General features: G+C 64.8%; 54 protein-coding genes and 4 pseudogenes (1 of these 58 cut by a window edge). 23 read left to right on the forward strand and 35 right to left on the reverse strand.

The annotated features are described in order from the left end of the window. The 5 genes from ACVMIM_RS02845 to rplS all read right to left on the reverse strand — a co-directional run. Positions 1–691: the 5' portion of an amino acid ABC transporter permease gene (locus tag ACVMIM_RS02845; RefSeq protein ID WP_040996383.1), read on the reverse strand. 122 nt of this gene lie to the left of the window's left edge; the window shows 691 of its 813 coding nt (coding positions 1–691); it begins with the start codon at positions 689–691; its stop codon lies beyond the left edge, outside the window. A 339-nt stretch (positions 692–1,030) separates the two neighbouring features. Next, a complete protein-coding gene (locus tag ACVMIM_RS02850) occupies positions 1,031–1,828 on the reverse strand; it encodes a transporter substrate-binding domain-containing protein (RefSeq protein ID WP_476110286.1) in 798 nt (265 codons plus the stop codon). A 170-nt stretch (positions 1,829–1,998) separates the two neighbouring features. Further along, positions 1,999–2,496, reverse strand: a complete 498-nt coding sequence (locus tag ACVMIM_RS02855; protein ID WP_052458632.1) for a MarR family winged helix-turn-helix transcriptional regulator — start codon at positions 2,494–2,496, stop codon at positions 1,999–2,001. Further along, positions 2,493–2,912 (reverse strand): organic hydroperoxide resistance protein, encoded by a 420-nt coding sequence (locus ACVMIM_RS02860; RefSeq protein WP_476110288.1) that lies wholly within the window; start codon positions 2,910–2,912, stop codon positions 2,493–2,495. Before ACVMIM_RS02860 ends, ACVMIM_RS02855 begins: the two co-directional genes overlap by 4 nt. A 157-nt stretch (positions 2,913–3,069) precedes the next feature. Continuing rightward, the gene (gene rplS, locus ACVMIM_RS02865; protein WP_040996377.1) at positions 3,070–3,588 is read right to left on the reverse strand and encodes a 50S ribosomal protein L19; all 519 of its coding nucleotides are present in this window, start codon (positions 3,586–3,588) and stop codon (positions 3,070–3,072) included. Positions 3,589–3,953: 365 nt separating this feature from the next. Between rplS and ACVMIM_RS02870 the strand changes: the two genes are divergently transcribed. Next, the gene (locus ACVMIM_RS02870) at positions 3,954–4,706 is read left to right on the forward strand and encodes a sulfite exporter TauE/SafE family protein (protein ID WP_278049913.1); all 753 of its coding nucleotides are present in this window, start codon (positions 3,954–3,956) and stop codon (positions 4,704–4,706) included. Here the strand turns inward: ACVMIM_RS02870 and trmD are convergent. Then, positions 4,688–5,392: a tRNA (guanosine(37)-N1)-methyltransferase TrmD gene (gene trmD / locus ACVMIM_RS02875; RefSeq protein ID WP_476110290.1), complete on the reverse strand. Its 705-nt coding sequence runs from the start codon at positions 5,390–5,392 to the stop codon at positions 4,688–4,690. The genes ACVMIM_RS02870 and trmD overlap by 19 nt on opposite strands. Then, positions 5,389–5,985: a ribosome maturation factor RimM gene (gene rimM, locus ACVMIM_RS02880; RefSeq protein WP_476110292.1), complete on the reverse strand. Its 597-nt coding sequence runs from the start codon at positions 5,983–5,985 to the stop codon at positions 5,389–5,391. Before rimM ends, trmD begins: the two co-directional genes overlap by 4 nt. 98 nt (positions 5,986–6,083) lie before the next feature. On the opposite strand from rimM, the gene ACVMIM_RS02885 reads away from it, so the two are divergent. Together ACVMIM_RS02885 and ACVMIM_RS02890 are read left to right on the forward strand one after the other, a co-directional pair. Further along, positions 6,084–7,022 carry a tyrosine recombinase XerC gene (locus ACVMIM_RS02885; RefSeq protein ID WP_476110294.1) on the forward strand — a complete coding sequence of 313 codons (939 nt, stop codon included), beginning with the start codon at positions 6,084–6,086 and terminating at the stop codon, positions 7,020–7,022. 115 nt (positions 7,023–7,137) lie between these two features. Next, positions 7,138–8,203: pseudogene (locus tag ACVMIM_RS02890) on the forward strand (TraB/GumN family protein). A 701-nt stretch (positions 8,204–8,904) separates the two neighbouring features. Here ACVMIM_RS02890 and lpdA read toward each other — a convergent pair. The 15 genes and pseudogenes from lpdA to ACVMIM_RS02965 form a co-directional block, all read right to left on the reverse strand. Further along, a complete protein-coding gene (lpdA, locus tag ACVMIM_RS02895; protein ID WP_476110296.1) occupies positions 8,905–10,311 on the reverse strand; it encodes a dihydrolipoyl dehydrogenase in 1,407 nt (468 codons plus the stop codon). 23 nt (positions 10,312–10,334) lie between these two features. Beyond that, positions 10,335–11,090 (reverse strand): SDR family oxidoreductase, encoded by a 756-nt coding sequence (locus ACVMIM_RS02900; protein ID WP_476110298.1) that lies wholly within the window; start codon positions 11,088–11,090, stop codon positions 10,335–10,337. Further along, positions 11,087–11,599, reverse strand: coding sequence for a hypothetical protein (locus ACVMIM_RS02905; RefSeq protein ID WP_476110300.1), 513 nt, complete (start codon positions 11,597–11,599; stop codon positions 11,087–11,089). The genes ACVMIM_RS02900 and ACVMIM_RS02905 overlap by 4 nt, the downstream gene beginning before the upstream one ends. Further along, a complete protein-coding gene (locus ACVMIM_RS02910) occupies positions 11,599–12,240 on the reverse strand; it encodes a DUF4241 domain-containing protein (protein ID WP_476110302.1) in 642 nt (213 codons plus the stop codon). Before ACVMIM_RS02910 ends, ACVMIM_RS02905 begins: the two co-directional genes overlap by 1 nt. A gap of 139 nt (positions 12,241–12,379) precedes the next feature. Then, positions 12,380–13,666, reverse strand: a complete 1,287-nt coding sequence (gene odhB, locus ACVMIM_RS02915; RefSeq protein ID WP_476110303.1) for a 2-oxoglutarate dehydrogenase complex dihydrolipoyllysine-residue succinyltransferase — start codon at positions 13,664–13,666, stop codon at positions 12,380–12,382. Between the two features lie 45 nt (positions 13,667–13,711). Then, positions 13,712–16,699, reverse strand: a complete 2,988-nt coding sequence (locus tag ACVMIM_RS02920) for a 2-oxoglutarate dehydrogenase E1 component (protein ID WP_476110305.1) — start codon at positions 16,697–16,699, stop codon at positions 13,712–13,714. A gap of 146 nt (positions 16,700–16,845) precedes the next feature. Continuing rightward, complete coding sequence (gene sucD / locus ACVMIM_RS02925; protein ID WP_278049903.1) at positions 16,846–17,748, reverse strand: succinate--CoA ligase subunit alpha; 903 nt, start codon at positions 17,746–17,748, stop codon at positions 16,846–16,848. Between the two features lie 12 nt (positions 17,749–17,760). Further along, entirely contained in the window at positions 17,761–18,258 is a 498-nt protein-coding gene (locus tag ACVMIM_RS02930; protein WP_476110307.1) for a DUF1579 family protein, read from the reverse strand. Between the two features lie 3 nt (positions 18,259–18,261). Continuing rightward, the gene (locus tag ACVMIM_RS02935; protein ID WP_041010995.1) at positions 18,262–18,633 is read right to left on the reverse strand and encodes a cupin domain-containing protein; all 372 of its coding nucleotides are present in this window, start codon (positions 18,631–18,633) and stop codon (positions 18,262–18,264) included. 4 nt (positions 18,634–18,637) lie between these two features. Then, positions 18,638–19,833 (reverse strand): annotated as a pseudogene (sucC, locus tag ACVMIM_RS02940) (ADP-forming succinate--CoA ligase subunit beta). 24 nt (positions 19,834–19,857) lie between these two features. Continuing rightward, positions 19,858–20,826 carry a malate dehydrogenase gene (mdh, locus tag ACVMIM_RS02945; RefSeq protein WP_476110309.1) on the reverse strand — a complete coding sequence of 323 codons (969 nt, stop codon included), beginning with the start codon at positions 20,824–20,826 and terminating at the stop codon, positions 19,858–19,860. A 447-nt stretch (positions 20,827–21,273) separates the two neighbouring features. Further along, a complete protein-coding gene (locus tag ACVMIM_RS02950; protein WP_476110311.1) occupies positions 21,274–21,561 on the reverse strand; it encodes a GIY-YIG nuclease family protein in 288 nt (95 codons plus the stop codon). A gap of 205 nt (positions 21,562–21,766) precedes the next feature. Next, positions 21,767–22,966: a cell division protein ZapE gene (gene zapE, locus ACVMIM_RS02955; protein ID WP_476110312.1), complete on the reverse strand. Its 1,200-nt coding sequence runs from the start codon at positions 22,964–22,966 to the stop codon at positions 21,767–21,769. A gap of 90 nt (positions 22,967–23,056) precedes the next feature. Then, complete coding sequence (locus ACVMIM_RS02960; RefSeq protein ID WP_476110313.1) at positions 23,057–23,614, reverse strand: protease inhibitor Inh/omp19 family protein; 558 nt, start codon at positions 23,612–23,614, stop codon at positions 23,057–23,059. 196 nt (positions 23,615–23,810) lie between these two features. After that, positions 23,811–24,248 carry a VOC family protein gene (locus ACVMIM_RS02965; protein ID WP_476110315.1) on the reverse strand — a complete coding sequence of 146 codons (438 nt, stop codon included), beginning with the start codon at positions 24,246–24,248 and terminating at the stop codon, positions 23,811–23,813. 127 nt (positions 24,249–24,375) lie between these two features. Here ACVMIM_RS02965 and ACVMIM_RS02970 point away from each other — a divergent pair, with 127 nt between their 5' ends. From ACVMIM_RS02970 to ACVMIM_RS03005, 8 genes are all read left to right on the forward strand, one after another. Then, a complete protein-coding gene (locus tag ACVMIM_RS02970; RefSeq protein WP_476110317.1) occupies positions 24,376–25,413 on the forward strand; it encodes an MBL fold metallo-hydrolase in 1,038 nt (345 codons plus the stop codon). Between the two features lie 30 nt (positions 25,414–25,443). Beyond that, a complete protein-coding gene (locus tag ACVMIM_RS02975) occupies positions 25,444–25,605 on the forward strand; it encodes a DUF1328 family protein (RefSeq protein ID WP_031195454.1) in 162 nt (53 codons plus the stop codon). Positions 25,606–25,678: 73 nt separating this feature from the next. Beyond that, on the forward strand, positions 25,679–26,563 hold the full coding sequence (dapF, locus tag ACVMIM_RS02980; protein WP_476110320.1) for a diaminopimelate epimerase: 885 nt from the start codon (positions 25,679–25,681) through the stop codon (positions 26,561–26,563). Further along, a complete protein-coding gene (mtaB, locus tag ACVMIM_RS02985) occupies positions 26,563–27,888 on the forward strand; it encodes a tRNA (N(6)-L-threonylcarbamoyladenosine(37)-C(2))-methylthiotransferase MtaB (protein ID WP_476110321.1) in 1,326 nt (441 codons plus the stop codon). Before dapF ends, mtaB begins: the two co-directional genes overlap by 1 nt. Before the next feature lie 13 nt (positions 27,889–27,901). Next, entirely contained in the window at positions 27,902–29,671 is a 1,770-nt protein-coding gene (ftsY, locus tag ACVMIM_RS02990; protein WP_476110322.1) for a signal recognition particle-docking protein FtsY, read from the forward strand. Positions 29,672–29,731: 60 nt separating this feature from the next. After that, complete coding sequence (locus ACVMIM_RS02995; protein ID WP_040996340.1) at positions 29,732–30,388, forward strand: septation protein A; 657 nt, start codon at positions 29,732–29,734, stop codon at positions 30,386–30,388. 67 nt (positions 30,389–30,455) lie between these two features. After that, entirely contained in the window at positions 30,456–31,076 is a 621-nt protein-coding gene (locus tag ACVMIM_RS03000; protein ID WP_278049892.1) for a pyridoxamine 5'-phosphate oxidase family protein, read from the forward strand. 37 nt (positions 31,077–31,113) lie between these two features. Continuing rightward, positions 31,114–31,647 (forward strand): NADPH-dependent FMN reductase, encoded by a 534-nt coding sequence (locus ACVMIM_RS03005; protein ID WP_476110323.1) that lies wholly within the window; start codon positions 31,114–31,116, stop codon positions 31,645–31,647. Between the two features lie 42 nt (positions 31,648–31,689). Here ACVMIM_RS03005 and ACVMIM_RS03010 read toward each other — a convergent pair whose 3' ends face one another. Continuing rightward, complete coding sequence (locus tag ACVMIM_RS03010) at positions 31,690–31,896, reverse strand: tautomerase family protein (RefSeq protein ID WP_278049890.1); 207 nt, start codon at positions 31,894–31,896, stop codon at positions 31,690–31,692. Positions 31,897–32,136: 240 nt separating this feature from the next. Next, positions 32,137–33,057 (reverse strand): SMP-30/gluconolactonase/LRE family protein, encoded by a 921-nt coding sequence (locus ACVMIM_RS03015; protein ID WP_040996334.1) that lies wholly within the window; start codon positions 33,055–33,057, stop codon positions 32,137–32,139. Positions 33,058–33,330: 273 nt separating this feature from the next. Between ACVMIM_RS03015 and ACVMIM_RS03020 the strand changes: the two genes are divergently transcribed. Beyond that, entirely contained in the window at positions 33,331–33,495 is a 165-nt protein-coding gene (locus ACVMIM_RS03020; RefSeq protein ID WP_116390116.1) for a hypothetical protein, read from the forward strand. Between the two features lie 157 nt (positions 33,496–33,652). On the opposite strand, the gene ACVMIM_RS03025 is transcribed toward ACVMIM_RS03020, so the two are convergent. From ACVMIM_RS03025 to ccmA, 4 genes and pseudogenes are all read right to left on the reverse strand, one after another. Continuing rightward, positions 33,653–34,228, reverse strand: a complete 576-nt coding sequence (locus ACVMIM_RS03025) for a DsbE family thiol:disulfide interchange protein (protein WP_278049889.1) — start codon at positions 34,226–34,228, stop codon at positions 33,653–33,655. Then, on the reverse strand, positions 34,225–34,392 hold the full coding sequence (ccmD, locus tag ACVMIM_RS03030) for a heme exporter protein CcmD (RefSeq protein ID WP_040996332.1): 168 nt from the start codon (positions 34,390–34,392) through the stop codon (positions 34,225–34,227). Before ccmD ends, ACVMIM_RS03025 begins: the two co-directional genes overlap by 4 nt. 117 nt (positions 34,393–34,509) lie before the next feature. Beyond that, positions 34,510–35,176: pseudogene (gene ccmB, locus ACVMIM_RS03035) on the reverse strand (heme exporter protein CcmB). A gap of 208 nt (positions 35,177–35,384) precedes the next feature. Then, positions 35,385–35,987 carry a heme ABC exporter ATP-binding protein CcmA gene (gene ccmA / locus ACVMIM_RS03040; RefSeq protein ID WP_476110327.1) on the reverse strand — a complete coding sequence of 201 codons (603 nt, stop codon included), beginning with the start codon at positions 35,985–35,987 and terminating at the stop codon, positions 35,385–35,387. A 284-nt stretch (positions 35,988–36,271) separates the two neighbouring features. On the opposite strand from ccmA, the gene acnA reads away from it, so the two are divergent. After that, positions 36,272–38,962, forward strand: a complete 2,691-nt coding sequence (gene acnA, locus ACVMIM_RS03045; RefSeq protein WP_040996326.1) for an aconitate hydratase AcnA — start codon at positions 36,272–36,274, stop codon at positions 38,960–38,962. Between the two features lie 62 nt (positions 38,963–39,024). Here acnA and ACVMIM_RS03050 read toward each other — a convergent pair. After that, positions 39,025–39,701 (reverse strand): annotated as a pseudogene (locus tag ACVMIM_RS03050) (ceramidase domain-containing protein). 184 nt (positions 39,702–39,885) lie between these two features. Here ACVMIM_RS03050 and ACVMIM_RS03055 point away from each other — a divergent pair. After that, positions 39,886–40,689, forward strand: a complete 804-nt coding sequence (locus ACVMIM_RS03055) for a DUF1223 domain-containing protein (RefSeq protein ID WP_476110328.1) — start codon at positions 39,886–39,888, stop codon at positions 40,687–40,689. Positions 40,690–41,232: 543 nt separating this feature from the next. Beyond that, positions 41,233–41,619, forward strand: coding sequence for a DUF2794 domain-containing protein (locus tag ACVMIM_RS03060; RefSeq protein ID WP_476110330.1), 387 nt, complete (start codon positions 41,233–41,235; stop codon positions 41,617–41,619). A 104-nt stretch (positions 41,620–41,723) separates the two neighbouring features. Here ACVMIM_RS03060 and ACVMIM_RS03065 read toward each other — a convergent pair whose 3' ends face one another. The 4 genes from ACVMIM_RS03065 to ACVMIM_RS03080 form a co-directional block, all read right to left on the reverse strand. Further along, positions 41,724–42,296: an N-acetyltransferase family protein gene (locus ACVMIM_RS03065; protein ID WP_476110332.1), complete on the reverse strand. Its 573-nt coding sequence runs from the start codon at positions 42,294–42,296 to the stop codon at positions 41,724–41,726. Between the two features lie 115 nt (positions 42,297–42,411). Then, positions 42,412–43,152 carry a Bax inhibitor-1/YccA family protein gene (locus tag ACVMIM_RS03070; RefSeq protein ID WP_040996315.1) on the reverse strand — a complete coding sequence of 247 codons (741 nt, stop codon included), beginning with the start codon at positions 43,150–43,152 and terminating at the stop codon, positions 42,412–42,414. 239 nt (positions 43,153–43,391) lie between these two features. Next, positions 43,392–45,890: an ABC transporter permease gene (locus ACVMIM_RS03075; RefSeq protein WP_476117079.1), complete on the reverse strand. Its 2,499-nt coding sequence runs from the start codon at positions 45,888–45,890 to the stop codon at positions 43,392–43,394. A 181-nt stretch (positions 45,891–46,071) separates the two neighbouring features. Further along, positions 46,072–46,767 carry an ABC transporter ATP-binding protein gene (locus ACVMIM_RS03080; RefSeq protein WP_476110333.1) on the reverse strand — a complete coding sequence of 232 codons (696 nt, stop codon included), beginning with the start codon at positions 46,765–46,767 and terminating at the stop codon, positions 46,072–46,074. Between the two features lie 83 nt (positions 46,768–46,850). Here ACVMIM_RS03080 and ACVMIM_RS03085 point away from each other — a divergent pair, with 83 nt between their 5' ends. Together ACVMIM_RS03085 and thpR are read left to right on the forward strand one after the other, a co-directional pair. Next, complete coding sequence (locus ACVMIM_RS03085) at positions 46,851–47,495, forward strand: arylesterase (protein ID WP_476110335.1); 645 nt, start codon at positions 46,851–46,853, stop codon at positions 47,493–47,495. A 118-nt stretch (positions 47,496–47,613) separates the two neighbouring features. Beyond that, entirely contained in the window at positions 47,614–48,207 is a 594-nt protein-coding gene (gene thpR / locus ACVMIM_RS03090; protein WP_278049882.1) for an RNA 2',3'-cyclic phosphodiesterase, read from the forward strand. Here thpR and ACVMIM_RS03095 read toward each other — a convergent pair. After that, positions 48,114–48,623 carry a low molecular weight protein-tyrosine-phosphatase gene (locus tag ACVMIM_RS03095; RefSeq protein ID WP_476110337.1) on the reverse strand — a complete coding sequence of 170 codons (510 nt, stop codon included), beginning with the start codon at positions 48,621–48,623 and terminating at the stop codon, positions 48,114–48,116. The genes thpR and ACVMIM_RS03095 overlap by 94 nt on opposite strands. 50 nt (positions 48,624–48,673) lie before the next feature. Here ACVMIM_RS03095 and ACVMIM_RS03100 point away from each other — a divergent pair, with 50 nt between their 5' ends. The 6 genes from ACVMIM_RS03100 to ACVMIM_RS03125 all read left to right on the forward strand — a co-directional run bounded on the left by ACVMIM_RS03100 (position 48,674) and on the right by ACVMIM_RS03125 (position 53,220). Then, entirely contained in the window at positions 48,674–48,967 is a 294-nt protein-coding gene (locus ACVMIM_RS03100) for a 4a-hydroxytetrahydrobiopterin dehydratase (RefSeq protein ID WP_476110338.1), read from the forward strand. A 510-nt stretch (positions 48,968–49,477) separates the two neighbouring features. Next, positions 49,478–49,840 (forward strand): YkvA family protein, encoded by a 363-nt coding sequence (locus ACVMIM_RS03105; protein ID WP_278049880.1) that lies wholly within the window; start codon positions 49,478–49,480, stop codon positions 49,838–49,840. Positions 49,841–50,093: 253 nt separating this feature from the next. Beyond that, a complete protein-coding gene (locus tag ACVMIM_RS03110) occupies positions 50,094–50,597 on the forward strand; it encodes an invasion associated locus B family protein (RefSeq protein WP_040987887.1) in 504 nt (167 codons plus the stop codon). A gap of 485 nt (positions 50,598–51,082) precedes the next feature. Continuing rightward, positions 51,083–52,390, forward strand: a complete 1,308-nt coding sequence (locus ACVMIM_RS03115) for a sigma-70 family RNA polymerase sigma factor (RefSeq protein ID WP_476110340.1) — start codon at positions 51,083–51,085, stop codon at positions 52,388–52,390. Positions 52,391–52,475: 85 nt separating this feature from the next. After that, the gene (locus ACVMIM_RS03120) at positions 52,476–52,766 is read left to right on the forward strand and encodes a hypothetical protein (protein WP_476110342.1); all 291 of its coding nucleotides are present in this window, start codon (positions 52,476–52,478) and stop codon (positions 52,764–52,766) included. Between the two features lie 301 nt (positions 52,767–53,067). Further along, positions 53,068–53,220 (forward strand): hypothetical protein, encoded by a 153-nt coding sequence (locus ACVMIM_RS03125; RefSeq protein ID WP_476110344.1) that lies wholly within the window; start codon positions 53,068–53,070, stop codon positions 53,218–53,220. Between the two features lie 28 nt (positions 53,221–53,248). On the opposite strand, the gene ACVMIM_RS03130 is transcribed toward ACVMIM_RS03125, so the two are convergent. Next, entirely contained in the window at positions 53,249–54,601 is a 1,353-nt protein-coding gene (locus tag ACVMIM_RS03130; RefSeq protein ID WP_476110345.1) for a chloride channel protein, read from the reverse strand. Positions 54,602–54,723 lie beyond the last annotated feature (122 nt).

The following is a 54,723-nucleotide window of genomic DNA, read 5'->3' on the forward strand; positions in this document are numbered from 1 at the left end:
CCGCGGCGTAGATCTTGCCGATCTGGGTGATATCGGCGACGCCGAGCACCGAGACCAGGGATGAATCCTTGACCATGGCGACGAAGTCGTTGCCGAGCGGCGGCAGGATCATGCGGATCGCCTGGGGGAAGACAATCAGCCGGAAGCGCTGCGCCCGGCTGAGCCCGAGCGCCTTGGCGGCTTCGATCTGGCCTCTCTCGACCGACTGGATGCCGGCGCGGAACACTTCCGAGATGAAGGCCGAATAACCGATGGTCAAAGCCATGATGGCCCGCCACAGCAGCGACACGTCGCGCACCAGCAGCTCGCCGATCAGGCCGGCGCTCTGCAGCGGCGCGGTCAGCGCGTTCCAGGCCGCGACGAACGCCGGCGCGCCGGCAAAGGCGATCCAGAACAACAGCACCAGGATCGGCACACCGCGGATGATCTCGACATAGAAACGCGCGATCTGCCGCAGCCATTGCGATCCCGACAGCGCCATCAGCGCGATGCCGAGCCCAAGCGCCGAGGCCAAGGCGAAGGCGACAACGGTGACGAAGATGGTGATGCCGATGCCCTTGGCGACGGTGGCGAAGACTTGCGCGTAGAGGTCGCTGGAAGCGATGGAGAGCGCGGCGGCCAAAGCAAGCACGGCAGCCGCGGCCAGCCACCAGGGGAATTCTGGTTTGGGGGTGGATATAGGCGTTGCCATCAGGCGATGCCGGCAAGGTCGTTGCGAAGGTCGCGTTCCGGCACACCCCCCTCTGCCCTGCCGGACATCTCCCCCGCAAGGGGGGAGATCAGATGTCGCGTAGGCTTTCGCCAATTTTCGACGTCGCAGGATTGAGCTAGAGACCGGAGCTGCCAATCTCCCCCCTTGCGGGGGGTGAGGAGAGGTCCGCGGAGCCGACGAAAAGCCAATTGCTTGGCTTTTCGAAGGACGAACGCCCGGAGCGACAGCGAAGGGCCGGGGCCGGCAGGACAGAGGGCGGTGCCTGGGCGCGTCGTCCGCGCGATTTCCTGCAAACTCACCGCGCGCAACAAGACGAGCTCACTGTCCCATCTTGTAATCGAGGAACCACTTCTTGTTGAGCTTGTCCAACGTGCCGTCCGCCTTCAGCGAAGCGATCGCGGCATTCACCGGCTTCACCAGGTCCGAGCCCTTCGGGAAGATGAAGCCGAAATCCTCGGTGCCGAGCGGTCCGCCGATCAGCTTCAGCTTGCCCTCGGAGGCATCGACATAGCCCTTGCCGGCGGTGCCGTCGGTCAGCACCACGTCGACGTCGCCCGACTTCAGCGCCTGCACGGTCGCGCCGAAGGTCTCGAACAGTTTGATGCGCGGGTTCTGCTCGTTGCCGTCGAGGACGCTGTAGACGGCGGTGTAGAAGGGCGTCGTGCCGGGCTGGGCGCCGATCAGCCCGTCCTTGAAGGCGGCGAAGCTCTTGGCATCGGTGAAGCGGCTTTCGTTGCCGCGCACCAGCATGAACTGCTCCGAGCGCATATACGGATCGGAGAAGTCGACCTTCTCCTTGCGGTCGTCCTTGATGGTGATGCCGGTCATGCCGATGTTGTACTGGTTGTCGGAAACCGCCTGGATCATCGCGTCCCAGGAGGTGTTCTGGTACTCGACCTTGAAGTTCAGCCGCTTGGCGATCTCGTCCATCGCGTCATATTCCCAGCCGATCTGCTTGCCGGTTTTCTTGTCGATGAACTGCAGCGGCGGATAGGCGTTTTCCGTCACCACCACGACCTTCCTGCCGCCAAGATCGGGCAGATTGTCCGCGAGCGCGGCGACAGGCGCGAGAAGGCAGGCGAGCAGTGCCGCCAGCAGCAGTTTCGACTTGGTCATGACAAACTCCCGAACGTGATTGGCCGCACGATCCCCGCGCGCCAGGACAAATCAGGCGCTGACTTTAGCTTCCCGCATGCGCCATGCAAGCCGGTCCGTATTGCCCCCGGTCGGCCAATACGTGAACCGATGCTCTTCGAAGAAGGTTTTGAGGACGGCCTTTGCGGCGTTCAGCCCCGATCGGGCGTGGCTTCGCGCAATCCGGCGACCAGGCGTGTCAGCGTGCCATGCAGGGCCTTGAGCTCGGCCCGCTCCAGCGGCATGCCGCAGGCTAGCCCTTCCTGCACGTCCTTCATCTTCGCCCGCAGCGCCTCGCCCTTCGCGGTAGGCTCGACAAGCACCCGGCGTTCGTCGGCGGTATCGCGCCGGCGCGTCACCAGGCCGCCCGCTTCCATGCGCTTGATCAGCGGCGTCAGCGTCGCCGAATCGAGCCCAAGTGCCGCGCCGAGCTCGCCGATCGTGCTCGGCGAATGCTGCCACAGCGCCAGCATCGCCAGATATTGCGGATAGGTGAGGCCGAGCGGGTCGAGCAGCGGCCGGTAAAGCTTCGTCATCAGCCCGCTTGCCGAATAGAGCGCGAAGCAAAGCTGTTGGTCGAGGCGCGGCACCTCGAGCGCCCCGGCATCCTGTGCCGAGGCTTGCCTGGTCGTGGTTTCCGTCGTCGTCATGCAGCCTTTGCCGAGAGCGCCACGTCGATATTGCCCCGAATGGCGTTGGAATAGGGGCAGATCTTGTGCGCTTCCGATACAAGCGCCTCGGCGCCCGGCTGATCAAGCCCCTTAATCTCCGCCGCCAGCGCGACACCGAGCCGGAATCCGCCCTGGTCGTTCGGATAAAGGCTGACCGTGGACGTGACGGAAGCGCCCTCAAGCGGCAACTTCTGCTGACGGGCGACGAAGCGCACCGCGCTATCGAAGCACGCGGCGTAGCCGACGGCGAAGAGCTGCTCGGGATTGGTCGCGCCACCCTTGCCGCCGAGTTCCTTCGGCATCGCCAGATCGACCTTGAGCAGGCCGTCGCTGGTCTCGCCATGGCCGTTGCGGCCGCCGCTGACGTGAGCTTGGGCGGTGTAGAGTGCAGACATTCTCGATCTCCATTGATTTGTGCACTATTATTTAGTGCACAAGATAATTTGCAGTCAATGCCGGTGCGGCGGTTTTCCTGCGGTAAGCGATCACAGCTCGGTGAAAACGAAAAAAGGCGGCCGAAGCCGCCTTTCCAAAACCTGTCTCGCAAAAGCCTTATTCGGCGGAAGCGGCCTCGGCGGCCTTCTTCTCGGCGGCTTCCTTGGCGGCCGTCTCGGCGGCCAGCGCCTGAGCGGCGGCGACCTTCTCGGCCTCGATGCGGGCACGCTCGGCGTTCAGCGCATCACGCTCTTCGTCATTCAGCTTGCGGGCGCGCACGCCGGTGTTTTCCGAAATACGGGCCGACTTGCCGCGGCGGTCGCGCAGATAATAGAGCTTGGCGCGGCGAACCTTGCCGCGGCGCACGATCTCGACGCCCTCGACCATCGGCGAGTAGACCGGGAACACGCGCTCGACGCCTTCGCCGTAGGAGATCTTGCGTACGGTGAAATTTTCCTGGAAGCCCGAGCCGGAGCGGGCGATGACGACGCCCTCATAGGCCTGGACGCGGGTGCGGCTGCCTTCGGTGACGCGCACCTGGACGCGCACGGTGTCGCCCGGCTGGAATTCGGGCAGTTTGCGCTTGGCTTCGATCTTGGCGGCCTGCTCGGCCTCGAGCTGACGGATGAGATCCATCTCAATATCCACTTCTTGTTCTTCCGACAGTCAGAGCGTCCTCAACTCGCCTTGCAGTTCCATCGACCGCTCGGCTATGCCCTTTGTCGAAACATCGGGCAGGGACGGCTACACCGCACTTGTTGACGGGTCCGGAAGATCGTTCTTCCGGTTCGGGCGGCGACATACAGCTATTTCGGCGCTTTGTCACGCCCTAATGCGTGTCGCCCGGAAATGCGAGCTGTTGTGGGACCGCGACACGCATCAAAAAGGACCTCGAGGCGTATTTTTTGCCCTCATGGCACCATCGCATCGTCGCCGTGCCGGGTTGCACAAGCCTTGCAAGCTTTCTAAGCGGGGAAAGGTCCAACTTCCAGGCCCGCCTAATGACGCTCTACGATGCCGTCCTGCTCTTCCTCTCCGGCTTTGCCTCAGGCGCCGCCAATGCGGTCGCCGGCGGCGGCACTTTCCTGACCTTCGGCGCCATGACGCTGGTCGGCCTGCCGCCGATCGTCGCCAACGCCACCTCGTCGGTGACACAGCTGCCGGGTTACATCACCTCGACGCTCGCCTATTGGATCGATATCCGGCATTTCTGGCGCGGCGCCCTGCTGCTATGCCTGATTTCCGCGCTCGGCGCGCTGGCCGGCTCGCTCATCCTTCTCGCGCTGTCCAACCCGTCGTTCCGCGCCCTTGTGCCCTGGCTGCTCATCGCCGCGACCGCGCTGTTCGCCGCCGGGCCATGGCTGAAGCCCGCGGCGGGGCCGGAGCACCAGGCCTCGGTAGGCTCCCTCGCCGGTTCGCTTGTTCAATTCGCAACTGCGGTCTATGGCGGCTTCTTCGGTGCCGGCATGGGCGTGATGATGCTGGCCACGCTCGGCCTGACGCAAGCCGGCGACTACCACCGGCTCAACGCGTTGAAGAACATGCTGTCCATCGTGATCGCGGTCGTCGCCATCCTGGTTTTCGTGTCCGGAGGCGTCGTCGCCTGGCCGCAGGCGGTCGTCATGATCCCGGGCGTGGCGCTCGGCGGCTATGCCGGGGTGTGGATCGCCAAGCGCGTGCCGCAGGCCGTGGTGCGCGGCTTCGTCGTCGCGGTCGGCCTGCTTCTGGCTTTTTACTATTTCACCAAAGGCTGAGGCGTGCCGCCAAGCAAGTCGGGGCGGCGCTTCTGAGTGAGCTTCATCGCCTCCGCGCGCCGCCATTCGGCAATCTTCTTGTGGTTGCCCGAAATCAGCACGTCCGGGATCGGCCGGCCCTCGAACTCCTGCGGCCGTGTGTAGTGCGGATGCTCGAGCAGGCCGTTCTCGAAACTTTCTTCCTCGCCGGACACCGCATTGCCCATGACGCCCGGCAGCAGCCGCACCACGGCATCGAGCAGCACAAGCGCCGCCGGCTCGCCGCCCGACAGGATGAAATCACCGATCGAGACCTCTTCCAGTCCCCGCGCCTCGATCAGCCGCTGGTCGACGCCCTCGAAGCGGCCGCACAGGATGACCGCGCCGGGACCAGCGGCAAGTTCCCGCACGCGCGCCTGCGTCAGCGGTTTTCCGCGCGGGCTCATCAGCAGCCTGGGACGCTCATCGCCCGGCGGCGAGGCATGGTCGATGGCGCGCGCCAGCACGTCGGCGCGCATCACCATGCCAGCCCCGCCGCCGGCCGGCGTGTCGTCCACGGTTCGGTGCTTGTCGGTGGCGAAATCGCGGATCTGGATCGCCTCGAGCGACCATATGCCGGCCTCCAGCGCGCGGCCGGCGAGCGACAGGCCGAGCGCGCCCGGGAACATCTCCGGATAGAGCGTCAGCACCGAAGCGGCAAAGCTCAACGGTTGCCCCCGGCGTCCTTCGGCCCGCGCGGCCTGCCCTTCGGGTCGAAGCCGGATCGGCCCGGCGCCTCGCTTTCCTCGTCGTCGACCAGCCCGGCCGCGAGCGGATCGACCTCGACGAACCCCTCGGCGATGGAGACATGCGGCACCGCGGCCTGCGTGAACGGGATCAGCACGCCTTTGCGGCCGGCAAGCGTGACGTCGAGTATGTCGCCGCCGCCGAAATTATGCACGGCGACGACCTTGCCGATGACACCCGTATCGTCCCTGACATCGAGGCCGATGAGATCGGCGTGATAGAACTCATCCTCCTCGCCGTCGTCGGGCAGCACCGAGCGGTCGACGAAAAGCTCGGTGCCGGCCAAAGCCTCGGCGGCATTGCGGTCGTTGACGCCCTTGAAGCGCACCACCACTACAGTCCCGGCCGGCCTGATATCGGTGATCTGGAAGGTGCGGCCGTCCTTGGCATGAAGCGGGCCGTAATCGGCTAGAGCCAGCGGATCGCCGGTGAAGGTTTTCACCCGCAATTCGCCCTTGATGCCGTGCGCGGCACCGATCACGGCCATCTGTACGGGATTTTCGAGCTTCGACATCGGCGGCGCTTCCTTTGCCCTGCTCTAATCCCGTCAAGCCATCATTTCAATGAGGGCCTCTTCACCGCTTCCTAACCCGCATGCCCGAAACTGCCCTCATGCAGGAATTTCTCATCCCGGCAAAACCCGATCTCCAGACGGCGCGCGAGACCTGGCTGAAGACGCTCGCGCATGAGCGCCGCCTGTCGCCGGAAACCGTCAAGGCCTATGAACGCGACACCCGCCAATTCCTGCATTTCCTGACCGGTCATTGCGGCGGCGCACCCGGCATTTCGGACATTGCCGACCTGCGCCCCGCCGATTTGCGCGGCTTCCTCGCCGCGCGGCGCAATGAAGGCGCCGGCGCACGCACGCTGGGACGCGGCCTTGCCGGCATTCGCTCGCTGCTGCGCTTTCTCGAAAAACGCGGAATGGTCAACGCGGCGGGCGCGTCGGCGCTGCGCGCGCCACGCCAGCCGAAGTCGCTGCCTAAGCCGCTGACGGCGAGCGACGCGAAACAGGTCGTGGCCGTGGAAGGCCAACTCGCCGACGAGCCATGGATCGCCGCGCGCAACGCCGCCGTGCTGACGCTCCTCTATGGCTCCGGCCTGCGCATCTCGGAAGCGCTCGGGCTCACCGGCGGCGACCTCGCCACGGAAGCCGACACCGTGCTGCGCGTCACCGGCAAGGGCGGCAAGACGCGGCTGGTGCCGGTACTGCCGGTGGCCCGCAAGGCGGTCGCCGAATACCGCCGGCTCTGCCCTTTCCATATCGGTCCCGAGGGCCTGCTCTTCCGCGGCGCGCGCGGCGGCCCGCTCAACCCGGCCATCGTCCAGCGCGAGATGGCGAAGCTCCGCTCGGCGCTCAACCTGCCGGACACGGCGACGCCCCATGCCCTGCGGCACTCCTTCGCCACCCATCTGCTCGGCCGCGGCGGCGACCTGCGCACCATCCAGGAACTGCTCGGCCACGCCAGCCTGTCGACAACGCAGATCTACACCGGCGTCGACACCGCGAGGCTGCTCGATATCTACGAGAAGGCGCATCCAAGGGCGTGACCCCGGACTTCAATGGGCGTTTCCGCTAACCACCATCCAGCAGCTCACCGCACCGCAAACAACTTCATTCTCCCAATTAACCGTTTTGCCGCTTTTCAGCGCTAAGACACTTTCCATGAAACGCGTCATTGCCATCGCCGACCGCGCGGCCCTTGTCTCGTTGAAGCTGCTCGCAGCGCTCAACCTGCTGTTTTTCCTGTCTTTCCTCGTCGTTCTGCTGCTTGCCGGCCGGGCGCATGCCGAAACGCCCAATTGCGTGGGCACAGATCTTCTGTCCGCGCTGGAAAAGAACGATCCCGCCGCCTTTAAGAAGGTCGAGACCGAGGCGGCGGCCGTTCCCAACGGCAAGGGCTTGCTGTGGAAGCTGGAGAAACCGGGCGAAAAGCCGTCCTATCTGTTCGGCACCATGCACATGACGGATACGCGCGTCACCACGCTGCCGGCAGCCGCGCAAAAAGCCTATGACGGCGCCGACACTATCGTCATCGAAACCACCGATGCGATGGACAAGGCCAAGATGATGGCCGCGATGGCAAGCGAACCCGGCTTGATGATGTTCACCGACAACACCACGCTGTCGTCGCTGCTGTCGCCCGAAGATGCGGCGGCGCTGAACAAGGGGCTCGACGCCCGCGGCATTCCGCCGGCGACGGTCGCCAAGATGAAGCCGTGGATCCTGTCGGCGATGATGGCGCTGCCGGCTTGCGAGGTGGCGCGCCAGAGCGCCGGCGAACCCGTGCTGGACATCAAGCTGGCCTCGGAGGCCAAGGCCTCGGGCAAGGACGTCGAAGGACTCGAGACCGCCGTCGATCAGTTGCGCGCCATGGCCTCGCTGCCGCTCGAATTTCACATGAAGAGCCTGGTCGAGACGATGAAGCTCGGCGACAAGGTGAACGACGTGAACGAAACGATGATCGTGCTCTACCAGCGCGGCGAGGTCGGCATGTTCTGGCCGCTCTTCAAGGCGGTGCTGCCCGACGCCGCCGACGACCAGGCCGGCTATGCCGCCTTCGAGCAGACTATGATCACCAGCCGCAACAAGGTGATGGCCGCGCATGCCGGGCCGATGTTGCGCCAAGGGCAACGTTTTCATGGCCGTCGGTGCCATGCATCTGCCCGGTCCGGAAGGACTGGTCGAGGATTTTCGCAAGGCAGGGTATAGTGTTACCGCCGTCAACTGAGTCGTCTGGCGGCTGGCGGACCTGAAAACGCCGGTTTTTCAGCGCTTTCCGTCCGTTCGCGTGAAACCCGATCCGGGCTCAGCGCGTTGATGGCTGTTATTTTGATGACTTTCATCCAAGGAGGACACGTTTCATGGCGAACCCTAACGATCCCTACACCCCTTCGAGCACGCCTCCCCCCTCGCGTGGCGGTGGTGGCGGCAGCGGGTGGCTGATCGCCCTTGTTGTCATTATCCTGGCCATCGTTGCGTATTATGTCTTTGGCAGAAGCGGCGGCGAGCATGGCCCCGCCACGGCTGAGCCCCCGGCTGCCAGCACGCCGGCTCCCGCGCCCGCAACGCCAACTCCGGCGCCCGAGCCGGCACCTGCGCCCACTCCGGCGCCAGCCCCGACTCCTGCACCCGCGCCGACCCCTGCTCCGGCGCCTGCGCCTGCTCCGGCTCAGTAATCGGGCTGCAGCTTAAGAACGAACGGCCCGCCGAAAGGCGGGCCGTTTTGTTTTGCGCAATCACGCCTTCGTCTTACTCGGGCTTGATCCGAGTATCCATGCGGTTACTGTTGCCATAGAGTGCAACGGTGCAGAATTCTGTAATTGTTGCAAAGCCTTAGCGTCACGGCATGGATTCTCTGTTCTGCGCTGCGTCGCTCCACTCCTTGCTTCGCCATAGAATGACGAGGTCGCGAGCTACGGCCCTTACCGACTAAATATGGATCGGCTTGAAGAACGTCGCCAGCGCCGCTTCCTTCACCGCTTCCGACATGGTCGGATGCGCGTGGCAGGTGCGGGCGAGGTCTTCCGACGAGCCGCCGAATTCCATCAGCACCGCCGCCTCGTGGATCATCTCGCCGGCGCCGAAGCCGACGATATGGACGCCGAGCACGCGGTCGCTGGCCTTGTCGGCCAGGATCTTCACGAAACCGTCGGTGTGCAGCATGGCGCGCGCGCGGCCGTTAGCGCTGAACGGGAATTTCCCGACCTTGTAGTCGATGCCTGCCTTCTTCAATTCCTCCTCGGTCTTGCCGACGGAGGCGATTTCCGGGCTGGTGTAGACGACGCTCGGGATGACGTCGTAGTTCACATGGCCGGCCTGGCCGGCGATCGTCTCTGCCACCGCGACACCCTCGTCCTCGGCCTTGTGCGCCAGCATCGGCCCCGCGACGACGTCGCCTATGGCATAGATGCCGGGAACATTGGTCCTGAGATGCCCGTCGGTCTTCACCCGGCCGCGCTCGTCGACCTCGACGCCTGCTTCCTTCAGCCCGAGGCTGTCGGCATAGGGGCGCCGTCCGGTGGCGACCAGCACCACGTCGGCCTCGATGGTTTCGGCTGCGCCGCCCTTGACCGGCTCGAAGGTGACGGTCGCGCCCTTTTTGGTCTTGAGGACGCCGGTGACCTTGGCGCCGAGCTTGAACTCGAAACCCTGCTTGGAGAGTAGCCGCTGGAACTGCTTCGACACCTCGCCGTCCATGCCGCCGAGAATGGTGTCGAGGAACTCGACGACCGTGACCTTGGCGCCGAGCCTGGCCCACACCGAGCCGAGCTCCAGCCCGATGACGCCGCCGCCGACCACCACGAGGGTGGCGGGCACCTTGGCCAGCGAAAGCGCGCCGGTGGAGGAGATGATCACCTTCTCGTCGAAATCGACCTTGACGCTCGGAATGCCGGCGACGTCGGAGCCGGTGGCGATGACGATGTTCTTCGTCTCGATTTCCTCGACCTTGCCGTCCTCGCCGGTCACCGAAACCTTGCCGGCGGAAATCACCTTGCCGGTGCCGCGGAAGCTGTCGATCTTGTTCTTCTTGAACAGGAAGGCGACGCCGTTGACGTTGGAGGCGACCGTCGCGTCCTTGTGCGCCATCATCTTCTTCAGGTTGAGCTTCGGCGCCGGTAACTCAATGCCCAGCGTATCGAAAGCGTGGCCGGCTTCCGCGAACATCTCGGAGGCATGGAGCAGCGCCTTGGAGGGAATGCAGCCGATGTTGAGGCAGGTGCCGCCGAAGGTTGCGTCCTTCTCGACCACCGCCGTCTTCAGGCCCAGCTGCGCCGCCTTGATGGCGCAGACATAGCCGCCCGGTCCCGATCCGATGATTACGACGTCATAAGCCATGAAACTGTCCTTTGCTTTGGCGCCTATCGGCCGCCGCTCACATTCAGGATCGCGCCCGTTACATAGGAGGCCGCATCCGACAAAAGATAAAGAACCGCGCTCGCGACCTCATCGGCCGTGCCGGCGCGTTTCATCGGCAGCGCGTCCTGCATCCGCGCCACGCGGTCCGGCTGGCCGCCCGAGGCGTGGATTTCGGTCTCGGTAATGCCCGGGCTGACTGCATTGACGCGGATACCTTCGAGGACCACCTCACGCGCCAGTCCGATGGTCATGGTGTCGATCGCGCCCTTTGAGGCGGCGTAATCGACATATTCGCCTGGCGAGCCGAGCCTGGCGGCCGCCGAGGACAGGTTGACGATGGCGCCGCCCTTGCCGCCGTGACGGGTCGACATGCGCTTCACCGCTTCACGGGCGCACAGGAACGAACCGACGACATTGATGCGCATCATGCGCTCCAGCCGCGCCATGCTCATCTCGTCGACCCGGGCCTTGACGTCTACGATGCCGGCATTGTTGACGAAGGCGTCGAGCCGGCCGAAGGCCCGGTCCACCGCTTCGAACATAGCAATCACATCGGCCTCATTGCCGACATCGCCCCTGACCGCGAAGGCATCGCCGCCTGCGGCTTTGAGCTCGGCGACCAGCGCATCAGCCGCCGCCTGGTTGGACACATAATTCACCGCCACCCGGTAGCCGGCCCGGTTCGCCTGCCGGCAGATCGCGGCCCCGATGCCCCGGCTGCCGCCCGTGACCAGCAGCGTTTTCCTGTCTGCGCTCATTCCTGGCAGCCCTTTAGCACGAAAATGTCCCATGGCACTTTGGAGAAGCCGGTCGGGCCATAAGCGGCCGACATTTCGAGCGAGGGCCCGAGATCGGGGAAGATCAGGCTTTTCGGCGCGTCGGGGCCCTCGGCCGGCAGCAGGCCGACGCCGCCCTTCTCGTCGGCGCTGTAGATGACGCCTTCCCAGACCGTGCAGGCGGCAAGCTCCTCGCCGGTGACGTCGCCGGTCGGGCACTTATACATCAGCGATCCATGCGGCCGCGCCGCCGACCCCTCGGTCCACATCGCGATGCCGTCGAGCACGACATTGTTGTCGAGGATCATGCGGAATGCGTTGGTGATCGTGGCCGAAGTGCCGGCCGGGGTGAAGTCGATCTCGGCGCCACTCCGGGCCTCGCCATAGACAGCAAGCTGGATCGGGCAGGCGGCCTGGGCGCCTGAATTCGCGGCTGCGAGCGCCAGCGATCCGGCCATCAATCCGATCATGGGCGAGGCGGCATTCGTCATCACTTGGCCTGGTCGCTCTCGCGGCCGTCGGCGTTTTCAAGCACGCCGAAATCGGTCATCAGGACCACCGGCTCGCCGGTCGCGTCGAGTCCCCAGAAGGACGGGTAGAACCCGTCGCCCCAGCCGCTCCAGAACATCGCTATGTTGACCGGACTGCCGGCGGCCGGACGGTGCATGACGAACCGGTCCTGGTTGGGCGCGAACTCGGCCGCCAGCACATCGTCATAGTAATTCTGGTCGGGCTTGAGCTTGTCCTGCGCGGCCGACATCAGGGCCATCGCCGCCTTATCCATGAACGAGCCGAGGCCGGCATCGACGGGATAGCCGAAGATCTCGTCGCCTTTCAGCGTCGAGACGTCCTGGTCTGGCAACGTCGCGAGCTCCCAGCGCACTGGCACGCTAGGCCGAAAGCGTAGGAAGGCCGCTGCCACGCGGCCCTGCGCCTCGAACAGCGTGACCGGATAATGCCCGGGCTTCACCTTGCGGGCCAGCGCCGGCCAATTGTCGTCCGTGATCAGGGGATCGCAGGCGATGATCTCGCCGGTCGGCAGTTCCAGCTCGCCGATCGGCGTGACCGTGATCCTGCGTTCCGCCAGTTGGGTGTCGGAGAGCGCGAATATGCCGAAATTGCTGCTGGCCATGGAGACATCCCAGTCGGCAGCAATTGCCGGTGCCGGTATGGCAGTGGAGACACCGAGCAGAAGGAGGCTGCGCCGCAAACCGCGGCCCAGCTTGAACCCCAACCCTTCCAGCCAGCCGCTCACAGCGCGACAGACCTGCTCACAAATCGAGCACCAGCCGCTCGGGATCCTCCAGGCTTTCCTTGACGCGCACCAGGAAGGTCACGGCTTCCTTGCCGTCCACGATACGGTGGTCATAGGAGAGCGCCAAATACATCATCGGCCGGATGACGATCTGACCGCCGACCACCACCGGCCGCTCCTGGATCTTGTGCATGCCGAGGATGCCCGACTGCGGCGCATTCAGGATCGGCGTCGACATCAACGAGCCATAGACGCCACCGTTGGAAATCGTAAACGTGCCTCCTTGCATGTCCGCGACCGACAGCTTGCCGTCGCGCGCGGCAAGGCCCAGCCGCCCGATCTCCTTTTCGATCTCGGCGATGGACATCTGGTCGGCGTCGCGCACCACCGGCACCACCAGGCCCTTGTCCGTGCCGACGGCAACGCCGACATGGGCGAAATTCTTGTAGATGATGTCGCTGCCGTCGATCTCGGCATTGACGGCCGGGATTTCCTTCAACGCATGGGTCACAGCCTTGGTGAAGAAGCCCATGAAGCCGAGCTTCACGCCATGCTTCTTCTCGAAAACGTCCTTGTATTTGGCCCGCAGCGCCATCACCGCGCTCATGTCCACCTCGTTGAAGGTGGTGAGCATGGCGGCGGTCGACTGCGCTTCCTTCAAGCGGCGCGCGATGGTCTGACGCAGCTTGGTCATGCGCACGCGCTCCTCGCGGGGCGCATCCTCGGCCGAAGACGGCGCGCGAGCCGCGACGGGCGCTGGAGCAGGAGCAGCCTTCGGCGTCTCGGCCGGCTGCGACGGCGCGCCCCTGGCGATGGCGTCGAGCACGTCGCCCTTCAGCACCTGGCCGCGCTTGCCGGAACCGGACAACTGGTCGACCGAGAGATTGTGTTCCGCGATCAGCTTGGCCGCGGCCGGGGCTGGCGGCATGGCGCGCGGCTCGACCGGACCGGCATCGCCGGCCATCTTGGCGGTTTCGGCCGCGGCCTGCTTGGTGGTGGACGCGGCGTCGGGGCTGGAAGCCTGCGCCACCGCCTGCGGCTTCGTGGCAGGAGCGGCGGCCGCGCCGCCCGCCGAAATCGAGCCGAGCAGCGCGCCGACATTCACCGTCTCGCCTTCCTTGACGGTGATCTCGGCCAGCGTCCCGGCGCCCGCGGCGGGCACTTCCACCGTCACCTTGTCGGTTTCGAGCTCGACCAGCGGCTCGTCGGCGGCGATCGCGTCGCCGACCTTCTTGAACCACTTGCCGACAGTCGCCTCGGTGACGGATTCGCCGAGAGTGGGGACGCGGATTTCGGTAGCCATTGTGCCTGTCCGTTCTCTTGTCTTCTTGAGGTCTGTTTCGCCCGGTTATTCGCCGAGAGCGTCGTCGAGCAGCGCCGCGAGCTGGCTGAGATGCTTCGACATCAACCCTGTCGCCGGCGAGGCCGAGGCCGGCCGCCCGGTGTAGCGCACCCGCTGATGCTTGGCGTCGATATGCGCCAGCACCCATTCGAGATAGGGATCGATGAACGACCAGGCCCCCATGTTCTTGGGCTCCTCCTGGCACCACACCATCTCGGCATTGCGGAAACGCGACAATTCGGTGATCAGCGCCTTGGCCGGGAACGGATAGAGCTGTTCGACGCGCAGCAGATAGATGTCGTTGATGCCGCGCTTCTCGCGCTCCTCATAGAGGTCGTAATAGACCTTGCCCGAACACAGCACGACGCGGCGGATCTTGGAGTCCTTCACCAGCTTGATCGGCTGGTTCGGCAACAGCTGCGCGTCATCCCAAAGCAGCCGGTGGAACGAGCTCTCGCCCGCCATCTCCGACAGCGTCGACACCGCGCGCTTGTGGCGCAACAGCGACTTCGGCGTCATCAGGATCAGCGGCTTGCGGAAGTCGCGCTTCAGTTGCCGGCGCAGGATATGGAAGTAGTTGGCCGGCGTGGTGACGTTGGCGACCTGCATGTTGTCTTCGGCGCAGAGCTGCAGGAAGCGCTCCAGCCGCGCCGACGAGTGCTCCGGCCCCTGGCCCTCATAGCCATGCGGCAACAGGCAGACGAGACCGGACATGCGCAGCCACTTGCGCTCGCCCGACGAGATGAACTGGTCGAACACCACCTGGGCGCCATTGGCGAAGTCGCCGAACTGCGCCTCCCAGAGCGTCAGCGCCTTGGGCTCGGCCAGGCTGTAGCCATATTCGAAGCCGAGCACCGCCTCTTCCGAGAGCATCGAGTTGATGACCTCGTAGCCGGCCTGCGCCGCCGAGAGATTGTTGAGCGGGATGTAGCGGGTCTCGTCGCGCTGGTCGTAAAGCACCGAATGGCGCTGCGAGAAGGTGCCGCGTTCCGAATCCTGGCCGGAAAGCCGGATCGGGTTGCCGTCGAGCAGGATGGCGCCGAAAGCCAGCGCCTCGGCCGTCGACCAGTCGATGCCTTCGCCGGATTCGATCGCCTGGCGGCGGTTTTCGAGGAAGCGCAGGATGGTCTTGTGCGCCTCGAAATCCTTCGGCACCTCGGTCAGCTTCTTGCCGATCTCCTTCAGCGTGCGCACCGGCACGGCGGTCTTGCCGCGCCGCTGTTCGTCCTGATTGTCGGCGGTGCGCAGGCCCGACCACGCGCCGTCCAGCCAGTCGGCCTTGTTCGGCTTGTAGTGCTGGCCGACTTCAAATTCGGCCTCGAGATGCGCACGCCAGTCGGCCCGCATCTTGTCGACCTCGGCTTGGGTGACGTGGCCTTCGGCGATCAGCCGGTCGGCATAGATCTGCACCGTCGTCTTATGATTGCGGATGTTGCGGTACATGATCGGCTGGGTGAAGGACGGCTCGTCGCCCTCATTGTGGCCGAAGCGGCGGTAGCAGAACATGTCCACCACCACCGGCTTGTGGAACTTCATGCGGAATTCGGTCGCAACCTTGGCGGCATGCACCACCGCCTCCGGATCGTCGCCGTTGACGTGGAAGATCGGCGCTTCGATCATCTTGGCCACATCCGACGGATAGGGCGACGAACGCGAGAAGCGCGGATTGGTGGTGAAGCCGATCTGGTTGTTGATGATGAAATGCAGCGTGCCGGCGACGCGATGGCCGCGCAGGCCGGACAGCCCGAACATTTCGGCGATCACGCCCTGGCCGGCAAACGCCGCATCGCCGTGGAGCAGCAGCGGCATCACCTTGGCGCGTTCCGACTGCGGCACGATCTCGCCGCGCTCGCGACCGGCGAGCTGATCCTGCTTGGCGCGCGCCTTGCCCATCACCACGGGGTCGACGATTTCCAGATGCGAGGGGTTGGCCGTCAGCGACAGATGCACCTTGTTGCCGTCGAACTCGCGGTCCGACGAGGCGCCGAGATGGTACTTCACGTCGCCCGAGCCCTCGACATCGTCCGGCGCGGCCGAGCCGCCCTTGAACTCGTGGAAGATGGCGCGGTGCGGCTTGCCCATCACCTGGGAAAGCACGTTGAGGCGGCCGCGATGCGCCATGCCGAGCACGACCTCCTTGAGGCCGAGCTGGCCGCCGCGCTTGATGATCTGCTCCAGCGCCGGGATCAGCGCTTCGCCGCCGTCGAGGCCGAAGCGCTTGGTGCCCTTGTACTTGACGTCGATATATTGCTCGAAACCCTCGGCCTCGATTAGCTTCGACAGGATCGCCTTCTTGCCGGTTGCGGTGAAGGTGATCTCCTTGTCGGCGCCTTCGATGCGGGCCTGGATCCAGGCCTTCTCTTCCGGATCGGAGATATGCATGAACTCGACGCCGAGCGTCGAGCAATAGGTGCGGGTCAGGATGTCCAGCATCTGCCGGATGGTGCCGAATTCGAGCCCGAGCACATTGTCGAGAAAGATCGGCCGGTCGTAGTCGGCTTCGGTGAAGCCGTAATTCTCCGGCGACAGCTCGTTATAGTCTTCGAGCGGCTTGGCAATGCCGAGCGGGTCGAGATTGGCGTGCAGGTGGCCGCGCATGCGGTAGGCGCGGATCATCATGATGGCGCGCACGGAATCGCGCGTCGCCTGGTGCACGTCGGCGTCGGAAAGCACGGCGCCGTTGACGACAGCCTTTTCCTTCACCTTCTTTTCGATCGCCTTCTCGACCAGGCCCCAATTGCCGTCGAGCGCCGAGACCAGCTCGCCATTGGCCGTCGGCGGCCAGGAAGGCTTCGCCCAGGAGGCGCCCTTGGCGTTCTTGCGCACGTCGCCAGCGTCATCCTTCAGCGCGGCGAAGAAATCCTGCCACTCCGGATCGACCGAGGCCGGATTGTCCTCATAGGCGGCATAGAGCGCGTCGATATAGTCGGCATTGCCGCCATAGAGGAATGAGGTGAGCGAGAATTGGTCGTTGGCCTGATCTTGTCTTGCCATTTTCATCTGCGGAGCCCGGCTCCGTCTCCTGTTCGGAGGGGAGTAAGGGAATAGGGGAGTAAGGCGGTAGGGAAAGTGGCAATTGTTGCCGCGCGCCCCGTTCTTCCTATTCCCTTACTCCCCTACTGCCCTACTCCCTTACTGCCTTAACCCTTGATCGCCTCGACCAGCGTCGTGCCGAGCCGCGCCGGAGAGGGCGAGACCCTGATGCCAGCCGATTCCATCGCGGCGATCTTGTCTTCCGCGCCGCCCTTGCCGCCCGAGATCACCGCGCCCGCATGACCCATGGTGCGGCCCGCCGGCGCCGTGCGCCCGGCGATGAAACCCGCCATCGGTTTCTTGCGGCCGCGCTTGGCTTCGTCCTTGAGGAACTGCGCGGCGTCTTCCTCGGCCGAGCCGCCGATCTCGCCGATCATGATGATCGACTTGGTCTCGTCGTCGGCAAGGAACATCTCCAGCACGTCGATGAATTCGGTGCCCTTGACCGGGTCGCCGCCGATGCCCACCGCCGTGGTCTGGCCGAGGCCGACATTGGTGGTCTGGAAGACTGCCTCATAGGTAAGTGTTCCCGAGCGCGAAACAACGCCCACCGAGCCCTTGCGGAAGATGTTGCCGGGCATGATGCCGATCTTGCATTCGTCAGGCGTCAGCACGCCCGGGCAGTTCGGGCCGATCAGCCGCGAAGCCGAGCGGTCGAGCCGCGCCTTGACCTTGACCATGTCCATCACCGGGATGCCTTCGGTGATGCAGACGATCAGCGGGATCTCGGCCTCGATCGCCTCGATGATGGCTTCGCCAGCGCCCGCCGGCGGCACATAGATGACCGATGCGTTGGCGCCGGTCCTGGCCTTGCCCTCGGCCACCGTGGCGAAGATCGGCAGGCTCTCGCCCTTCGAGCCGGTCCAGGTCTCGCCGCCCTTCTTCGGATGGATGCCGCCCACCATCTTGGTGCCGTGATAGGCCAGCGCCTGCTCGGTGTGGAAGGTGCCGGTCTTGCCGGTCAGGCCCTGCACCAGCACCTTGGTGTTCTTGTCGACGAGAATGGACATCGCGGCCCTTTTCTAAAAACCGTTGATCGTGGAAGGCGAGACGCGCCGGTAGAGCCCGCTCACCATGTCTTGCCAGGCATCGCTGCCCGTAGGCTTGAATTGAAGTCTCATGCGATAAGTATCGGCGCCGTCAAAACCATATGTCACGCAGGCTGCGCCGCGCGGCGACGACCGCTCCAGGACCAGTTCGTTGCCGTTCCACGTACCAGTGGCCGGTGACATCGGCACGAACCCCATCGAGTCGAACTGATGCATGGTGACGAGTCCGTTCTGCTGGTCGAAGCCGAACACATTGTGCGCACCGAACGAGACCGTGCCGTCGCGGCGCTGGCGATAGCGCTGCACCACGAACAGGCCGCCGAACTGCGCCTCCGCCAGCACTTCCGAAGTCGCCGCGCCGGCATCGGTCCATTGCGTCGCCGCGACCTCTTCCTCGCCGCGCCACGCGCCGACTAGCGCCTGCAGGCGTTGGTGAGCGTCCGAGAGGGAGGAGAAGGGCGACGCGTTCATGGCTCAGAGCCGCTTCAGGTCGGTGACGGTGAGGTCACTCCGGGCATTGCCGGTGTTGAGCGTCGTCGCCGGTTCGAACATCAGCACCACCGGCTCCTTCGTCAGCGAGCGCGGCCGATGCTCGACGCCGCGCGGCACGACGATGAAATCGCCCTCGCCGAGCTCGACCGGCCCGTCGCGGAAATCGATGGCGATCCTGCCGCGCAGCACCAGGAAAGCCTCGTCCTCATGGTCATGCGCATGCCAGTCGAAGACCTCGCCGAACTTGGCGACCTTCGCTTGGGCATCGTTGACGTCGCCGGCAATGTGCGGATCGAAGACCTTGGCGATCTTTTGATCCGCGGCCTCGACCAGGTTTATCTTGCGCGGAGGCATCCGCTCAGCCCTTCACCGCCTTGACGATCTTCTTGGCCGCGTCATCGAGGTCGTCGGCCGAGACGACATTCAGGCCGCTGTCGTTGATGATCTTCTTGCCGAGCTCGGCATTGGTGCCTTCCAGCCGCACCACCAGCGGCACCTTCAGCCCCACTTCCTTGACGGCGGCGATCACGCCCTCGGCGATGACGTCGCACTTCATGATGCCGCCGAAGATGTTGATCAGGATGCCTTCGACCGCCGGATCCTTGGTGATGATCTTGAACGCCGCCGTGACCTTTTCCTTGGAGGCGCCGCCGCCGACGTCGAGGAAGTTAGCCGGCTCAGCACCGTAGAGCTTGATGATGTCCATCGTCGCCATGGCAAGGCCTGCGCCATTGACCATGCAGCCGATATTGCCGTCGAGCGCGACATAGGCGAGGTCGTATTTCGACGCCTCGATCTCCTTCTCGTCCTCTTCGGTGTGGTGTCGCGCAATTCCATCACGTCCGGGTGGCGGAACAGCGCGTTGTTGTCGAACGAGACCTTTGCGTCGAGCACGCGCAGATGCCCGTCTTTCATGACGATCAGCGGATTGACCTCGAGCAGGCTCATATCCTTCTCGACGAAGGCCTTGTAGAGCGTCGGGAACAGCGAAGCGCCGTCCGTCGCGGCGTCGCCGTCGAGCTTCAGCGCGCCGTTGAGCGTCTTCACGTCGTCCGCCGTCACGCCTTTTTCCGGATCGATGGCGACGGTGACGATCTTTTCCGGCGTGTCATGCGCGACCGTCTCGATGTCCATGCCGCCCTCGGTCGAGACGACGAAGGCGATGCGGCCGACCGAGCGGTCGACCAGGATCGACAGATAAAGCTCGCGGGCTATGTCGGCGCCGTCCTCGATATAGAGCCGGTTGACCTGCTTGCCGGCTGGCCCGGTCTGCTTGGTGACCAGCGTGTGGCCGAGCATCTCGTTGGCGTTGGCGACGACTTCCGCCGCCGACTTCGCCAGCCGCACGCCGCCCTTGGCGTCGGGGCCGAGCTCCTTGAACTTGCCCTTGCCGCGGCCGCCGGCATGGATCTGGCTCTTCACCACATAGAGCGGACCGGGCAGCGCCTTGGCGGCAGCTTCCGCCTCGCTCGCCTTGAACACCGGGACGCCGCTTGCGACCGGCGCGCCGAACGTCTTCAGCAGCGCCTTGGCCTGATACTCATGGATGTTCATGCGCTTGGTCTCCGGGTAGGACGATTACTTGCCGGCGAGATGCGGGGCGATCTTGGTGCAGGCTTCGGTCAGGCCCTGGACGGCCGCAACCGAATTGTCGAACATCTTCTGCTCGGCCTTGGACAGGTCGATCTCGATGACGCGCTCGACGCCGCCGGCGCCGATCACCACCGGCACGCCGACATAGGTGCCCTTGATGCCATACTGGCCCGACAGATGCGCAGCACACGGAAGCACGCGCTTTTTGTCCTTGAGGTAGGATTCGGCCATGGCGATCGCCGAGGCGGCCGGCGCGTAATAGGCCGAGCCGGTCTTGAGCAGGCCGACGATCTCGGCGCCGCCGTCGCGGGTGCGCTGCACGATCTGGTCGAGCTTTTCCTTCGAAGTCCAGCCCATCTTGACGAGATCGGGCAGCGGAATGCCGGAGACGGTCGAATAGCGGATCATCGGCACCATCGAGTCGCCATGGCCGCCGAGCACGAAGGCGGTCACATCCTCGACCGAGACCTTGAACTCCTCCGCCAGGAAATAACGGAAGCGGGCGCTGTCGAGCACCCCGGCCATGCCGACGACATGGCTGGTCGGCAGGCCGGAGAACTTCTGCAGCGCCCACACCATCGCGTCGAGCGGGTTGGTGATGCAGATGACGAAGGCCTTCGGCGCGTACTTCTTGAGGCCGGCGCCGACCTGTTCCATCACCTTGAGGTTGATGCCGAGAAGGTCGTCGCGGCTCATGCCCGGCTTGCGCGGCACGCCGGCGGTCACGATGCACACATCCGCGCCCTCGATGCCGGCATAGTCGTTGACGCCGGTCAGCCGGGAATCGAAGCCGTCGACCGGCGAGGACTGCGCTATGTCGAGGCCCTTGCCCTGCGGAATGCCCTCGGCGATATCGAACAGCACCACGTCCCCGAGATCCTTGAGGCCGATCATATGGGCGAGCGTGCCGCCGATCATGCCCGAGCCGATGAGCGCTATCTTGTTGCGTGCCATGATAAGGATGTTTTCCCTTTGTCTGTGACGAGGTCGTGACGGGGCCGGGAGGCCGAAAGGATGCGGGAAACCGCAGGATTTGGCCGCACCGAATACCGCCGGCCAAAGAAAAATTCAAACGATTATTTCGACTCCTGTGTTTTCAATCGGTTAGATGCTTTGGGAATTACGTAAACGTCAAAATTTGTGAGCCGACTGAGGAGAATTTACACAATGAACGTCGAAATCCGAAGGCTTCATCCCGGCGATGACGCTGTTGTGATGCGATGGTAAATCTCCCCCTTGAGGATCTCTCCCTGTTTGAGGGATGCCCGGCAGGGCAGAGGGGCGCGGGAAGGATCGCCAGCCTGTCCTTCGTCATTCTAGGGCGGAGCAAGGAGCGAAGCGACGCGCGCAGACCCTAGAATCCACGCCGTGACGCCTGAGCGCCGTCACGGTCCAGAACGCTCACCAGCCAATTCCGCGAAACAGCTCGAACCATTCCGGATTGCTCTTCTCGATGAGTTCGATCTTCCACTGTCGTGGCCAACGCTTCAATGACGTCTCGCGCTGGATGGGGTCGGTGATGTCGACATACTCCTCGTACCAGACGGGACGCTGCACACCGTAACGGCTGGTGAAGCTGGAGCCTTGGCCGGTCTTATGCTCGGGGATGCGACGAGCAAGGTCGTTGGTGACACCGATATAGATCGTGCCGCCTTTCTGGCTTGCGGTCATGTAAACGTAGCCGGTCATGCTGCGATCTTACCTGGCGCTATCGCCAACGGCTATTCTGGACCGTTGCATTCTACGGCCAATGTCAGGGCATGGATCCTAGGGTCTGCGCGCGTCGCTTCGCTCCTTGCTCCGCCCTAGAATGACGAAGATACGCCGCCGCTTCAGCTGCCGCGGCGGACTTCGCCAACCTGCCACGGGACAAAGAGAGCGGCGGAACAACATTCTATCCCTGCGCCTGCCTTGCCTCTGCTACCGGCGCCATCTCTCGCCGTTCCGTCCAGCTTTCCAGCCAGTCGCGGCTCTGCATTTCGACCAGGCGCGAGGCAGTGCGCTCGAATTCGAACACCTCCGTGCCGCGCTTGGCCGTGTAGAGCCTTTCGGGTGACGCCGCGGCACTCATCACCAGCCGCATGTGGCGATCGTAGAGCGTGTCGATCAAAAGGATGAAGCGCTTGGCCTCGTTGCGTTTGCCTTCGCCCAGCACCGGCACATGGTCGATGAAGACGGTCGAGAAGCGGTCGGCGATCGCCAGATAGTCGCGCGCGCCGAGCGGCTTTTCGCAGAGGTCGGCGAAGGAGAAGCGCGCGGCGTCGCCCGCGGCGCGCGGCACGACGAGCTGGCGGCCTTTCAGCGTCAGCGTCACCGCTTCGGTCGGCTTGCCATGCGTCATCGCCCTCCAGGTCTCATCCAGCGCGCGATCGGCCGAAGCGTCGGCCGGCGTGACATAGACCGGCAGACGATTGAGCTTTTCCTGCCGGTAGTCCTTCTCGGCGTCGAGCGTCATCACATGGGCATTGCGCTCGAGCAGCGAGATGAACGGCAGGAAGAGCTGGTGATTCAGCCCGTCGCGATAGAGGTTCTCCGGCGCCACATTGGAGGTGGCGACCAGCACCACGCCATTGGAAAACAGCGCCGAGAACAGCCGCGACAGGATCATCGCGTCGGCGATGTCGGTGACGGAGAATTCGTCGAAGCACAGCACCCAGGCTTGGTCGGCGAGCGCCCGCGCCACCGGCGGGATCGGGTCGTCTTCCTTGACCGTACCTTCCTTGCGCGCCTGCCGGTGCTTCTGGATGCGGTCCTGCACATCGGCCATGAAGTCGTTGAAATGCACGCGGCGCTTGCGCCGCACCGGCAACAGCTCGAAGAACATGTCCATCAGCATGGTCTTGCCGCGACCGACGCCGCCATGGATGTAGAGGCCCTTGACCGGCTCGCGAGGCTGCCGCTTGGCGGCGAACAGCCAGCCCAGCGCGCTCGATTTATGCGCCAGCCTTTTGGCCGAGATCTCGTCGATCAGCCGGTCGAGCGCGGCGATGATGCGCTCCTGCGCCGGATCGCGCTCGACCGCGCCGCTCTGGACGAGATGATCGTAGCGCTGCTTGACGGTCGCGTGGGTCTGGAGGCCGTCACGCAGGTGCATGGTTCACGTCGTCTATATTGAGCACAATGATGGGTGCAGGAAGCCGCCGCTTACAGGCCGGCCTCACCTGAATATCAGCACACTCTCGCCCTACCTTGTAAGCGAGATGGGCTGCCCATTGGAAGTCTGGCCGTCGAACTTTTCGCCGCCCGAGGAATAGAGCCTGGCCAGCGTGCCGCCATTTTCGTCGTAAAGCGTCAGCTGCTTGCCGGCGACATTCCACGATTTGATGCCATCGATAGGCGCCGGGCAGTGCAGCGGACCGGCGCGGTAGCCGGCGCCGAACTTGGTCTGCGGCGTCGCCACCTTGCAGCTCTGCCCGGAGACATTGACGTTCCACACGCCGGCGACGCTGGCCGCGGTGAGGTCGGTGGCGCCGGCGGGCGCCGTGCCGTCCGGCGGCAGCGAAGCGACCTGGGTGTTCTTCGGCGCGGTCGGGAATTGCGACGGGTCGGTGGTGCCAGGGGAAGCCGGCGGCGGCAGCTGGTTCTGCGTCACCGTGCCGGACGGCGCCGGCGTCAGCGGCGCCGGCTGCTGGTCGTCCATCGACGAGAAGCGCGAGGTCGAACAGCCGCTCGCAACCAGCGCGGCCAGCGATACGGCCACGAAGCCGCTCCGCGAAAAGGGGCGGGTCATCGAAAAATTCATCAAAACCTCCGTCGGATCCGGCCGGGGGGGAGCCATCCGCGTAATCTTCGCTTCACCAAGACGGCGAAGGTGGCAGAATTTCAACCCGATATGGTTAAAATAGGGTTTTCGAGCCGGCTGTTGCAAATTTGTCGCAGCAAGAGAACAGCATCGGGGACGCCGGCGGCGGATGCCGCTAAGCTCTTGAAATGCAGCGCTAAATTCGGGCGCTGGGCACAAATACATAGCCGTCCGGACCGACGATGTAGCATTCACGCAGCCCATGCGGCTTGTCGATCGCGCCGGCCAGCACGATGTGGCCGAGCGCCGCCGCCTTTTTCTCGACCGCATCCGGATCGGCGCCGTAAAGACGCAGCTCTATGCCGGCGCCGCGTGTCTCGATGCCCGAAGTGACCCCAGTCATTGGATTGTCGAGATAGGAATGGTCGGCATGCAGCATGAAGATCGAGCCCAAAAGCTCGATCGCCGCGAAATCCTCGTCGGCATAGATGATCCTGGCGCCGAGCACTTCGCGGCAGAAGGTCTCCATCGCCGCCATGTCGGTGACCAGAAGGTTCACGCCGACCCCATGCGGCAGCGAGCGGCCGAAATCCTCGGCCTTCATCCACGGTGTCTTGGTCCGCTTCATCGCCATGGCGGTCGTCCCCTCTCATCCAATCTTAATGGAAGAGGGCTTCGCTCGTTGGCATTCGCCAGCAAAATGCTTGCGCCAGGCGGGCGCTTCCTTATCTCACGAAGGACCGAGCCGGCGGGAAGAGAGAATGACCGCGAGAAAAAGAACCGCCAACCGCTATTATAGCGGGCCGCCCAGCGATCATTTCGACGGTGCCTTGTTCTTCAACCCCGGCGGCAAGCCGCCCGGGCGCTTCAGCGATCTCCTCAGATGGCAGTTCGGCGGCAAGCGGGCGAAATGGCCGGCCGCCTTTCCGAGCCCCCATCCGCTGGCAAAACCAGAGGGTCGGCTGGATGGCGGCGCGCTTCGGCTCACCATGGTTGGCCATGCGTGCCTGCTCATCCAGACGGCGGGCCTGAACATCCTGACCGATCCAATCTGGTCGGAGCGCGCCTCGCCCTTCGCCTTTGCCGGTCCGAGAAGGGTCAATGCGCCGGGCATCGCCTTTGCCGACCTGCCGCCGATCGACCTGGTCCTGGTCAGCCACAATCACTACGACCATCTCGACCTCGCCACGCTGAGGCGACTGAAGGAGAGCCACGACCCGCTGGTGATCACGCCGCTCGGCAACGACGCCGTCATCGGCCGCGCTGTGCCTGGCATGCGCCTCGGCGCGCATGATTGGGGCGACCGGGTCGACATCGGCGCGGCCGCCATCCATATCGAGCCGGCGCATCACTGGTCGGCGCGTGGCGGACGCGACCGCTGCATGGCGCTGTGGGCGAGCTTTGTCATCGAAACGGCGGGCGGCAATATCTATTTCGCCGGCGACACCGGCTTCCATGACGGCATCAACTACCGGCTGATGGCGGAAAAGCATGGCGGGTTCCGCCTCGCCATCCTGCCGATCGGCGCCTATGAGCCGCGCTGGTTCATGGCGCCGCAGCATCAGAACCCTGAGGAGGCCGTGCAAGGCATGAAGCTCTGCAACGCCGCCTTCGCCGCCGGCTGCCACTGGGGCACATTCCATCTCACCGACGAGCCGGTCGAGGAACCGGCCCATAAACTGGCCGAGGCGTTGGCTGCCGAAGACCTCTCGCCGGAGCGTTTCCGCGCCATGCGGCCGGGCGAGCTATGGGACGTGCCGGCCATCTACAAAGGAACCCAAACCGGCCAAACGCGTTGATCCGCCGACGCAATTTCGCCGGAGCTTCCCATGATCAGGTGGATCATCATCCTTCTCATCATTGCCGCCGCCGCGAGCCTGCTCGGCATGCCGGCTTTGGCTGGCGCGGCTGCTACCGGCGCGCGCATCCTCATCGGCATCGTGCTGATCATCTTCCTGCTGATCGTGCTCGGCGTCTTCGCCGTCACATAAGACTCGGTTGGACTGGTAATTCCGGGCCGTTTCAGCCATATAGCGGCCAAATGGAACTGGAATGACCGGTTAGATGGCAGGCACCGCCCCCTTCGCCAAGATGAATGGGATCGGCAACGAGATTATCGTTGCCGATATGCGTGGCCGCGCCGACAAGGTGACGGCGACGGCGGCGATCGCCCTCAACGCCGATGCAGCGACCAGGTTCGACCAGATCATGGCGATCCATGACGCGCGCACGCCGGGCACCGCCTATTATATCGACATCCTGAATTCCGATGGCAGCAGCGCGCAGGCCTGCGGCAACGGCATGCGCTGCGTCGTGCAGGCTCTGGCCGCCGAGACCGGCCAGAAGAGCTTCACTTTCGAGACGCGCGCCGGAATCCTCAATGCTCAGGAGCATGCCGACGGCACGATCTCGGTTGACATGGGCAAGCCGCGTTTCGGCTGGCAGGAGATCCCGCTGGCGGAAGAATTTCGCGACACCCGCATAATCGAGCTGCAGATCGGCCCGATCGACGCGCCGGTGTTGCATTCGCCCTCGGCCGTGTCGATGGGCAATCCGCACGCCATCTTCTGGGTCGACAATGACGTCTGGTCCTACGAGCTCGACCGCTTCGGCCCGCTGCTCGAAAACCATCCGATTTTCCCCGAGCGCGCCAACATCACCATCGCCCAGGTGACGTCGCCTGAAAGGATGATCATCCGCACCTGGGAGCGCGGCGCGGGCCTCACCAAGGCCTGCGGCTCGGCCGCCTGCGCCGCCGTGGTCGCTGCCGCCCGCACCAAGCGCACCGGCCGCAGCGTCTCGCTGCTGACGCCCGGTGGCGGCGAACTCAATGTCGAATGGCGCGACGACGACCACGTCATCCTGACCGGTGCTGCCGAATGGGAGTTTTCCGGCAGCTTCGATCCCTCGACCGGCGCCTGGGCCCGCGACACCGAAAGCGCCGCCTGATGTCCGTCCTTCAAAAAGGCGCGCCCGAAGCCCCCGCCGGCAAGGGCATCGACGTCGTCACCTTCGGCTGCCGCCTTAACACCTATGAATCGGAAGTGATGCGCCGCGAGGCCGAGAGCGCTGGCCTGGGCGCGCTGCAAGGCGGGGCCGTCATCTTCAACACCTGCGCCGTCACTGCGGAAGCGGTGCGCCAGGCCAAACAGGCGATCCGCAAGGCGCGCCGCGAGAATCCTTCGGCGCGCATCATCGTCACCGGCTGCGCGGCGCAGACCGAGCCGCAGAATTTCGCCGCCATGCACGAGGTCGACCTCGTGCTCGGCAATGAGGAGAAGCTCAAGGCCAATTCCTATCGCCCGCTGCCCGATTTCGGCGTCAACGACACCGAGAAGGCGCGTGTCAACGACATCTTTTCGGTGCGCGAGACGGCAGGCCACATGGTCGACGCCATCGAGGGCCGGGCGCGCGCCTTCGTGCAGGTGCAGAATGGCTGCGACCATCGCTGCACCTTCTGCATCATTCCCTATGGGCGCGGCAATTCGCGCTCCGTGCCCATGGGCGCGGTGGTCGAGCAGGTCAAACGCCTCGCCGGCAACGGCTATGCCGAGATTGTTTTGACCGGCGTCGACATGACCAGTTTCGGCGCCGACCTGCCGGGCGCGCCAAAACTCGGAAAGCTGGTGAAGACGATCCTGCGCCAGGTGCCGGATGTGAAGCGGCTGAGATTGTCCTCCATCGATTCCATCGAGGCCGACGACGACCTGCTCGATGCCATCGCCACCGAGCGTAGGCTGATGCCGCATCTGCATCTGTCGCTGCAGTCGGGCGACGACATGATCCTGAAGCGCATGAAGCGCCGCCATCTGCGCGACCAGTCGATCCGCTTCTGCGAGGATGTGCGCAAGCTGCGCCCGGGCGTCGTCTTCGGCGCCGACATCATCGCCGGCTTCCCGACCGAGACCGAGGCGATGTTCGAGAATTCGGAGAGGATCGTCGAGGAGTGCGGGCTGACGCATCTCCACGTCTTCCCCTTCTCACCACGCGAGGGCACGCCCGCCGCGCGCATGCCGCAAGTCCCCCGCGAGGTGGTAAAGGTGCGCGCCGCAAGGCTGCGCGCCGCCGGCGAGGCCGCCTATCGCCGCCACCTTTCATCGCTTCCCGGCACCAGGCAGTCGATCCTCATCGAGCGCGATGGGCTCGGACGCACCGAAGGATTCACGCTGGCCGCGATCGGCACCGGCGCGCCCGGCGAGATCGTCGATGCCGTGATCACCGGCCATGACGGCGCCCGACTGATGGCGGCGCCCTCTGCCGCGCAAGCCGCCTGAGACTGCGAGACGCATGGCTGGTTTCTTCAAGAAGATATTTTCGTTCGGCAGGAAAGAGGTCGTCGAGGAGCGTGCCGACGAGACGCTGCCGCCGATCAAATGGGATCAGTTGGACGCGCTGAAGCCGGAGGCCGAGCAGGCAGCGCCCCACCCTCGCCTCGATGGGGAGGGTCGCCACGAAGTGGCGGGGCGGGGTGATAGCGCCGACGCTGGCGCCGGTCACCCCCACCCCCGAGCTGCGCTCGGGACCTCCCCCATCGAGGGGGAGGTAGAACCGGCGCCTCAGCAGGTTCCCGAGGAGCCGAAGCCGGAGCCCGCTCCGACCATTCCGCCGACGCCGGAGCCGATCGTACCCGCCGAGCCGGAACCGTTGCCACAGCCTGAGCCCGAAGAGGAGCCGCAGCCGGCGCCCGAGAAGCCGGTGCCGCCAGCCCCCCAGGAAGTGCCGCCGGCGCAGCCCGAACCTTTACCCGCGCCGGCACCGGAGCCCGAACCCGCACCGCGGGAAGTGCCCGCACCGGCGCCGACTCAGCCGGACATCCAGCCTTCGCGTCCGAAACCGCAGCCCGAGCCGGCACCGGCCGAAGCGCCCACGCCGCCTGCCGAAGCCCCGGTCGAGACGGCGGCGCCCATCGAGATTCCGCCGGCGGAGGCGCCTTCTGCGGAACCATCCGCCGAAGCCGACGCCGAAATCTCGCCCCCTATTCGACAGCCGGCGCCCGTCGAGCCGCAGCCGATCCTTGCCGAGATCGCACCGGAACCGGAAGCCGTGCCGTCGCCGCCAAAGCCCGCCGCCGGCAAGGTGACGGTCTCAAAAAAGGTCGAGCAGAAAGCCGAGCCGCAAAAGGCGCCGGAGCCGGCGCCGCGACGCTCCTGGTTCCAGCGCATGCGCGATGGGCTCGCCCGCTCCTCGCGCGAGCTGACCGGCAACATTGCCGGCGTCTTCACCAAGCGAAAGCTGGACGAGGACACGCTGCAGGACCTGGAGGACGTGCTGATCCGCGCCGACCTTGGTGTGGAGACGGCGCTGCGTGTCACCGACTCGCTCGCTTCCAGCCGCTATGGCCGCGACGTTTCCGACTCTGAGGTCCGCGCCGTCATGGCGGCGGAGGTGGAGAAGGTGCTGACGCCGGTGGCAAAGCCGCTAGAGCTCGATCTCAGCCACAAGCCGCACGTCATCCTGGTCGTCGGCGTCAACGGCACCGGCAAGACCACCACCATCGGCAAATTGGCCGCCAAGCTCACCGATGGCGGCCTCAAGGTGATGCTGGCCGCCGGCGACACGTTCCGCGCCGCCGCGATCGAGCAACTCAAGATCTGGGGCGAGCGCACGAAATCGCCGGTCATCGCTACCAAGCTCGGCGCCGATGCGGCGGGCCTCGCCTATGACGCCTTCGAGAAGGCCAAGGAGGCCGGCTCCGACGTGCTGATCATCGACACGGCCGGCCGCCTGCAGAACAAGACCGAGCTGATGGCCGAGCTGGAAAAGATCGTGCGCGTGCTGGGCAAGCTCGATCCGGAAGCGCCGCACACGGTGCTGCAGACGGTCGACGCCACCACCGGTCAGAACGCGCTGAGCCAGGTCGAGATCTTCCGCAACGTTGCCGGCGTCAACGGGTTGGTGATGACCAAGCTGGACGGCACGGCACGCGGCGGTATTCTGGTGGCGATCGCCGCCAAGCACAGATTGCCGGTCTATTTCATCGGCGTCGGCGAGCAGGTCGACGACCTCGAACCATTTTCCGCCAGCGAATTCGCCAGGGCGATCGCCGGCGTGGCCTGAACAAAGACGTGATCTTGAGTCGCCTGCTTTTTGGCCAGATCATGCGCAAGAAGGACTTTTATGAACATCCTCGAACGCGACCCGTCCGATCCACGCCGCAAGCCGATGAATCCGGGCTTGAAGTTCCTGCTCGAGCTCGGACCGGGGCTGGTGTTCTTCTTCACCACCATCCGCGGCGAGTGGCTGGCCGAAAAATTTCCGGTGCTCGCCCATCTCGGCGAACCGATCCTGATCGCCACCGCCTTCTTCATGGTGGCGACTGCGCTTTCGCTGAGCGCCTCCTGGCTGCTCACGCGCAGCCTGCCGCTGATGCCGCTGGTATCCGCGATCGTCGTCTTCGTCTTCGGCGCGCTGGCGCTTTACCTGCAGGACAAGACCTTCGCCTTCATGAAGCCGACGATCATCAACTCGCTGTTCGGCGTCACGCTGCTCGGCGGGCTGCTGTTCGGCCGCTCGCTGCTCGGCTACGTCTTCGATTCCGCCTTTCAGCTCGATGCCGAGGGCTGGCGCAAGCTGACCTTCCGCTGGGGCCTGTTCTTCCTGTTCCTGGCCGTGCTCAATGAGATTGTCTGGCGCAACTTTTCCGAGGCGACCTGGCTTTATTTCAAGGTCTGGGGCACGATCCCGATCACCTTGCTGTTCACCTTCAGCCAGATGCCGCTGATCATGCGCCATTCGCTCGAGGAAAAACCCAAGGAAGAGAAGGCCGGCAACTAAAGCAATTCCAGGAAAAGTGTGACGCGGTTTTCCGTCCGGAATTGCGTCAGAATAAGAGGGGGGCGATATGGAATTCCTCACCACGCGTGACGAGCTGAGGACGATCTACAAGACGCCCCAGCCGACCGACGGCTCGATCCGCAAGGAACTGAAAAGCCTCGACGGCCATTGCCGCTCCTTCATCGGCAAGAGCCCCTTCGTGCTGATCGGCTCCTCCGACGGCGCCGGCAATGCCGATGTGACGCCCAAGGGCGACAAGCCAGGCTTCACGGCGATCCTCGACAACAACACCATCGCCATTCCCGATCGTCCGGGCAACAACCGGCTGGACACGCTGGAAAACATCATCCGCAACCCGTCGGTCGGGCTGCTCTTCCTGATCCCCGGCATGAACGAGACGCTGCGCGTCAACGGCGATGCCCGCATCACCGTCGACCCCGCCTTGCGAGAACGCCTGGCCGTCGACGGCAAGGAACCGCAAAGCGTGATCGTGGTGACGGTGAAGGCCGCCTATATGCACTGCGCCAAGGCCTTCATGCGCTCCGATCTCTGGAAGCCGGAGACCTGGTACGACCGCGCGACCCTGCCGACGCTCGGCCAGATCATCCGCGACCAGCTGGCGCTCAGCGAAAGCGCGGGCGAGATCGATCGCGAACTGGACGACGATTACCGGCAGACCATGTGGTAGGCTTCGCGGACGACACACACTTTCGTCCGGCTCTCTCTTGATCGACATCATCGCCATATCGGGCAGCCTGCGCGCCGCCTCGACCAATTCGGCCCTGGTGGCGGCCTTGGCCGCCAACGCGCCCGCCGATTGCCGCCTCGATATTTATGATGGTCTCGGCCGGTTGCCGATCTTCAACCCCGACGATGAGGGCGGGCGCACGCCGCCCGAAGCAGCGCGCCTGATCGAGATGATCACCCGCGCCGACGGCGTCATCGTCTCCTGCCCGGAATATGCGCATGGCGTGCCGGGCGGCATGAAGAACGCGCTCGACTGGCTGGTGTCGCGCGACGCCGCCGTCGGCAAGCCGGCGATGCTGGTCCATGCCTCGCCCCGTTCGCTCTATGCGCGCGCTGCGCTGGCCGAGATCATGCGGACCATGTCGTTCGCGATGTATGAGGAGACGGCGCTGGAGATCGCGCTGCTGGGCAAGAAGCCGGCTGAGATGGAAGCGATTCTGGCGAAGGACGCGAACCGGCGGGCCATGCGTGAGGCGGTGCGGGCTTTTGTCGAGTTTATCGGCGGACGGTGAACGGCCCTTCCCTTCTCCCCTTGTTGTGGAGAAGGAAGAGCCCTACCCCTTCCGCAGCGTCTCGACATCGGTCTTGCCGACATACCAGTCGCGAGCGTTGACCTCCTCGAACACGACCCAGACATCGTTGTTGCCAAGCCCGGTGGCCTCCATGATGGCCGCCGTCACCTTCCTGGCGATGTCAGCCTTCTTGCCGGCCGGATCGGCCGCGATCACTTCCTTGACGATGCGGATGTTGACGAATGGCATGATGTCGCTCCTTTGAATTCGCTACTTGCCGGGAGACTGTTTCGAAATTCGCTCCGGCGAGCCATATGGTGGTGGTCTCGAGAATCGGAGCGGATCGGACATTCAAGCCCGTGAGCACCGGCCTACGCCGGCCGTAGCCTTAATTCCCACACCGTCTCGAGTGCTTCGCCCGGCGAATGCCGGAAGCGCAGAAACCGCCAGCAGATGGCCGCCGGAGTAGAATTTCCAAACAGTCTTGCCTCAATAAGTTTTGGCCCCATTCACCATCAGCCGCACCATGTAGAGCGAGGTGGTGCCGGCGATGTAGAGACAGTTGAGCTTGTTGCCGCCGAACACGCAGTTGGCAGTCACCTCCGGCACCTTGACCTTGCCGATCAGCGTCCCGTCAGGGTCGTAGCAATGGATGCCGTCGGCAGCACTTGTCCAGATGCGTCCGTCGGAATCGAGCCTGAACCCGTCGAACAGGCCGGCGGTGCAGTCGGCGAACACCTTGCCGCCCGAAACCTTCTTGCCATGCTTGTCGACGTTGAAGACGCGCATATGCGCGGGGTTCTTCTCGCCATGCGTGCGGCCGGTGTCGACGACATAGAGGAGGCTTTCGTCGAGCGAGAAGGCGAGCCCGTTCGGCCGCACCATATCGGTGATGACGGCCTCGACATCGCCCGTCTCCGGATCGACGCGATAGACATTGCAGGCGCCGATCTCGCTTTCGGCCTTGTCGCCTTCATAGTCGGTGTCGATGCCGTAGCTCGGATCGGTGAACCAGATCGAGCCATCGGAACGCACCACCACGTCGTTGGGCGAGTTCAGCCGCTTGCCTTTCCATTTCTCGGCGATGGTGGTGATCGAGCCGTCATGTTCGGTGCGGCTGACGCGGCGGCCGGAATGCTCGCAGGTCACCAGCCGGCCCTGCCGGTCGACGGTGTTGCCGTTGGAGTTGCCCGACGGCTGCCGGAACACGCTGACGCTGCCGTCGGTCTCGTCATAGCGCAGCATGCGGTTGTTCGGGATGTCGGACCAGACGACATAGCGGCCGGCCGCGAACCAGGCCGGTCCTTCCGCCCAGCGGCATCCGGTGAACAGTTTTTCCACCTGCGCGCTGCCGTTGAACAGGCGCGCGAAGCGCGGATCGAGAATTTCGTAATAGTCAGCGGCCGCCATCAATTTCCTCCCGGCATCAGGTGACGGGCGGATCAAGCCAGCCCGAAGCCGATCTGGCAAGACGGCAGGCCGGTATTTTGTATGACAAAAGGGATGAGAACTGCGTGAAGAGGCCAGTCTCGCGGGCCGCGCTGGGCGCATGGTCCGTTAGGCTCCAATTAACCGGCTATGCGCTGGTTGCAATGGTGCATTGCAACATCTTTCTTTTGCAATGCACCACACCTATGTCATGCTCGCAATCGTCAGGGAGGAAAAACTAAAAGGAACCCTGTCATGTTCGACAATCTTGTCTCCCGCGCCCGCGCCAGCATCGCCAAGCGCCGTCATTACAACCGCCTCGTCGCCGAAATCGAGAATCTGTCCAGCCGCGATCTCGCCGATCTGCGCGCCGACCGTTCCGAGATGCTCTACCAGGTCCACAAGCAGATCTACGGCTGAGTCTTTTTCGACCCAGCACGGCCCCGCGGCGCATTGAGATTCAGATCAGGCCGAGTCGAAAGTGGTGGCTTCCGAGAACCGGAGCGGAGCGTACTTAGAGTAGGTGAGCACCGGAAGCGCAGGAAGCCGGCACTTGCAGGCCGGCTTCACCTGAATATCAATGCGCCGCCAGCGCTTTCTCGATCTGCGGCAGGAGCAACGCCCTCACCGAGTCGGGCGTCAGCGGCCCGACATGCTTGTAGGCGATCTTGCCGTCCCTGCCGATGACGAAGGTCTCGGGCACGCCATAGACGCCCCAGTCGATCGCCGCGCGTCCGGCGGGATCGACTCCGATCGCCTGATACGGATTGCCGAGATCGCCCAGGAAGCGGCGGGCGTTTTCCGGCTGATCCTTGTAGTTCAGCGCGGCAAGCGTGAAGCGCTTGTCCTGCGACAGGCCGAGCAGCACCGGATGCTCTTCGCGGCACGGCGCGCACCAGGACGCGAACACATTGACCAGCGTCACCTTGCCGGCAAAGTCTTTTGACTCAAGCCCCGGCAGATTGGCTCCCTCGAGCGGCGGCAGGCTGGTCTGCGGCGCCGGCAGGCCGATCAGCGCCGAGGGGATTTCCGAGGCGTCGCGGCCCGAGAGCAGTTGCGACAGGAAAAGCCCCGCCAGCCCCAGGAACACCAGCAGCGGCAGAAGCACGAAAAGGCGGCGGCGCGGCGACGGCGCTTCGGTTTCAAGGCTCATGGCTTGACGGCCTTGTCGGAGCGCCGCCGCACACCGGCGGCCTCGAGCGCGGCAAGCTCGCGCTTGCGCGCCCGCTGGTCGAGCAGGATCCAGCCGATCAGCCCAGCGAGCACGACAGCCGTGATGGCATAAGCGGCGGTGACGAACAGGGCGTGCGCGCTCATAGCGGCCGCTCCCTGTCTTTGGCCATGTCAACCGTTCCGATCATAGCTTTCCATAACCTCCCACCGGCCGGTCCGCAATTTGCCGCGGTGCCGCAGTGAGGCAACGTTCTCGCCACCTCAATCCGTCCCATGCCGCAGCGCCAGCGCTGCCGCCAGGGGACCCAGCACCGCAAGGAACAGCGTCAGCGCGGCAAGAATGAGGAAGGGCTGCAGGAACGGCGCCGGATCGGCGACGGCGCCATAGCTTGCCGAAACGCCGAAGATCAGCACCGGAATGGCCAAAGGCAGCACCAGCACCGAGATCAGCAGCCCGCCGCGCGGCAGCGCCACCGCCACCGCGGCGCCGGCCGCGCCGATGAAGGTGATGGCCGGCGTGCCGACGAGAAGCGTGAGCGCCGTGGCTCCGATGCCGAGCGGCTCCATGTTCATGAACAGGCCGAGCAGAGGTGCCGCGACCACCAGCGGTAGTACGCTGCCCGTCCAGTGCGCCAGGCATTTCGTCAGCACCGTCAGCGCCAGCATGTGGCGGTCGCCGTTGAGCACCAGGAGATCGAGCGAGCCGTCCTCGCGGTCGGCCTGGAAGAGGCGATCGAGCCCGAGCAGGCAGGCGAGCAGCGCCGCGATCCACAGGATCGCCGGGCCGATGCGGGCGAGCAGGTTGAGGTCGGGGCCGACGCCGAAAGGGATGGTGGCGATGACGGCGAGGGAAGAAGATGACGCCGATCAGCGCCCCGCCGCCGGCACGGATGGAAAGGCGGATGTCGCGGAGGAAGAGCGACCACATTACAAGGTTGCCCCCTGGTTAGGTCCGCGTTCCTTCGCGCGCCCCTCTGTCCTGCCGGACATCTCCCCCACAAGGGGGGAGATCAGCCGTCGCAGGCGATTTCGCCAATCACCAACGTTGGCAAGATGAGCGGGGCGCCGAAGCTGCCAATCTCCCCCCAAGTGGGGGAGATGCCCGGCAGGGCAGAGGGGAGTGCCGCCCGCCAACATCAGTTGCCCATCCCCAACACCTTCGCCCCCTCCAGGCCCAACGGCAGATGCGTCGCCGCCACCACGATCCCTCCACCGCGCAGATGCGCCTTCATCAAGCCCGCGAACCTTTCCTCCGAGGCCTTGTCCAGCCCCGCCGTCGGCTCGTCGAGCAGCCAAACCGGCCGCCGGCTGACCAGAAGCTTCGCGATCGAGGCCCGCCGCCTCTGCCCGGTCGACAGATAGCCGAAGGGCAGATGCCCGAGACCGCCGAGCGCCACCGTCTCCAGCGCCTCCTCCACGCCCAGTCCGGGCTCGCCCTGAAACGCGCGCCAGAAGCCGAGATTCTCCTCGACGCTGAGCGCCGTCTTCATCGCGTTGAGATGGCCGAGATAATGCGAGGCGGAGGCGACGGTCGGGAAGGCCTCGCTGCCATGCTCGAATCGCACCTTGCCCTGGGCGGCCGGCAGCAGGCCGGCGACGATCCTCAGCAGCGTCGATTTGCCCGCGCCGTTCGGCCCGGTGACGATGAGCGCCTCGCCCTTGTCCAGCGCGAAGCCGATGTTGGAAAAAACCGTCTCGCCGCCGCGCTCGCCGCCCAGATTTTCGGCGATCAGCCGCATTCTTTTCCCGTCCCGAAAGCACCGTTTCGCGGCCGTTTCCGGCTCACGCAAATTCGTCTTTGGACTGTCTAGAACTATTCCAGGAAATTCTCTATATGCGGTTCATCCGTGCCAGCGGTCGGCGCGGGATCAGAATTAGCGCCGAACCAGCGAACGCGCCGCCTTGAACGGCTCGGGTTGCTTGGGAGCGGACAGCGGAAATGGCCGTACCCGCACCTTTGCGCGTGATTGCATGCCAACGGCGTCCGTTCCCTTTCAGGCTGAACAGACAAGGACGGATCGCCGTGACGAAATCCCTCGACAGTTTCAATTGCCGCCGCACCCTGACCGCGGGTGGCGCGGACTATGTTTATTTCGACCTCGCCGAGGCCGAGAAGAACGGCCTAACCGGCATCGCGAAGCTGCCCTATTCGATGAAGGTGCTGCTGGAGAACCTGCTTCGCAACGAGGATGGCCGCTCGGTGACCAGGGAATCGATCCAGGCGGTCGCCGCCTGGCTGACCGACAAGGGCACCGCCGGCGTCGAGATCGCCTATCGCCCGGCCCGCGTGCTGATGCAGGATTTCACCGGTGTGCCGGCGGTGGTCGACCTCGCCGCCATGCGCGACGGCATCAAGGCACTCGGCGGTGACCCGGAAAAGATCAACCCGCTGGTGCCGGTGGACCTCGTCATCGACCATTCCGTTATCGTCGACGAGTTCGGCACGCCGATGGCCTTCGCCCGCAATGTCGAGCTCGAATATGAGCGCAACGAGGAGCGCTACAAATTCCTGAAATGGGGCCAGCAGGCCTTCCGCAACTTCCGCGTCGTGCCGCCCGGCACCGGCATCTGCCACCAGGTCAACCTCGAATATCTCGGCCAGGTCGTGTGGACCAACAGTGAGGACGGCGAGACCGTCGCCTATCCGGACACCTGCGTCGGCACCGATTCGCACACCACCATGATCAACGGCCTCGGCGTGCTCGGCTGGGGCGTCGGCGGCATCGAGGCCGAGGCGGCGATGCTGGGCCAGCCGGTCTCCATGCTCTTGCCCGAGGTCATCGGCTTCCGCCTCACCGGCAAGCTGAAGGAGGGCGTCACCGCGACCGACCTCGTGCTCACCGTCACCCAGATGCTGCGCAAGAAGGGCGTCGTCGGCAAGTTCGTCGAGTTCTTCGGCCCCGGCCTCTCCAACATGACGCTGGCCGACCGCGCCACCATCGGCAACATGGCGCCGGAATATGGCGCGACCTGCGGTTTCTTCCCGGTCGATTCGGAAACCCTCCGCTACCTCACCATGTCCGGCCGCGACGAGAAACGCATCGCGCTGGTCGAAGCCTATTCCAAGGCGCAGGGCATGTGGCGCGACGCCGGCTCCGCCGATCCGGTCTTCACCGACCTGCTCGAGCTCGACCTCGGCGACGTCGTGCCGTCGATGGCCGGCCCCAAGCGCCCCGAGGGCCGCGTTGCGCTGCAGGACATCCCCGCCGGCTTCGCCAAGGCGATGGAGACCGAGTACAAGAAGGCCGCCGAGATCTCGAAGCGCTACGCTGTCGAGGGCACCGACTACGATCTCGGCCATGGCGACGTCGTCATCGCCGCCATCACCTCGTGCACCAACACGTCCAACCCGAGCGTGCTGATCGGCGCAGGCCTCTTGGCCCGCAACGCCAACCGGCGCGGCCTCAAGCAGAAGCCGTGGGTGAAGACCTCGCTCGCCCCCGGCAGCCAGGTGGTAGCCGAATATCTCGAAAAGTCGGGGCTGCAGAAGGAACTCGACCAGATCGGCTTCAACCTGGTCGGCTTCGGCTGCACCACCTGCATCGGCAATTCCGGCCCGCTGCCGGCGCCGATCTCCAAGACCATCAACGACAAGGGCCTGATCGCCGCCGCAGTCTTGTCCGGCAACCGCAATTTCGAAGGCCGCGTCTCGCCGGATGTGCAGGCGAACTACCTCGCCTCGCCGCCGCTGGTGGTGGCGCATGCGTTGGCCGGCACGGTGACCAAGGACCTCACCGCCGAGCCGCTCGGCGAGGGCAGCGACGGCAAGCCGGTCTATCTCAAGGACATCTGGCCGACCTCGGCCGAGATCCAGGAGTTCATCGAGAAGAACGTCACCCGCGAGCTGTTCGCCCGCAAATATGCCGACGTTTTCAAGGGCGACGCCTACTGGCAGAAGGTCAAGGCGCCGGAAGGCCAGACCTATGCCTGGGACGACCACTCGACCTATGTGCAGAACCCGCCCTATTTCGCCGGCATGGGCCGTGCCTTCAGCAAGGTCGGCGACATCAAGGGCGCGCGTGTGCTCGGCCTGTTCGGCGACAAGATCACCACCGACCACATCTCGCCGGCGGGCTCGATCAAGGCCGCCTCGCCGGCCGGCAAATACCTCACCGAGCACGGCGTCGGCGTTGCCGACTTCAACCAGTATGGCACGCGGCGCGGCAATCACGAGGTGATGATGCGCGGCACCTTCGCCAACATCCGCATCCGCAACCACATGCTGGGCGAGAACGGCCGCGAGGGCGGCTACACGATCCACTATCCTTCGAAGGAGGAGATGTCGATCTACGACGCCGCCATGGAGTACAAGAAGGAAGGCGTGCCTCTGGTCATCTTCGCCGGCGTCGAATACGGCAACGGCTCCTCGCGCGACTGGGCGGCCAAGGGCACGAATCTTCTGGGTGTCCGCGCGGTCATCGCCCAGTCCTTCGAGCGCATCCATCGCTCCAACCTCGTCGGCATGGGCGTCATCCCCTTCGTATTCGAAGAGGGCACCTCATGGGCCTCCCTCAATCTCAAGGGCGACGAGCTGGTCGAGATCGATGGCCTGGACGCGATCAAGCCGCGCCAGAAGATGGTCGCCAAGGTGACCTTCGGCGACGGCACGGTGAAGAATGTGCCGATCGTCTGCCGCATCGATACGCTGGACGAGCTCGACTATTTCAAGAACGGCGGCATCTTGCAGTACGTGCTGCGCGATCTGGCCGCGTAGCGGCCAGGCAATAGGGCTTAGGCAATAGGCAGTAAGGAAACAGGATACCTACTGCCTACTGCCTACTGCCTACTGCCTACTGCCGGCTTCCCAAACCGCGCCGTCGCCGCCAAAAGCACCGCCAGCATCAGCCCGTTGAAGACGTGCCATAGGAAATGTGTGCCGAGCGGGAAGCTGGCGCAGACCAGCGGATCGATCATGCGGCAGATGACCGAGACGACGAAGATCGCCGACCCGGTCAGATTGTACCAGCCGGCCCGGTTGCCGGTGGCCGCCACCCATGCCCCGAAGAAGGCAAGCGCCAGGAAAGGCGGCAGATAGTTCGTCGTGCCGTTCGACGCCTGGCGCAGCCAGTCCGGCACGGCATAGGTGATCAGGCCGGCCACGACATAGAAGGCGACGAAGACGAGGATCGCCTTGCCCCAATCCATGCCGAGGAAGCGCCGCAGGTTGAACAGCTGTAGGCCAGCGTGAAGCCGGCGATCGGCAGGATGTCGGCCCAGATCGTGCCTTTGCTGGCGAAGATATGGAACAGGGTAGAGCCGATGCCGATCGCCACCACCCACCAGGCCAGCACTTCCGCGAAAGTGCCGGTCTTGTATCGCCGCACCTGCCAGACGCCCCACAGTCCCGCGGCAACGAAAGCCAAGTTGGTCAAAGCATTAGCCGGCTCGGCCCAAAGTCCAGGCCCCGTCCGCTCGCAATAGAGATCTACAGGGGTCAGGAGAGTTTGCCACATGGTGAGGATGCTGCTCCCGAATCGAACCGCGCCTTGAAATGCAACCGCCTCTCCTATTGCGCCCTTACCTGCGGCTGCAACAGCAAAATTTCACCGCAACGTGACTTCCCGTTGACTGGCGCTTCTGCCACATATTTTAGCAATCAGAACAAGGCCGGCGTCACCGGCGGGAATTGGAAAAGCTATGGCATTTCGAGGACGATTGCGGCTTGCGGCAGTAGCGCTGGCCCTTACGGCGTTGGGCGGCGTGGCCCTGGCAGCCGAACCCGAGAAGGCCGCGACCGGCAAGCCTCAAACCGACAAGCCCCAAATCGACAGGCCCTTGGGCGTGGTCGAGTTGTTCACCAGCCAAGGCTGCAGTTCCTGTCCGCCGGCCGACGAGTTCTTCGCCGAGCTCGCCGGCAAGGACGACATCATCGCGCTCGCCTATCACGTCAATTACTGGGATTATCTCGGCTGGCAGGACACGCTGAGCACCAAGGAAAACACCGAGCGGCAATATGACTATATGCGCGCCTTCGGCAGCCGCTCCGTCTACACGCCGCAAGCCATCATCAACGGCCGCAGCCATGTCAACGGCGCCAGCCGCAAGGATGTCGACGGCGCCTTGGCCCGCATGGACAGGAACGGCCAGGGCATGCGGGTCGGCATCAAGGTGAGCCGCACCAGCGACCGCGTCATGATCGACACGGGCGACGCCGGCGGCGGCCCGGCCGATGCCCATGTGGTGATCGTCTATTTCGACCCGCCGCAGATGGTGAAGATCGGCCAGGGCGAGAACAGCGGCCGCAGCCTGACCTACTGGAACGCCGTGTCCGACATCCAGACCGCCGGCATGTGGCACGGCAAGGCGCAGCGTTACGAAGTGCCGATGAGCGAGATCGCCAAGAAGGGCGGCTGCGCGGTGCTGCTGCAGTCGGTCGGCAAGGACGGCATGCCCGGCCCGATCCTCGGCGCCGCCTTCATCCACAAGCCGGACCGGCTTTAGCGGCTCCTTTTCCTTCCCCCTGTGGGGGACGTTCCGGCCTGGTCATAAGCTCGAAACCGCCGTCGTCGGTCCTCCATCACCTCTCATCCGACCGAGCTTGTTGGCCACCTTCTCCCACAACAAGGGGAGAAGGTGGGCTGCGCCGCGCAATAAAAAACCGGCGTCAGCTTGCTTCTGACGCCGGTCATTCAGGTTTTGGGATCGTCGCACCTGATTTTTCCAAGGAAAAACCGAGGTTGGTTCGATCCGACGCTGACCCGTGGGCGGGGGGCTTGGGGTTTACGAGCCGGTGCCGGACCGAACCGTCTCAGGCAACGCGGGTAAAGTCGTCGGACATTGGGGCATGAGCGCGGATTATTTGTGGCAAGAATATGGCAGAGCATCACCAATTCCAACATGCGTTTTGCAAACGTGACTGGACGTTTGAGAAACCGCGCGACCGCTTGCGTCAGGACGGCGCTCGGCAATTCCATCGCGCCCTTGCAATTCCGCCATGAAAGCGCGAACCTTGGCCGGCGCATGATTCAATCGAAGGATCGAGGCATGACCGATCACAGCAGCGGGACGGAGGATGGGGAAGCATCCGGAATATTGATCCCGTTGCATGAGGCGCGCAACGCCCGCCTCGACCAGCCGGTGCGATTCGAACGGCGCGAACTCGACCAGATCTTGAGGCTCTACGGACGCATGGTTGCGGCCAATGAATGGCGCGACTATGCGATCGATCATCTCACTGATCGCGCCGTGTTTTCCGTCTTCCGCCGGGCCAGTGAAGTACCGCTATTCCAGATCGTCAAGGACCCCAAGCTGGCGCGCCGGCAGGGCGCCTTCGCGGTCATCGCCGCGGGCGGCCGCATCCTCAAGCGCGGCCAGGAACTCGGCCGCGTGCTCGGCGTGTTCGATGCGAAGCTGAAGGTCGTTGAGGCCTGAGGGAAAAAGAGGAATTGAGGAACTGAAGAATTGAAGAACTGAAGAAAGGGTGGTTGGCGCGCCGGTGCGGCAGTTTTTCCTCAGTTCTTCAATTCCTCAATTCTTCAGTTCCCTCGAGATCGAAACCTCCGTTCCGGCAGCGAATCCGGATCCGGCGGCAGCGCCGCGCCGCCGTTCAGCGACAACTGCATGAACACCGTGTCCAGCCAGCGCCCGTGCTTGTAGCCGGATCCCTCCAGACGCCCGGAATGGCGAAAGCCGAGCTTCTCGTGCAGCCGCACCGAAGCGCTGTCGGCATGGCCGTCGCCAATGACCGCGATGATCTGGCGGAAGCCCGCCGCGCGCGCCGCCTCGATCAGCGCCTGCATCAGCGCCGAGCCCACGCCCTGCCCCTTGGCCTCGGGCGCGACATAGACCGAATCCTCGACGACGAATCGGTAGGCGGGCCGCGGCCGGAATGGTCCGGCATAGGCATAGCCGAGCACGACCCCGTTCTTCTCGGCCACGAGATAGGGAAAACCGCCCGCGGCCAGACTATCGAATCGGTTGCCCATTTCGGCGCGGCTGGGCGGCTCCAGTTCGTAGCTCGCCGTGCCGTGCGTGACCGCATCGGCATAGATTTCCGTGATCCGGTCGAGGTCGGCCGCGGTGGCGGGTCTGATCGCAACAGTGCTCATAATTTATGCAATTCACTTTCCTGCCTCGATAACAGCAGAGCGATGCAAAAAAGAAAAGGGCGGCCGTTGGGCCGCCCTTCGCAACTCTATGGTCCAGCGGGACCGGGCAACGCCTTTAGCGGCGATCGCCCATGAACTGCAGCAGGAACATGAACAGGTTGATGAAGTCGAGATAGAGCTGCAGCGCGCCCATGATCGCCTTGCGGCCGGCAACATCGGCGACGTCGCCCTCGAAATACATCTCCTTGATGCGCTGCGTGTCGTAGGCGGTCAAGCCCGCGAAGACCAGCACGCCGATCGCCGAGATGGCGAAGGCCAGCGCCGACGACTGCAAGAAGATGTTGATCAGCATCGCGATCAGCAGGCCGATCACGCCCATGACCAGGAACGAGCCGAACGCCGACAGGTCGCGTCGGGTCGTGTAGCCGTAGAGCGACAGACCGCCGAAGGCCGCGGCCGTAGCGAAGAAGGTCTGGGTGATGCTGGTGCCGGTGTAGACGAGGAAGATCGTCGACAGCGACAGGCCGACAAGGCCGGCATAGACCCAGAACGTGGTCTGCGCCGCCGCCACGCTCATCGACTGGATCCTGAAGGACAGGAACATCACGGCCGCAAGCGGCGCCAGGATGACGACCCAGCGGAACGCGCTTGCATAGATGAGCTGGCCGAAGGCGGTCAGCTGGCCGTCGCCCGTGACGGCGAGGTGGAAGGCACCCCAGGCGGCAAGGCCGGTAATGAGCAGGCCAAGCCCCATGAGGTTATAGACTTTGATCATATAGGCGCGCAGGCCCTGATCGATATCGACGCGTGCGCCGGGGACGGCGCCCGTCTGGTAGTTGCGAATGGGATCAGCCATTGGAAATCCTCTGTTGCTTCTGCCCCGTCCGGTGACAGGTCTTTCTGGGACCAGGCGCCGCTGGCGGAGCTCCAGCATGCCTGCGCAAAATATGAGCGTTCTCGACGTCAAGAACAAGACGGTAACGAGCGGTAACGCTTTGTGAGAAGGCAAAAGCCCGGTTTTCAGGCCTTCCAGCCGCCATTCTTACGAAGATTTAACCGGAAAGGCCGCCGGAGGCCCCAGTCAGGAGCTGCGCATCAGAGGTTCCGCAGCACCGGCGCCGCCTTGTGGCCGAGCACACGCCAGGTGCCGGCAAGGCCGATGCCGACGGTGACCGTCAGCGAGACCAGTATCGTCGCCACCGCCACTTCCGGCATGAAATGCGACGGCAGCGTCATGATATGCGCGACCACGAACCAGGCGGCGATGCCGCCGGCCGCAAGCGCGAACAGCGCGGTCGCAAGGCCGATCAGCACATACTCCAGCGAGAAGGCGGCAATCAGCGTCTTGCGCGTCGCGCCGAGCGTCTTCAGCACCACCGCGTCGTGAATGCGCGCCTGGTTGCCGGCGGCCAAAGCGCCGGAGAGCACCAGCACCGAGGCGATCAGCGCCACGCCGGCGGCGGCGCGGATCGCGGTGCCCAGTTGCGCCACCAGCCGGTTGACGATGTCGAGCGCGTCCTTGACGCGCACCGTCGTCACCGCCGGAAAGGCGCGGGTGACGGCATTGAGCAGCCTTGCGTCGTCGGCCGTGGTAGCGCCCTTGTCGGTCAGCGTCGCCAGCCAGCCATGCGGCGCCCCGGCAAAGGTGTTGGGCGAGAACACCATGACGAAGTTGATGCCCATCGTCTCCCACTCAACCTGGCGGAAACTGGCGATCTTCGCCGTGACGTTGCGGCCGAGCACGTTGACGGTCACGGTGTCGCCGAGCTTCAGCCCAATCGCCTTGCCCTCTTCGGCCGAGAACGACACCAGCGGCTCGCCGGAATAGTCCTGCGGCCACCACGCGCCTTCGGTCAGCGTCGCGTTCTCCGGCTGCTTGGCGTCATAGGTCAGGCCGCGGTCGCCGCGCAGCACCCAGGCGCCGTCGGCCGGGGTCTTCACCTTGTCGACGTCGACGCCGTTGAGCGCCATGATGCGGCCGCGCAGCATCGGCACCTTGACCAGCGTTCCCCGCGGCGACTCCTTGCCGACAAGGCTGGCGAAGGCATCGACATCCCTGCTCTGGATGTCGACGAAGAAGAAGTTCGGCGCCCGCTCCGGCAGGCTGCCGGAGATCTGTCGCCTGAGATTGCCGTCGATCAGGGCCAGCGTCACCAGCAGCGTCAGCCCGAGGCCGAGCGACAGCACCACCGAGGGCGTCAGCGCACCCGGACGATGAATGTTGCCCAGCGCCAGCCGTAGTGAAACGGAACGCACGCGCGGGCTCTTTTTTGCCGCCCATTGCACCAGCACCGCCACCACCCGCAGCACCAGGAAGGCAAAGACCGTGGCGCCGACGAAGATCGAGGCGATGCGGTAGTCATTGGCCGAGAAGATCGCCAGCGCCGCCAGCGCGACGACGATCGCCAGCGCGGCACCCGTATAGGGCAGACGCGGCAGGCCGCGGCTTTCGAAACCCATTTCGCGGAACAGCGCGGTCGCCGGCACGTCGCGCGCGCGGCCGAGCGGCAAGAGCGCGAAGGCCAGCGTCACCAGCAGGCCGAAGAGCGCCGCCATGGCGAGCGCGCTCGCGTAAAAGCCGCCTTGCGCCGGCACCGGGATGACCGATTGCAGAAGCGCGCTCGCCGCGAAGGGCATCGCGGCGCCCAGGACGAGCCCGAGCACGATGCCGAGGCCGGCGATCAACAGGATCTGCACGAGATAGACGGTGAAGACGAAGCCGCCCGAGGCGCCCAGGCTCTTGAAGGTGGCGATGACGCCGCGCTTGCCGTCGAGATAGGCGCGCACCGCATTCGCCACGCCGATGCCGCCGACCACCAGCGCCGTCAGCCCGACCAGCGTCAGGAACTGCGAGAAGCGCTCGATATTGGCGGAAAGCGCCGGCGCGGCGTTGCTGCGCGTGCGGATCGACCAGCCGGCCTGCGGGAAATCCTTCGCCGCCTCGGCCTGGATCTGCTTGATCCGCGCCTCGGAAGTCCCGCCGGGCAGCCGCACCTTATAGGCGTTCTCGACCAGGCTGCCTGGCTGCACCAGGCCGGAGGCGGCAAGGCCCTCGCGCGAAATCATCAGTCTTGGCGCGAAGCCGAAGCCGTCCGACACCGCGTCCGGCTCGCTGACCAGCCTGGCCCGCAGTTCGAACGTCGCGCTGCCGAGCTTCAGCCTGTCGCCGATGTGAAGATTGAGCCGGTCGAACAAAAGATCGGGCGCGGCGGCGCCGAACACGCCGGACCTTTCGCCGAACAATTGGTCTTTCGGCAGCGCCGGATCGGTCTCCAGCGCGCCGTAGAGCGGATAGGCGTCGTCCACGGCCTTGGCCTCCACCAGCGCCTGATCGGACCCGTCCTCCAGCCGCGCCATCGAGCGCATGCCGGAAGTCTGCGAAACCGCGCCGAGGCTCCGGATGAAGCCGAGCTCGGCGTCGGAAGCGCTGCGCTGGTTGATCTGGAAGCGCAAATCCCCGCCGAGCAGCGTCTGGCCCTGATCGGCGACGCCGGCCGAGATCGCCTGCGCCACCGAATTGACGCCGCCGATCGCCGCCACGCCCAGCGCGATGCAGGCAAGGAAGATCATGAAGCCGGACAGGCCGCCGCGCATCTCGCGCAGCGAGAAGCGGATGGCGAGCTTCAATGTCCGGAGCCAGGCCCCCTCATTCGGCCGCTGCGCGGCCACCTTCTCCCCGGTGGGGAGAAGAGGGAGGTGCCGGCCTCGGCGATCTCTTCTCCCCTCGGGGAGAAGGTGGCCCGAAGGGCCGGATGAGGGGGTCTCCGCCATGCGATTACGCCGTTACCTTGAACTGGGCAGCATCCTCGATCCGCCCCGACCGCATCGAGACCTGGCGCGCGCAACGCCCGGCGAGCACCGGATCATGCGTGACCAGCACCAGCGTCATGCCGCGTTCCGCCGCCTTGGCGAAGAGAAGGTCGGCGATCTGCTTTCCGGTCGCTTGGTCGAGATTGCCGGTCGGCTCGTCGGCGATGAGGATGCGTGGCGACGGCGCCAGCGCCCGCGCGATCGCCACGCGCTGCTGCTCGCCGCCGGAAAGCTCCCCCGGATAATGCGTCACGCGGTCGCTCAGGCCGACCGCCGCGAGTTCCCGCGCGGCCACCCCGAACGGATCGGAATGGCCGGCAAGCTCGAGCGGCACCGCGACATTCTCCAGCGCCGTCATGTTCGGGATGAGATGGAAGGACTGGAATACGATGCCGATGTTTCGCCCTCGAAAGGAAGCAATCTGATCCTCGCTTTTTTCGTTGATCAGCTCGCCGGCGATCCGGACCGTGCCCGAATCCACCCTTTCCAGGCCCGCAAGAACCATAAGCAGGGTGGATTTGCCGGAGCCCGAAGGGCCAACGATGCCGGTGGCTTGCCCGGCAGCCACGTCGAGGCTCACACCCCTCAGCACATGGACGGAGGACGCGCCCTCGCCGAGCGTCAGCGATACGTCCCTCAGCACGATGACGGCTTCTGTCACAATGAAAGTGCCCTATATGTGAAAAAAGGAGACGGCCCGTAGTCTCCTTTCCTGGGTTGTTTCGGTCATATGGGGCTCGCCGCATGGCATTCAAACACCGTTTTGCCGCAGCCCTCATCCTTTTCCTCGCCCTTTGCGGCGCCATTCCGCCGGCGCGCGCCGCCACCTTCACCATCGTCGGCTTCGGCGACAGCCTGATGGCGGGCTTCAGCCTTGGCCCTGGCCAGGGTTTCACCGACAGGCTGCAGGCGGCACTGAAGGCGAAGGGCCTCGATGTCGCCGTCGCCAATGCCGGCGTATCGGGCGACACGTCGAGCGGCGGGTTGGCGCGGCTCGACTGGTCGGTGCCGGATGGCACCAAGCTGGTGATCCTCGAGCTCGGCGCCAACGACATGCTGCGCGGCCTTTCGCCCGAGATCGCCGAGAGGAACCTCGACGCCATGCTCGGCAAGCTGAAGCAACGCAACATTCCGGTGCTTCTCGCCGGCATGCGGGCCGCGCCCAACCTCGGCGCCGACTATCAGAAGGCCTTCGACGCCATCTATCCGCGGCTTGCCGAAAAATACGGCGTCCCGCTCTATCCGTTCTTTCTCGACGGCGTCGCCGGCCATCCCGACCTCCAGCTGGAAGACGGCCTGCATCCCAATTCCAAGGGGGTCGATGTTATGGTCGAGCGCATCCTTCCCGCGGTCGAAAAGGCGATCGCCGAGAATGGAGGACCGTCATGAGTCTGGGACACAACGCTTTCCGATGGGGAAACCCTGTGGACAACAAACCGCTTGCCCCGCGCTGATATCGATGATTCGCTAGGGCCGAGAGTTTCGATTCGAGGACAGGAGGCTTCACATGCCACGTCTTTTCACCGCCCTCGAAATTCCGCGTGACGCCGCTCTCTCCTTGTCCTTGCTCCGGGGCGGGCTGCCCGGAGCGCGCTGGATCGATGTCGAAAACTACCATCTGACGCTGCGCTTCATCGGCGATGTCGAGGGCCATATCGCCGACGAGATCGCCAATGCCCTCGACAGAGTTAACCGCCCTTCGTTCCAGATGACGCTCTCCGGCGTCGGCGCCTTCGGCGGCAAGAAGCCGCATGCGGTGTGGGCCGGCGTGTCCGCCTCGCCGGACCTGACGGCGCTGCAGGGCGAGATCGACCGCATCTGCCAGCGGCTCGGCCTGCCGGCCGATCCGCGCAAGTTCTCGCCGCATGTGACGCTGGCGCGCCTGCGCAATGCGAGCCCGCTCGATGTCGCGCAATATCTTTCGGCGCGCGGCAATTTCGCCGCGCTCCCCTTCCGCGTCGGCCGCTTCGTCCTGATGTCGTCGCGCGATTCGGTCGGCGGCGGCCCCTACATCGTCGAGGAGGCCTGGCCGCTGGTCGGCGAAACGCTGGCCTCGAGCCGCTTCGCCAGCGCTTCCGACGCCTCGCGGATCATGCGGTAGACCGAGGCGAAGGCCTCGGCGCTATCATAATAGGGGTCCGGCACGTCCACGGCCTTCCCCGTCGCGAAATCCAGATAGAGATGGATCCGGTCGTGCATGCCAGGCGGCGCCAACGCCTTGAGGTCGCGCACATTCGCCCGGTCCATGCCGAGGATCAGGTCGAAGCACGAAAAATCCTCCGGCAGCACCTTGCGCGCCCTCTGTCCTGAAATGTCGACACCGTGCTTTGCCGCCACCGCGATCGAGCGCCGGTCCGGCTCTTGGCCGGCATGCCAGCCACCGGTCCCGGCCGAATCGATCGCAAGGTCTTTGCCGTGCCCGGCGAGCATCGCGCGAAACACGCCCTCGGCCAGCGGCGAGCGACAGATGTTGCCGAGGCAGACGAACAGAATGGATTTTATGGGCTTTGCGCTCATCGATCCGGCGCTATGGTTGGTTCGATTTTCGAATAGCACGGGAGCCCGACATGACCAGAGAAAAACTCAGCAAGGAAGCGATCACGGCGGCGGTCGCCGAACTCGAAGGCTGGTCGCTCGCCGCCGACGGCGCTTCGATCAAGCGCAGCTTCGTCTTCAAGAACTTCTCCGAGGCCTTCGCCTTCATGACCCGCGTGGCGCTGGCCGCCGAGAAGATGGACCACCACCCTGATTGGTCGAATGTCTACAAGACCGTCGACGTGACGCTGAACACCCATGACGCCGGCGGCGTGACGGCGCTGGACATCGAGCTGGCCAAGCGGATGAACCGGTATTTCGGGTAGCACAAGCCACGTCGTTGTGGGGGCGGTCGTCCGAGTTCGTCATTCCAGGGCCGAGCAAGGAGCGAAGCGACGCGCGCAGACCCTGGACTCCATGCCGTGACCGATGAGCGCCGCAGCGGTGCAGACCGTGGCGAACGTTCGCGAACTTTGTCATCCACGGGCGGAACGACGCGAAGCGGAGCGCAGACCCGAGGATCCATTCCATGACCGTGGTCGAGGATTGCAGCGGAGCAGAACTCTGCACTGTGGCGACGCCTCAGCGTAACGGCATGGATTATATGGTCTGCGCGCGTCGCTTCGCTCCTTGCGCCGCCATAGAATGACGATGGGAAGGACGTTCCGGCCAATCTCCAACGTAGGCGATTGCCAACTCAGCTTCCCCCACGCCAGCATACGTTTCCAATTTCCAGGCGATTGACTCCCCAAACTCTTGCAGCAGCCCCCCGCTTTCACCACATTTCGCCCCGGCGGGCCGCGGCATCAATGCACGCGGCCGCCAGGGAGCGACTGATGACGCAAGGTACCGGTTTCGATTTCTTCGGCTTCGGCGACAAGCTCGCCGGCGAAGGCGAGATACGTGAGAAATTCTGGCGCACCGCCAAGAAGGCGGCGCGGCAGATTCCGTTCATGGATGAGGTTGTCGCCGCCTATTACTGCGCCATGGACAAGGACACGCCGCTGCGCGCCAAGGCCACCCTGCTCGGCGCGCTCGGCTATTTCGTCCTGCCGTTCGATTTCATTCCCGATTTCGTCGTCGGCCTCGGCTACACCGACGACCTCGCCGTGCTGACCGCCGCGATCACCGCCGTCAGCGCCCATATCACGCCGGCCCACAGGCAGGCCGCCAGGGACGCGCTGGCCGACAAGAGCTGACGGCGCCGCGTTTCAGGCCCGCAAATCAGCGGGTGCGAAAAGACAAACTCTTGCCGTTTTCGTGGCCTCCAACTCCGCGCCGGGACAACGCGCTGACAACCACAGGCGGCAGCGCGGATGGTGGCGGTTTCCGGGGGTGAGTTCCTTTCTTCGAGGACAATTCACCGTTTGGTAACCCTGATTAAATCAAAATGAAGCGACGGCAGGACGCCACGCGGCCCGCCTCCGCACCATTTGGAATACGGGAAGAACGATGCGCGGATTGATTGCTATAGTTTCCAGCCTGGTCCTGGTGGCCTCGGCCGTGCCGGTGTTGGCGCAGCAGGCGACCAAGATCGGCCAGCACAATGCCTGGGGCACCTACAGCTATCAGTCGGCCGCCGGCAAGGTCTGCTATGTGCTGACCGTGCCCACCGACAAGCAGCCCGCGACGCTCGACCATGGCGACATGTTCTTCTTCGTCAGTCAGCGTCCGGGACAGCAGGTCTCCTACGAGCCGCAGTTCATCGCCGGCTACAATTTCCAGGAAGGCTCGAAGGCCACCGTCACGATCGACAAGAAGACTTTCTCGATGTTCACCCGCGGCAAGTCGGCCTGGGTCGAGAATGCCGCCGAGGAGCCGGTGCTGATCGCCGCCATGAAGACCGGCTCCGACATGAAGGTGCAGGCGAAGTCCGGCCGCGGCAATCCCACCTCCTACGTCTTCTCGCTGAAGGGCATCTCGGCGGCGCTGGCTTCGATCGCCAAGTGCAAATAGGCCAGAGCCGCTACAGGCAAACGAACGGCTGATTTGAAGAAAGGCCGGGCCATGGGTCCGGCCTTTGGCATTCGGCTTGCCTTGCGCCCGCGCCCGTTCTCCCGGCCGGGCGGCGTCGGCCATGTTGCGCGGGCGTCTTCTCGCCTGGAACCGCCTGCAGCCATGCTTCCGGAAAAATTTGACGCTAGGACGGAATAGTTTCCGGCCGGGACCGGTAGATGGCACAAAAGAGGGAGAACGCTCTTTGAAATGTGTGGCCGCGTACATAGGCGCGTCGAAAACAGGGAGCGGCAAGCGCTGGCGTTTTTTCAGGGCTTGCAGTCGGGAGGAAGCACGCTCCCATCCGGCCCAGCGGTTGCCTGTCCCTGTCCCTGACCGCTGAGCCGCTTTCGTGCCGGCTTCGGCTGGGCAGGGCGGTAAGGTAGGCCCGGCTCGCGCCAATCCAGCTTGAAACCGGCAACACGAGACGGGCGGTATGAGATGGGATGAAAGCAAAATTCGACGTCATACCGCATCTGGAGGATCTGTGGCGTTACGGCAGGGTGCTCACCGGCAATGATTCCGACGCCGATGACTTGGTGCAGGAAGCTCTCGCCCGTGCGCTGTCGATGGCCGGCAGCTACGACCGCTCCAGGCCGCTGCTGCCCTGGCTGCTCAGGATTGTCCGCAACACCTTCTTCACAAGCACCAGCCGGGCCGCTGCCGACAGGCGGCGCCTTGCGTCCATCGTCGGCATGTCGGATGCGGCTTCGCCGCCGCCGCAGGAGCACAGCGCCGAACTCTCCAACGTAGGCAGGGCGCTTGCCCGGATGCCGACCGACCAGGCCGAAATACTCCATCTCGTCGGCGTGCTGGGCTTCACCTATGCCGAGGCGGCCGAACTGCTGGGCGTGCCGACGGGAACCGTGATGTCCCGCCTCAGCCGGGCTCGCACGGCCTTGAAGAACAATATGGAAAATATGGACAGCGAAGCTGCCCGTCATTTGAAGATCATTGGAGGGCGCGTGATGTGGTCCGATAATCGCGTTTCCGAACAGGATATCGGCCGTTTGCTGGATGGCGAGCTGTCGCCGTCGCAGCGGTCCGAGCTGCAAGCCCGGCTTGCCCGCGAGCCCGAACTGGCGGCGACGGTGTTTGCCCATGCGCAGCGCATGGATGCGCTGCGCGATTCCCAACCGCGGCGGCTGTTCCCGCCCGGCGCGACCGTCGAAAAGGCGAGACAGCTGGAACAGGCGCTTCGCCGCAGGCGGATGTTCGCCATGCTCAGGCTTCAGGTCGCCGCCGTCGCGCTGGTCGCGATCGGATGGTCGGCCAACTCGCTGACCGTGCCGCTTCGCCAGGGCGGCAAGACGGCGGATCAAACCTTCATCCTGGCGGCGCGGGATGCGCTGCGCGTCGCGCAGCTCAATGCGGGTCCCGAAAAGGGCATCGAGCTCAAGCAGGACAAGATCCAGCGGCTGGTTGGCGCCGTCAATGTCAGCATGCCGACGCTGCCTCCGTCATGGGCCGTCAAGGATGTCCAGGTGCAGCCCTGGAACGGACAGCAGAGCCTGGTCGTCACGGCCGACACGCCGAGCGTCGGGCGCATCACGCTTGTCGCCGCGCCGATGAACGGCGAGGACGCCGTTCCCCCGACGCCGGCCACCGACGGCCGCGTGCCGACGGTTTATTGGCAGTCCGGGGGCACGGCCTACGCGCTGATGGGGTCGGCCGCACCGGATCGGCTCGAGGTGGAAGCGAAGCAGATCGAGGTCGCCACGCGCCGGAGCGTTGCGCCGAAGATAACAGGTTGATCGCGGCTGCTGTTGCGGAAGGGAAAAGAATGCGCCCGATGCTGGAGTTCAAGACACGCCGCATGCTGTCGGATGGGGTCACGCGATGAACCTCCTGTCGTTCGAAAGGAGATATTATCCGTCCACCTGCCCGGTTTGCGCCGGAATGTCCCTGGAAGCCGAGGTCACGGCCCGCAAGGTGGAATTCCAGTGTGCCGCCTGCGGGGCATTCGAGATCACCTCGGCGGCTCGCACCGCAATGAAGTGCCTGTCACGGGAGCACCGCCAATTGTGGCTGTCGCAAGCGCGGCTGCGGGCTTCGACCGTCCCGCTGATCGCTTGCGCGAACGAGACGCTGCCGCAGCTCGCCGGCCCCCCAAATGATCCGCGAAGGTGACCCGGGAAGCGCTGCGCGCGGGCGCTCCCCAACGGCCCGGCATCTCGGCTTGGGGTTGCCGGGCCGTTTTCGCAAAAGAGGAAACAAACCGACTCCGGCCCCGGGGCCAATATCCCATTAAAACCAGGCGATTGCGATGCGCGTCCATGGCGTTCGACCCGGCACCGAAACGGCGCTGTCGTCCATCGCGGTGGCTGGCGGAGCCGTGCGCTTCCCGCCTGGCGAAGGCGCGCCATATGCCTCGGAGGCGCCGGGCCGTTTCGGCCGACCGGATCGCGCTTCGAGTTATCGGCGAGTAGCCATGCCCCAGCAATCCTCCGCAGACAAATCCGCTCTCGATCTCTATGAGCCGATCAATGTCCTGAAGCCCTTCGCCGCCGATCTGTGGATCGTGGACGGGCCGCGGATCGGCTTCGGCGTCGGACCGTTTGAATTCCCTTCACCACCCGCATAACGGTCATACGGCTTCGCAACGGCGATCTCTACGCCCTGACCGCCTCGCTCGTCTCAGCCCTGCGTCGCCGGATCGCCTCGGCGATGAAGACGCGCGACAGCGCATGATAGAGCGGCTCGTTGGAAATCAGCCTCGCCGTGCCGTAGCCCAGCATCGCCGCGCACATCAGCGCGATCACATTGTCGTGGTTGCCGGTCATTTCGAGGATGATGACGAAAGCTGTCATCGGCGCCTGCACGACGCCGGCGAAATAGCCGGCCATGCCCAGCAGCGCCGCGGTCCCCGTGGCCGTGCCGAAGACAAGGCCGAGCGTGCTGCCCAGGCCGGCGCCCACCGCCAGCGACGGCGCGAACAGGCCGCCCGGAATGCCCGACACCATCGACAAGAGGCCGGCTGCGAATTTCTCGACGAAGAAAAAGGCCGGCAGCGGCGTGCCTTCGATCGCGCCGCGCGCCTGCACATAGCCGGTGCCGAATGTCAGCCCGCCGGACGCGACGCCGATCACCGCCACGGCAAGCCCGCAGATGGCCGCCACGACCAGCGCGCGCGGCAGCGGCTGCAGCGCGTTCCAGCGTCGGATGCGGCGCATGACCTTCAGCGCCGAGAGCGAGAACAGCGCGCCGACACCGCCGCCGATGATGCCGCAGGCGAGCACCAGCGGCCAGTCGGCGGCGAAGGCGACCGTATCCTTGGCGATACCGAAATAGGTGTAGTTGCCGAGCAATCCGAGCGAGGCGAGGCCGGCCAGGATCACCGCCGTCAGCACCAGCCCGTTGGTGCGCGCCTCATAGGCGCGGCCCATTTCCTCGATGGCGAAGACGATGCCCGCGAGCGGCGTGTTGAAGGCGGCGGCGATGCCGGCGGCGGAACCGGCCAGGATCAGCCCGCGCGCCTGCGCCATGCCGCCCCAGCGCGCCGCCTGCAGCATCACCGAGGCGCCGACCTGCACCGTCGGGCCCTCGCGGCCGATCGAGGCGCCGCAGGCGAGGCCGACGACGGTGAGCGCGATCTTGCCCACCACCAGCCTGAGCGACAGGATGCGGCTGCGGTCGTCCTCGTCGCGCAGATGCCGCGCCGCGATCGCCTGCGGAATGCCGCTGCCTTGCGATCCCGGGAAGAAGGCATGCGCCAGCCAGGCGCAAAGCACGAACCCGAGCGGCGTCACGATCAGGGGCAAATAGAAGCGCCAGCCGTCGTCACCACCGGTCATGACATGGAACAGGGCCTGCGCCCGGTCGGCGAGCAGGGCGAACAGGACGCTGATCAGGCCGATCGAGATGGCGCCGGCCCAGAAGACGAGACGCGGCTGCCAGACGCGCCGCGACACCCACATGGCGCGTGAACGCCGCAGCATACGGTATTTTCGGGATATGCCGGCCATGACCGCCCTCGCAATGGTTGCCCGCCCTAGCACACTTGCCTGGCCGATCAAGCCCGCGAGGGCAGGGCGGGCGCTATGCCAGCAAAGTCGAGGAACGCTGCTCAAGGACATGCGGCCGGATG

Source organism: Mesorhizobium sp. USDA 4413, assembly GCF_056280365.1.

Excerpts from the sequence above, each read along its gene's own strand:
- ACVMIM_RS02850 (WP_476110286.1), bottom strand. The coding sequence starts at position 1,828 with ATGACCAAGTCGAAACTGCTGCTGGCGGCACTGCTCGCCTGCCTTCTC.
- ACVMIM_RS02855 (WP_052458632.1), bottom strand. The coding sequence starts at position 2,496 with ATGACGACGACGGAAACCACGACCAGGCAAGCCTCGGCACAGGATGCC.
- ACVMIM_RS02860 (WP_476110288.1), bottom strand. The coding sequence starts at position 2,912 with ATGTCTGCACTCTACACCGCCCAAGCTCACGTCAGCGGCGGCCGCAAC.
- rplS (WP_040996377.1), bottom strand. The coding sequence starts at position 3,588 with ATGGATCTCATCCGTCAGCTCGAGGCCGAGCAGGCCGCCAAGATCGAA.
- ACVMIM_RS02870 (WP_278049913.1), top strand. The coding sequence starts at position 3,954 with ATGACGCTCTACGATGCCGTCCTGCTCTTCCTCTCCGGCTTTGCCTCA.
- rimM (WP_476110292.1), bottom strand. The coding sequence starts at position 5,985 with ATGTCGAAGCTCGAAAATCCCGTACAGATGGCCGTGATCGGTGCCGCG.
- ACVMIM_RS02885 (WP_476110294.1), top strand. The coding sequence starts at position 6,084 with ATGCAGGAATTTCTCATCCCGGCAAAACCCGATCTCCAGACGGCGCGC.
- lpdA (WP_476110296.1), bottom strand. The coding sequence starts at position 10,311 with ATGGCTTATGACGTCGTAATCATCGGATCGGGACCGGGCGGCTATGTC.
- ACVMIM_RS02900 (WP_476110298.1), bottom strand. The coding sequence starts at position 11,090 with ATGAGCGCAGACAGGAAAACGCTGCTGGTCACGGGCGGCAGCCGGGGC.
- ACVMIM_RS02905 (WP_476110300.1), bottom strand. The coding sequence starts at position 11,599 with ATGACGAATGCCGCCTCGCCCATGATCGGATTGATGGCCGGATCGCTG.
- ACVMIM_RS02910 (WP_476110302.1), bottom strand. The coding sequence starts at position 12,240 with ATGGCCAGCAGCAATTTCGGCATATTCGCGCTCTCCGACACCCAACTG.
- odhB (WP_476110303.1), bottom strand. The coding sequence starts at position 13,666 with ATGGCTACCGAAATCCGCGTCCCCACTCTCGGCGAATCCGTCACCGAG.
- ACVMIM_RS02920 (WP_476110305.1), bottom strand. The coding sequence starts at position 16,699 with ATGGCAAGACAAGATCAGGCCAACGACCAATTCTCGCTCACCTCATTC.
- sucD (WP_278049903.1), bottom strand. The coding sequence starts at position 17,748 with ATGTCCATTCTCGTCGACAAGAACACCAAGGTGCTGGTGCAGGGCCTG.
- ACVMIM_RS02930 (WP_476110307.1), bottom strand. The coding sequence starts at position 18,258 with ATGAACGCGTCGCCCTTCTCCTCCCTCTCGGACGCTCACCAACGCCTG.
- ACVMIM_RS02935 (WP_041010995.1), bottom strand. The coding sequence starts at position 18,633 with ATGCCTCCGCGCAAGATAAACCTGGTCGAGGCCGCGGATCAAAAGATC.
- mdh (WP_476110309.1), bottom strand. The coding sequence starts at position 20,826 with ATGGCACGCAACAAGATAGCGCTCATCGGCTCGGGCATGATCGGCGGC.
- ACVMIM_RS02950 (WP_476110311.1), bottom strand. The coding sequence starts at position 21,561 with ATGACCGGCTACGTTTACATGACCGCAAGCCAGAAAGGCGGCACGATC.
- zapE (WP_476110312.1), bottom strand. The coding sequence starts at position 22,966 with ATGCACCTGCGTGACGGCCTCCAGACCCACGCGACCGTCAAGCAGCGC.
- ACVMIM_RS02960 (WP_476110313.1), bottom strand. The coding sequence starts at position 23,614 with ATGAATTTTTCGATGACCCGCCCCTTTTCGCGGAGCGGCTTCGTGGCC.
- ACVMIM_RS02965 (WP_476110315.1), bottom strand. The coding sequence starts at position 24,248 with ATGGCGATGAAGCGGACCAAGACACCGTGGATGAAGGCCGAGGATTTC.
- ACVMIM_RS02970 (WP_476110317.1), top strand. The coding sequence starts at position 24,376 with ATGACCGCGAGAAAAAGAACCGCCAACCGCTATTATAGCGGGCCGCCC.
- ACVMIM_RS02975 (WP_031195454.1), top strand. The coding sequence starts at position 25,444 with ATGATCAGGTGGATCATCATCCTTCTCATCATTGCCGCCGCCGCGAGC.
- dapF (WP_476110320.1), top strand. The coding sequence starts at position 25,679 with ATGGCAGGCACCGCCCCCTTCGCCAAGATGAATGGGATCGGCAACGAG.
- mtaB (WP_476110321.1), top strand. The coding sequence starts at position 26,563 with ATGTCCGTCCTTCAAAAAGGCGCGCCCGAAGCCCCCGCCGGCAAGGGC.
- ftsY (WP_476110322.1), top strand. The coding sequence starts at position 27,902 with ATGGCTGGTTTCTTCAAGAAGATATTTTCGTTCGGCAGGAAAGAGGTC.
- ACVMIM_RS02995 (WP_040996340.1), top strand. The coding sequence starts at position 29,732 with ATGAACATCCTCGAACGCGACCCGTCCGATCCACGCCGCAAGCCGATG.
- ACVMIM_RS03000 (WP_278049892.1), top strand. The coding sequence starts at position 30,456 with ATGGAATTCCTCACCACGCGTGACGAGCTGAGGACGATCTACAAGACG.
- ACVMIM_RS03010 (WP_278049890.1), bottom strand. The coding sequence starts at position 31,896 with ATGCCATTCGTCAACATCCGCATCGTCAAGGAAGTGATCGCGGCCGAT.
- ACVMIM_RS03015 (WP_040996334.1), bottom strand. The coding sequence starts at position 33,057 with ATGGCGGCCGCTGACTATTACGAAATTCTCGATCCGCGCTTCGCGCGC.
- ACVMIM_RS03020 (WP_116390116.1), top strand. The coding sequence starts at position 33,331 with ATGTTCGACAATCTTGTCTCCCGCGCCCGCGCCAGCATCGCCAAGCGC.
- ACVMIM_RS03025 (WP_278049889.1), bottom strand. The coding sequence starts at position 34,228 with ATGAGCCTTGAAACCGAAGCGCCGTCGCCGCGCCGCCGCCTTTTCGTG.
- ccmD (WP_040996332.1), bottom strand. The coding sequence starts at position 34,392 with ATGAGCGCGCACGCCCTGTTCGTCACCGCCGCTTATGCCATCACGGCT.
- ccmA (WP_476110327.1), bottom strand. The coding sequence starts at position 35,987 with ATGCGGCTGATCGCCGAAAATCTGGGCGGCGAGCGCGGCGGCGAGACG.
- ACVMIM_RS03055 (WP_476110328.1), top strand. The coding sequence starts at position 39,886 with ATGGCATTTCGAGGACGATTGCGGCTTGCGGCAGTAGCGCTGGCCCTT.
- ACVMIM_RS03060 (WP_476110330.1), top strand. The coding sequence starts at position 41,233 with ATGACCGATCACAGCAGCGGGACGGAGGATGGGGAAGCATCCGGAATA.
- ACVMIM_RS03065 (WP_476110332.1), bottom strand. The coding sequence starts at position 42,296 with ATGAGCACTGTTGCGATCAGACCCGCCACCGCGGCCGACCTCGACCGG.
- ACVMIM_RS03070 (WP_040996315.1), bottom strand. The coding sequence starts at position 43,152 with ATGGCTGATCCCATTCGCAACTACCAGACGGGCGCCGTCCCCGGCGCA.
- ACVMIM_RS03075 (WP_476117079.1), bottom strand. The coding sequence starts at position 45,890 with ATGCGCGGCGGCCTGTCCGGCTTCATGATCTTCCTTGCCTGCATCGCG.
- ACVMIM_RS03085 (WP_476110335.1), top strand. The coding sequence starts at position 46,851 with ATGGCATTCAAACACCGTTTTGCCGCAGCCCTCATCCTTTTCCTCGCC.
- thpR (WP_278049882.1), top strand. The coding sequence starts at position 47,614 with ATGCCACGTCTTTTCACCGCCCTCGAAATTCCGCGTGACGCCGCTCTC.
- ACVMIM_RS03095 (WP_476110337.1), bottom strand. The coding sequence starts at position 48,623 with ATGAGCGCAAAGCCCATAAAATCCATTCTGTTCGTCTGCCTCGGCAAC.
- ACVMIM_RS03100 (WP_476110338.1), top strand. The coding sequence starts at position 48,674 with ATGACCAGAGAAAAACTCAGCAAGGAAGCGATCACGGCGGCGGTCGCC.
- ACVMIM_RS03105 (WP_278049880.1), top strand. The coding sequence starts at position 49,478 with ATGACGCAAGGTACCGGTTTCGATTTCTTCGGCTTCGGCGACAAGCTC.
- ACVMIM_RS03110 (WP_040987887.1), top strand. The coding sequence starts at position 50,094 with ATGCGCGGATTGATTGCTATAGTTTCCAGCCTGGTCCTGGTGGCCTCG.
- ACVMIM_RS03115 (WP_476110340.1), top strand. The coding sequence starts at position 51,083 with ATGAAAGCAAAATTCGACGTCATACCGCATCTGGAGGATCTGTGGCGT.
- ACVMIM_RS03120 (WP_476110342.1), top strand. The coding sequence starts at position 52,476 with ATGAACCTCCTGTCGTTCGAAAGGAGATATTATCCGTCCACCTGCCCG.
- ACVMIM_RS03125 (WP_476110344.1), top strand. The coding sequence starts at position 53,068 with ATGCCCCAGCAATCCTCCGCAGACAAATCCGCTCTCGATCTCTATGAG.
- ACVMIM_RS03130 (WP_476110345.1), bottom strand. The coding sequence starts at position 54,601 with ATGGCCGGCATATCCCGAAAATACCGTATGCTGCGGCGTTCACGCGCC.